This window comes from Actinomycetota bacterium (genome assembly GCA_023488435.1).
GTDB lineage: Bacteria > Actinomycetota > Coriobacteriia > Anaerosomatales > UBA912 > UBA912.
This window is the reverse complement of record JAMDCK010000019.1, coordinates 1-57,671: the sequence shown is the minus strand read 5'-3', so window position 1 is coordinate 57,671 and position 57,671 is coordinate 1. Positions and strand designations below refer to the sequence as shown.

The 57,671-nt window shown below is 60.0% G+C and carries 52 protein-coding genes and 2 pseudogenes (1 of these 54 running past the window's edge); 44 read left to right on the top strand and 10 right to left on the bottom strand.

Annotation, left to right across the window (positions count from 1 at the left end):
- The 3 genes in view from M1617_02285 to M1617_02275 are tightly spaced (at most 52 nt apart) and all read left to right on the top strand, a layout consistent with a single transcriptional unit that may run on beyond the window.
- Positions 1-1,192, top strand: the 3' portion of a protein-coding gene (locus tag M1617_02285; GenBank protein MCL5887117.1) for a UvrD-helicase domain-containing protein. 980 nt of this gene lie to the left of the window's left edge; the window shows 1,192 of its 2,172 coding nt (coding positions 981-2,172); the start codon falls outside the window, past its left edge; its stop codon occupies positions 1,190-1,192.
- Between the two features lie 52 nt (positions 1,193-1,244).
- On the top strand, positions 1,245-2,870 hold the full coding sequence (locus tag M1617_02280; GenBank protein ID MCL5887116.1) for a putative manganese-dependent inorganic diphosphatase: 1,626 nt from the start codon (positions 1,245-1,247) through the stop codon (positions 2,868-2,870).
- 9 nt (positions 2,871-2,879) lie between these two features.
- Complete coding sequence (locus M1617_02275; protein ID MCL5887115.1) at positions 2,880-3,608, top strand: phosphatase PAP2 family protein; 729 nt, start codon at positions 2,880-2,882, stop codon at positions 3,606-3,608.
- Here M1617_02275 and M1617_02270 read toward each other — a convergent pair.
- Positions 3,591-5,351 carry an ATP-binding protein gene (locus M1617_02270; GenBank protein ID MCL5887114.1) on the bottom strand — a complete coding sequence of 587 codons (1,761 nt, stop codon included), beginning with the start codon at positions 5,349-5,351 and terminating at the stop codon, positions 3,591-3,593. The genes M1617_02275 and M1617_02270 overlap by 18 nt on opposite strands.
- Positions 5,352-5,368: 17 nt before the next feature.
- Positions 5,369-6,064, bottom strand: coding sequence for a response regulator transcription factor (locus M1617_02265; protein ID MCL5887113.1), 696 nt, complete (start codon positions 6,062-6,064; stop codon positions 5,369-5,371).
- Positions 6,065-6,271: 207 nt separating this feature from the next.
- Here M1617_02265 and M1617_02260 point away from each other — a divergent pair, with 207 nt between their 5' ends.
- From M1617_02260 to M1617_02235, 6 genes are read left to right on the top strand one after another with little or no spacing between them, the layout of a single operon-like run.
- Positions 6,272-7,159, top strand: a complete 888-nt coding sequence (locus M1617_02260; GenBank protein ID MCL5887112.1) for a phosphate ABC transporter substrate-binding protein — start codon at positions 6,272-6,274, stop codon at positions 7,157-7,159.
- A 12-nt stretch (positions 7,160-7,171) separates the two neighbouring features.
- Positions 7,172-8,098, top strand: coding sequence for a phosphate ABC transporter permease subunit PstC (pstC, locus tag M1617_02255; GenBank protein ID MCL5887111.1), 927 nt, complete (start codon positions 7,172-7,174; stop codon positions 8,096-8,098).
- Positions 8,095-8,958: a phosphate ABC transporter permease PstA gene (gene pstA / locus M1617_02250; protein MCL5887110.1), complete on the top strand. Its 864-nt coding sequence runs from the start codon at positions 8,095-8,097 to the stop codon at positions 8,956-8,958. Before pstC ends, pstA begins: the two co-directional genes overlap by 4 nt.
- On the top strand, positions 8,952-9,740 hold the full coding sequence (pstB, locus tag M1617_02245) for a phosphate ABC transporter ATP-binding protein PstB (GenBank protein MCL5887109.1): 789 nt from the start codon (positions 8,952-8,954) through the stop codon (positions 9,738-9,740). The genes pstA and pstB overlap by 7 nt, the downstream gene beginning before the upstream one ends.
- Before the next feature lie 29 nt (positions 9,741-9,769).
- Positions 9,770-10,570 (top strand): N-formylglutamate amidohydrolase, encoded by an 801-nt coding sequence (locus tag M1617_02240; protein MCL5887108.1) that lies wholly within the window; start codon positions 9,770-9,772, stop codon positions 10,568-10,570.
- Positions 10,567-11,625 (top strand): glutathione synthase, encoded by a 1,059-nt coding sequence (locus M1617_02235; protein ID MCL5887107.1) that lies wholly within the window; start codon positions 10,567-10,569, stop codon positions 11,623-11,625. The genes M1617_02240 and M1617_02235 overlap by 4 nt, the downstream gene beginning before the upstream one ends.
- 49 nt (positions 11,626-11,674) lie before the next feature.
- On the opposite strand, the gene thrC is transcribed toward M1617_02235, so the two are convergent.
- Positions 11,675-13,228 carry a threonine synthase gene (gene thrC, locus M1617_02230; GenBank protein MCL5887106.1) on the bottom strand — a complete coding sequence of 518 codons (1,554 nt, stop codon included), beginning with the start codon at positions 13,226-13,228 and terminating at the stop codon, positions 11,675-11,677.
- Between the two features lie 42 nt (positions 13,229-13,270).
- Here thrC and M1617_02225 point away from each other — a divergent pair, with 42 nt between their 5' ends.
- Entirely contained in the window at positions 13,271-14,470 is a 1,200-nt protein-coding gene (locus M1617_02225; GenBank protein ID MCL5887105.1) for a cofactor-independent phosphoglycerate mutase, read from the top strand.
- A gap of 11 nt (positions 14,471-14,481) precedes the next feature.
- Here M1617_02225 and M1617_02220 read toward each other — a convergent pair whose 3' ends face one another.
- From M1617_02220 to M1617_02190, 7 genes are all read right to left on the bottom strand, one after another.
- Positions 14,482-15,087, bottom strand: a complete 606-nt coding sequence (locus M1617_02220; GenBank protein MCL5887104.1) for a flavodoxin family protein — start codon at positions 15,085-15,087, stop codon at positions 14,482-14,484.
- A gap of 17 nt (positions 15,088-15,104) precedes the next feature.
- Complete coding sequence (locus M1617_02215) at positions 15,105-15,683, bottom strand: PadR family transcriptional regulator (GenBank protein ID MCL5887103.1); 579 nt, start codon at positions 15,681-15,683, stop codon at positions 15,105-15,107.
- Positions 15,684-15,836: 153 nt separating this feature from the next.
- Entirely contained in the window at positions 15,837-16,073 is a 237-nt protein-coding gene (locus tag M1617_02210) for an ABC transporter permease (GenBank protein MCL5887102.1), read from the bottom strand.
- A gap of 421 nt (positions 16,074-16,494) precedes the next feature.
- Complete coding sequence (locus M1617_02205; GenBank protein MCL5887101.1) at positions 16,495-17,073, bottom strand: PadR family transcriptional regulator; 579 nt, start codon at positions 17,071-17,073, stop codon at positions 16,495-16,497.
- A 153-nt stretch (positions 17,074-17,226) separates the two neighbouring features.
- Positions 17,227-19,020 (bottom strand): ABC transporter ATP-binding protein/permease, encoded by a 1,794-nt coding sequence (locus M1617_02200; GenBank protein MCL5887100.1) that lies wholly within the window; start codon positions 19,018-19,020, stop codon positions 17,227-17,229.
- Positions 19,020-20,804, bottom strand: a complete 1,785-nt coding sequence (locus M1617_02195; protein ID MCL5887099.1) for an ABC transporter ATP-binding protein/permease — start codon at positions 20,802-20,804, stop codon at positions 19,020-19,022. Before M1617_02195 ends, M1617_02200 begins: the two co-directional genes overlap by 1 nt.
- A gap of 144 nt (positions 20,805-20,948) precedes the next feature.
- Positions 20,949-21,176 carry a hypothetical protein gene (locus tag M1617_02190; protein ID MCL5887098.1) on the bottom strand — a complete coding sequence of 76 codons (228 nt, stop codon included), beginning with the start codon at positions 21,174-21,176 and terminating at the stop codon, positions 20,949-20,951.
- A 178-nt stretch (positions 21,177-21,354) separates the two neighbouring features.
- Between M1617_02190 and M1617_02185 the strand changes: the two genes are divergently transcribed.
- The 34 genes and pseudogenes from M1617_02185 (at position 21,355) to M1617_02020 (ending at position 57,470) form a co-directional block, all read left to right on the top strand.
- Entirely contained in the window at positions 21,355-21,675 is a 321-nt protein-coding gene (locus M1617_02185; GenBank protein MCL5887097.1) for a hypothetical protein, read from the top strand.
- Between the two features lie 39 nt (positions 21,676-21,714).
- A complete protein-coding gene (locus M1617_02180) occupies positions 21,715-22,161 on the top strand; it encodes an NUDIX hydrolase (protein ID MCL5887096.1) in 447 nt (148 codons plus the stop codon).
- A gap of 46 nt (positions 22,162-22,207) precedes the next feature.
- Complete coding sequence (locus M1617_02175) at positions 22,208-24,700, top strand: homocysteine S-methyltransferase family protein (protein ID MCL5887095.1); 2,493 nt, start codon at positions 22,208-22,210, stop codon at positions 24,698-24,700.
- A complete protein-coding gene (locus tag M1617_02170; GenBank protein MCL5887094.1) occupies positions 24,697-25,383 on the top strand; it encodes a methylenetetrahydrofolate reductase C-terminal domain-containing protein in 687 nt (228 codons plus the stop codon). The genes M1617_02175 and M1617_02170 overlap by 4 nt, the downstream gene beginning before the upstream one ends.
- A complete protein-coding gene (locus tag M1617_02165; protein ID MCL5887093.1) occupies positions 25,380-26,243 on the top strand; it encodes a methylenetetrahydrofolate reductase in 864 nt (287 codons plus the stop codon). Before M1617_02170 ends, M1617_02165 begins: the two co-directional genes overlap by 4 nt.
- 79 nt (positions 26,244-26,322) lie before the next feature.
- Complete coding sequence (gene lpdA / locus M1617_02160; GenBank protein ID MCL5887092.1) at positions 26,323-27,717, top strand: dihydrolipoyl dehydrogenase; 1,395 nt, start codon at positions 26,323-26,325, stop codon at positions 27,715-27,717.
- Positions 27,704-28,999 (top strand): UDP-N-acetylglucosamine 1-carboxyvinyltransferase, encoded by a 1,296-nt coding sequence (gene murA, locus M1617_02155; protein ID MCL5887091.1) that lies wholly within the window; start codon positions 27,704-27,706, stop codon positions 28,997-28,999. Before lpdA ends, murA begins: the two co-directional genes overlap by 14 nt.
- Entirely contained in the window at positions 28,989-29,411 is a 423-nt protein-coding gene (gene fabZ, locus M1617_02150) for a 3-hydroxyacyl-ACP dehydratase FabZ (protein ID MCL5887090.1), read from the top strand. Before murA ends, fabZ begins: the two co-directional genes overlap by 11 nt.
- A gap of 31 nt (positions 29,412-29,442) precedes the next feature.
- Entirely contained in the window at positions 29,443-30,738 is a 1,296-nt protein-coding gene (locus M1617_02145; GenBank protein ID MCL5887089.1) for a nucleotide sugar dehydrogenase, read from the top strand.
- Complete coding sequence (locus M1617_02140; GenBank protein MCL5887088.1) at positions 30,735-31,760, top strand: Gfo/Idh/MocA family oxidoreductase; 1,026 nt, start codon at positions 30,735-30,737, stop codon at positions 31,758-31,760. Before M1617_02145 ends, M1617_02140 begins: the two co-directional genes overlap by 4 nt.
- Positions 31,761-31,763: 3 nt before the next feature.
- A pseudogene (locus M1617_02135) lies at positions 31,764-32,165 on the top strand (hypothetical protein).
- 231 nt (positions 32,166-32,396) lie between these two features.
- Positions 32,397-32,570, top strand: a pseudogene (locus M1617_02130) (N-acetyltransferase).
- A 261-nt stretch (positions 32,571-32,831) separates the two neighbouring features.
- On the top strand, positions 32,832-35,099 hold the full coding sequence (locus M1617_02125; GenBank protein ID MCL5887087.1) for a cell wall-binding repeat-containing protein: 2,268 nt from the start codon (positions 32,832-32,834) through the stop codon (positions 35,097-35,099).
- A 166-nt stretch (positions 35,100-35,265) separates the two neighbouring features.
- Positions 35,266-36,381, top strand: a complete 1,116-nt coding sequence (locus M1617_02120) for a DegT/DnrJ/EryC1/StrS family aminotransferase (GenBank protein MCL5887086.1) — start codon at positions 35,266-35,268, stop codon at positions 36,379-36,381.
- The gene (gene wecB, locus M1617_02115; GenBank protein MCL5887085.1) at positions 36,378-37,460 is read left to right on the top strand and encodes a UDP-N-acetylglucosamine 2-epimerase (non-hydrolyzing); all 1,083 of its coding nucleotides are present in this window, start codon (positions 36,378-36,380) and stop codon (positions 37,458-37,460) included. Before M1617_02120 ends, wecB begins: the two co-directional genes overlap by 4 nt.
- A 44-nt stretch (positions 37,461-37,504) precedes the next feature.
- Positions 37,505-38,524, top strand: a complete 1,020-nt coding sequence (locus M1617_02110; protein ID MCL5887084.1) for a DUF354 domain-containing protein — start codon at positions 37,505-37,507, stop codon at positions 38,522-38,524.
- Positions 38,521-39,231 carry a DUF354 domain-containing protein gene (locus M1617_02105; GenBank protein MCL5887083.1) on the top strand — a complete coding sequence of 237 codons (711 nt, stop codon included), beginning with the start codon at positions 38,521-38,523 and terminating at the stop codon, positions 39,229-39,231. The genes M1617_02110 and M1617_02105 overlap by 4 nt, the downstream gene beginning before the upstream one ends.
- A gap of 155 nt (positions 39,232-39,386) precedes the next feature.
- Positions 39,387-40,667: an LCP family protein gene (locus M1617_02100; GenBank protein ID MCL5887082.1), complete on the top strand. Its 1,281-nt coding sequence runs from the start codon at positions 39,387-39,389 to the stop codon at positions 40,665-40,667.
- A 191-nt stretch (positions 40,668-40,858) separates the two neighbouring features.
- Positions 40,859-42,952 carry a cell wall-binding repeat-containing protein gene (locus M1617_02095; GenBank protein ID MCL5887081.1) on the top strand — a complete coding sequence of 698 codons (2,094 nt, stop codon included), beginning with the start codon at positions 40,859-40,861 and terminating at the stop codon, positions 42,950-42,952.
- Positions 42,953-43,085: 133 nt separating this feature from the next.
- Positions 43,086-43,544, top strand: a complete 459-nt coding sequence (locus M1617_02090; protein ID MCL5887080.1) for a DUF4330 domain-containing protein — start codon at positions 43,086-43,088, stop codon at positions 43,542-43,544.
- Positions 43,534-44,847: an oligosaccharide repeat unit polymerase family protein gene (locus M1617_02085; protein ID MCL5887079.1), complete on the top strand. Its 1,314-nt coding sequence runs from the start codon at positions 43,534-43,536 to the stop codon at positions 44,845-44,847. Before M1617_02090 ends, M1617_02085 begins: the two co-directional genes overlap by 11 nt.
- On the top strand, positions 44,844-45,284 hold the full coding sequence (locus M1617_02080) for a DUF4330 domain-containing protein (GenBank protein ID MCL5887078.1): 441 nt from the start codon (positions 44,844-44,846) through the stop codon (positions 45,282-45,284). Before M1617_02085 ends, M1617_02080 begins: the two co-directional genes overlap by 4 nt.
- On the top strand, positions 45,284-46,405 hold the full coding sequence (locus tag M1617_02075; GenBank protein ID MCL5887077.1) for a glycosyltransferase: 1,122 nt from the start codon (positions 45,284-45,286) through the stop codon (positions 46,403-46,405). Before M1617_02080 ends, M1617_02075 begins: the two co-directional genes overlap by 1 nt.
- Complete coding sequence (locus M1617_02070) at positions 46,405-47,241, top strand: purine-nucleoside phosphorylase (protein ID MCL5887076.1); 837 nt, start codon at positions 46,405-46,407, stop codon at positions 47,239-47,241. Before M1617_02075 ends, M1617_02070 begins: the two co-directional genes overlap by 1 nt.
- A gap of 62 nt (positions 47,242-47,303) precedes the next feature.
- Positions 47,304-49,409: an adenosylhomocysteinase gene (gene ahcY / locus M1617_02065; protein ID MCL5887075.1), complete on the top strand. Its 2,106-nt coding sequence runs from the start codon at positions 47,304-47,306 to the stop codon at positions 49,407-49,409.
- Position 49,410: 1 nt separating this feature from the next.
- Positions 49,411-50,643: an S-methyl-5-thioribose-1-phosphate isomerase gene (mtnA, locus tag M1617_02060; GenBank protein MCL5887074.1), complete on the top strand. Its 1,233-nt coding sequence runs from the start codon at positions 49,411-49,413 to the stop codon at positions 50,641-50,643.
- A 3-nt stretch (positions 50,644-50,646) separates the two neighbouring features.
- Positions 50,647-51,561 carry an AEC family transporter gene (locus M1617_02055; protein ID MCL5887073.1) on the top strand — a complete coding sequence of 305 codons (915 nt, stop codon included), beginning with the start codon at positions 50,647-50,649 and terminating at the stop codon, positions 51,559-51,561.
- A 149-nt stretch (positions 51,562-51,710) separates the two neighbouring features.
- Positions 51,711-52,277: a ComF family protein gene (locus tag M1617_02050; protein ID MCL5887072.1), complete on the top strand. Its 567-nt coding sequence runs from the start codon at positions 51,711-51,713 to the stop codon at positions 52,275-52,277.
- A 284-nt stretch (positions 52,278-52,561) separates the two neighbouring features.
- Positions 52,562-53,452, top strand: coding sequence for a transporter substrate-binding domain-containing protein (locus M1617_02045; protein MCL5887071.1), 891 nt, complete (start codon positions 52,562-52,564; stop codon positions 53,450-53,452).
- A gap of 97 nt (positions 53,453-53,549) precedes the next feature.
- Positions 53,550-54,389 carry a basic amino acid ABC transporter substrate-binding protein gene (locus M1617_02040; protein MCL5887070.1) on the top strand — a complete coding sequence of 280 codons (840 nt, stop codon included), beginning with the start codon at positions 53,550-53,552 and terminating at the stop codon, positions 54,387-54,389.
- A gap of 94 nt (positions 54,390-54,483) precedes the next feature.
- Positions 54,484-55,284 (top strand): amino acid ABC transporter permease, encoded by an 801-nt coding sequence (locus M1617_02035; protein MCL5887069.1) that lies wholly within the window; start codon positions 54,484-54,486, stop codon positions 55,282-55,284.
- Between the two features lie 20 nt (positions 55,285-55,304).
- Positions 55,305-56,027, top strand: a complete 723-nt coding sequence (locus tag M1617_02030; protein ID MCL5887068.1) for an amino acid ABC transporter ATP-binding protein — start codon at positions 55,305-55,307, stop codon at positions 56,025-56,027.
- Positions 56,028-56,058: 31 nt separating this feature from the next.
- Positions 56,059-56,610 carry a ribosome-associated translation inhibitor RaiA gene (gene raiA, locus M1617_02025; GenBank protein MCL5887067.1) on the top strand — a complete coding sequence of 184 codons (552 nt, stop codon included), beginning with the start codon at positions 56,059-56,061 and terminating at the stop codon, positions 56,608-56,610.
- A 188-nt stretch (positions 56,611-56,798) separates the two neighbouring features.
- The gene (locus M1617_02020) at positions 56,799-57,470 is read left to right on the top strand and encodes a hypothetical protein (GenBank protein ID MCL5887066.1); all 672 of its coding nucleotides are present in this window, start codon (positions 56,799-56,801) and stop codon (positions 57,468-57,470) included.
- The last annotated feature ends 201 nt before the right edge of the window (positions 57,471-57,671 follow it).

The window sequence follows — 57,671 nt, the reverse complement described above, 5'->3', positions numbered from 1 at the left end:
TGAGGCCCGCTTCATCGCACGCGAAATCGAGCGGCTCAGGCTCTCGGAAGGTCATGGATATTCGGACTTCGCGGTTTTTTACCGCACCAATGCACAAAGCCGGACCCTTGAAGATGCATTGCTGAGGGAGGGCATCCCATATCAGATCGTCGGAGGGACCAGGTACTTCGATCGCGCTGAGGTCCGGGATGTCATGGCATATCTCAAGATCCTCATAAACCCGCTCGATGCCATTTCCATTCAGCGCATCATCAACAGGCCCAGGCGGGGGATAGGCAAGACGACCGTCGACCGCATCGCGCAGATATCGATGGATGACGCGGAACCGTTTGAGACAACGCTACGCCGCTTTGCTGCCGGAGATTTCGGCACTGGTCCTGCGGCGAAGGTGCGACCTTTCGTCGAGCTGATCGATGAGATCCGCGCTATGAACGAGCATTGCCTACGGGACCAGGTAGAGAAGATCATCGACAGGACAGGACTCCTTCAGGAGCTCGCCAACGAGGGCACAGTTGAGTCTTCGGGCAGAGCAGAGAACATCCGAGAGTTCTTCGGAGTGGCCGAGGAGTACTCGGTTGCACACCCGCAATCACCGGAGGATGGGGCAGACATCGCCACCCAGCTGGCCGACTTCGTCGAGTGGCTTGCACTTCGAAGCGACCTGGATTCGATGAGCGGGGACCAGGAGACGGTGACGCTGATGACGGTCCACACCGCCAAGGGCCTTGAGTTCCCGGTGGTCTTCATCGCAGGACTGGAGGACACCCTGTTCCCGCATGTGAACTCCATCTTCGACCCGGCTGGCTTGGAAGAGGAGCGACGTCTCGCTTACGTCGCCATCACGCGAGCGCGGGAGCGTCTCTACTTGACCCATGCGCGCAACAGGTCGCTTTTCGGCTCCACCAGGAGCAACCCTCCCAGCCGATTCATCGCCGAGATACCGCGGGAGTGCCTGAAGGCGGATGCGCCGGTGCGCACACGAAGCTTCTCCTCGGGGGCTGTGTCGGCAAAGCCTACCGTTGGCGTCTCAACTAACGTCGTGTTCCAGGCGGGCGACCGGGTTGAGCACAAGGTCTTTGGGATTGGCGTCGTCAAGCAAGTCTCGAAGGATCGCGTGACGGTTGATTTCGGCTCGAAAGGCGTCAAGAATCTGATGACGGGCTTTGCACCACTGAGGAAGCTTGCGTCATGATGGTGCCGAGTGATGTTGCAAGAAGCAAAGCCTGGATGTGGAGGTGCGTGCTATGGGTCCGATAATGGTCTTCGGACATCTGAGGCCGGATAACGACTCGATATGTTCGGCGGTGGCTTATGCCCACCTCAAGAATGTCAGCGACCCCGATAACATCTACATCCCGGCCCGACTCGGACCGATGCCCTCGGAGACCACATGGCTTTTCGAACGCTACGGCGTCTCGGTTCCGATTGAGATTGCGCATGTGCGCACGCGCGTTCGAGACGTAATGGTCGCAGATGTCGTCACAGTGTGCGCCGACCAGACGATGCTCGAGGTAGGCCGACTCATGCGCGAGCACCAAGTGCGCGTGCTGCCTGTGCTGGAGGGCGGTTTCGTGAGAGGTCTTGTGACCCAAGCGCGACTCGCCGAGATGTATCTTGAGGAGATCGAGATACGCGGGTTCCTTACTCGGCATGTGACGGTTGGCGACCTGGCCGGTGCGATCCATGGCAACTTGCTACTTGGCGACCCGGACCGCGAACTGACCGGTAACGTCCTTATCGGTGCGATGGAGCCAACCACGATGCTGGGGTATATCGCGCCTGGCGACACCTTGATCGTTGGAGACAGGAAGCGGACTCAGCCGATGGCTCTGGACGCAGGGGTGGCTTGCCTGATCCTTACGGGCGGCGCCAGGCCTGATGACCACGTGGTCGAACTAGCTGAGCAGAACGGCGCGGCAATCATATCCACTTATCACGACACTTTCGCGACTGCGAGGCTCGTCAACCTCTCGCACTCGGTTCGCGACCACATGGAGACATCGGTGCCATTTGCGGAACCGGATGTCCTGCTGAGCGAGGTCGCCGAGGACATTCTCGTGAGTGCGAACAGGGCGCTGGTTGTGGTCGACTCGGAGGGTCGTCTTTCGGGGATGGTGACTAGGACCAACGTTGCACGGGGCCTTCGGCGGCCGGTCATACTCGTGGACCACAATGAGATGTCTCAATCCGCGCCCGGTATCGAAGAGGCTGCGGTGCTCGAGATCATCGACCACCACCGCGTCGGTGACGTGCAGACTTCGGGACCAATCCTATTCATGAACATGCCGGTGGGCTCCACTGCCACCATAGTCGCACTTCGCTACGAGCATCTGGGGGTGAAGCCGACGGAGCAGATGGCGGCACTGATGCTATCCGCGGTCATGACCGACACCGTGTTGCTCAAGTCGCCCACTGCTACCGAGGTCGATCGCCAGGTGGCTTCTCGGCTCGCCGATATCCTTGGCGTGCACCCGATGGAGTTCGGCATCGAGGTGCTCAAGTCCCGGGATTCGAGCATGCCCTTCTCGGCAGAGAGGGCCGTGACCGCCGACTTGAAGGAGTACAGAATCGGGGATAGCCGTATCGCTATCAGTCAGATGGAGACTGCGGATCTGCCAAATGTGATGAGCAATGCGAAAGACATCCGGGCTGCGATGGAGAGGCTACGCGAGTTCCAGGGCTACGATCTGGTGCTGATGATGATCACCGACGTGATCCAAGAGGGCAGTGAGGTGATGGCCGTAGGCCGGATCCGCCTTGCCGAGCGCGCACTAGGCGTTTCCTTCAGCGAGGGCTCAGTGTGGATCGACGGCCTGCTGTCACGCAAGAAGCAGATCGCCGAGAGGTTGCTCGACGCGGCCAACAGCTAGGAGCTGTCGATGCGAGTTCAGAGGCCCGATTCATGGAGGCGTGATCCGAGGGCAGGCGTGCTCGTCGTTGCTTTCGGGCTGGCGCTTGTAGGGTTTTCGGCGCTAGTGACGGCCCTGATCTTCTATTCGCCTTTAGCTTTCGCTGACAGGCGCCTATCTGCGATGATCCGAGAAGTGGATTCGCCCATAGCCGATCAGGTCTTCAGGGCGATCAGCCTAGCTGGGGACGCCATCGTGGTCGCCATTCTGGTGCTGGCAGTCGCCTTGATGCTCATCTGGCGCAGGCGCTTCGTCGAAGCGGGACTGGTAGTGCTGACGGTCGCCGGTGGCTCTATTGTCGGGATGATCCTTGGGGACCTCCTCCAAAGGGATAGACCGTCCGAGGAGTTTGCCAAGATAGTAGTCGCAGGGCCGTATGGCCTGCCGTCGATGCATGCGCTTTCAACTCTTCTGCTATTCGGCATCGTCGCGTTCATTGTCGTCTTCGGCGCACGAGGAATGGCATCGAGGGTCGGGCTAGGGGCTGCCTGTCTCAGCGTGCCCGTCCTGGTTGGGTACTCAGTCGTTTACCTGGGTGTCAACTGGATCGGGGATGTAGTTGCCGCCTGGATTCTCGCGATTGCCTGGATGCCGCTTTGCGTGGCAGGGTACTTCGCGTTCTACTCCAACGGCCAAAAGCGTAGGTCCGTGGGCGACGCAAAGAATCCGAGTGGCCGCGGCTCAGCGGGCTCTCGGTAGACGAACCACGAAGGTGGAGCCGTGACCGAGGCTGGAGGCGACCTCAACGGATCCCCCGCTGCGTTCCACGACGTTGCGGACGAGCGATAGACCCAGCCCTGTGCTCCCTGTGGACCTAGAGCGAGCCCTGTCCACGCGATAAAAACGCTCGAATATCCTCGACAGGTCCTCTGCGGGGATCCCAATCCCAGTGTCGATGACCGAGATGGTTATGGTGTCGACATCAGCTTCGAGCAGCACACGGGCTCCGCCTTCAGCGGTGTAGTTGACTGCGTTGTCGAGTAAGTTGTCGAGCACGATGGCAAGATCCGTGAGATTCACAGCCGCATAAAGGTCTTCACCCTCTACCGCGGTGTCGTCCACCTGCAAAGTCAGGCTCTTGTGGGCTGCCGCAGTTCTGTGCGAGAGCACCGCATTGGCGATTCCTTCCCTCACATCCGAGGAAGAACCAGCAGAATCGGTCGACTCAAGTCGCGAGAGGTCGAGAAGATCGACGACCAGCCTGCTCAGACGGTGCGATTCATCGGCAATCTGGGTTGCGAAGGCCAGCGACTGCTCCACGTCGCCATCGAGAGCCGCATCACGAGTGGACTCTGCGAGCAATCGGATTGTCGAAACAGGGGTCTTGAGCTCATGACTGGCGTTCGCCACGAAGTCTCTACGCAGGCGCTCGGTCTTGAGTCGCTCGGTGACATCTCCGATGACTACCAACGCGCCTCCCGAGCCGCTCTCGGCATCCAGAGGTGTCACGGTCGCCCTCAGCGTCGTGCCTGAGGGGTCCGGGCCGGATTCGATGACCACCCTCTCGTCAACCAGCGCACCGATCCCAGCTCCAATCGAGGCAGGCAGGTCGACGCCATCGATCGTTCGGCCGACGAGTGTAGAAACAGGCGCTCCGAGCAGTCTGCCCGCCGAGGAGTTCGCATACTGGATCACGCCAGCATCTACAAGCAATACAGCATCGTCGAAACCATCCAGTGCTCGGCGGAGGTCCTGTTTCTCTCCCAAGTGTGCCTCTTCGATGGAGCGGATGCGTTCCTTCAGAGCTTCCAGGGCAATCGCCATCGGTTCGAACGAGCCGCCCTCTCTTCCGATTACGACCTGCAGGTTACCTGAGGCAATCTTCTGGGCGGCCGAAGTTAGCCGCGATATGGGCTGGGCTATTCCTCGATCGAGCCGCCTGGCTAAGATGATGGCGAGGATGAGCAATATGGTGAGAAGCACGAGCCCTGATCGCACTGCTGACATGAGAATATCCCCGAAGTAGCCCTGATCCTCCGATACACGCACCACGGCCCGCTCGGCATCCAGGCCGGTCGGTAACGCCAAGAATGCTCTTTTCTCCCCATCCAACCGATCGATGCGCTGCGCACGTCCTGTTCTGCCAGCCAGGGCGGCTTCTATCTCGGCATCCGCGGAGGCATCGGGCGCAAGATTCTGTCCCGGAATCGAGTCGAAGACCACCTCCCCCTGGGCGTTCGTTACCTCGATGCGGAAGCCGGTCTGATCGACGAGATTGTAGAGCTGGTCGGTCGGGTCACCCGGAACCGTTTGCAGAAGGGTGATTGCTGATCTAGCGAAAGCTGTCAGGTGGCGTTCTTGTCTCTCGAGCAGTATCGAATCCAGCGGCGCCAAGAAGCTCCATGCCCATAGAGCGGCGAGTGCTGCCACTCCAACAACCATGGCAGCCGGTCTTAGCCAATGCTCAAGGGCGGATTTGAGCGGAGATCGCGATTCAGTCACGTGCGGCCACCTTGGGGTCATTCGTCCTTGGGGATAGGTTCGAAGCGATAACCCATGCCGTGGACTGTGTGTATGTACGTGAATCGCGAGGGGTCCTCAATGCCCTGACGGAGACGCCGAATGTGCACGTCAATCGTCCTTGAGGTAGGCAACGCCTCGTAGCCCCACACTTCGGATGCAAGAAACTGTCTGGTCCTCAAGACCCCGGGATGGGAAGCGAGGGTAACAAGTAGCTGGAACTCTTTGAGCCTGAGCTTCACCGGAACACCCGCCACCGAGGCCTTGAGTTGGTTGGGCTCTATGGAAAGATCGCCGATGGCAATTGGTTCGTTGCTCAACACATCTTGTTCACGAGTGCGCCTCAGGTTTGCCCGGACTCTAGCCAACAGCTCTTGCATCGAGAACGGCTTGGTGATGTAGTCATCGGCGCCGGCATCGAGTCCTTTGATCTTGTCGGACTCTTGATCCAGCGCGGTCACGATGATGATGGGTGTGTGCTTGTTTATCTCCCGGAAGCTCTGGGCGAACACATATCCGTCAGCTCCGGGAAGCATCAAGTCAAGGAGTATGAGGTCGGGCTTGGATGTAGCAGCAACTTCAAGCGCCTGGAGGCCATTGGCACTCGACACCGTATTGAACCCTGCTCGGCGCAGAGCATATTCGACTGTCTGCCGGATGATGGGGTCGTCTTCCACCAGTAAGATAGTCGTCAATTCCTGACCTCCGCATCGATCGGTGTATCCAAGGAGGTATCATACGCATGCAATACGAACTTCAGACGGACTTTACATTCATTTTACATCTGTAGCGCGATATTTAACATCAATGCAACCTTTATTACAGATGATGCACCTAACATGGTCGATGTTGTTGGCGATATCCATTGCTTGATCAAACAGTCAGCGAGAGGAAGGGTGTCAATGAAGTTCGGCAAAATCATGATCACTGCGCTTGTAGCCGCACTGATCGCAATCAGCATGGGGCTAGTTGGATGTGCCGCACCCCAGCAGGATACGGGCGGCGATCAGGGTGGTGCTGGAGAGACACTCACCGGAACCATCAACATCCAGGGCTCAGATACGATGGTCAACCTCGCCCAGGCTTGGGCCGAGGAGTTCATGATCGCCAATCCGGACGTAGTCATCTCTGTCAAGGGCGGTGGCTCCGGAACGGGCATCTCGGCGTTGATAGGTGGCACGATCGACTTGGCGACCGCTTCGCGTGGAATGGATGAAGATGAGATCGCCCAAGCAAGTCAGAACAATGTCACCCCTGTTGAGCACCCAGTGGCTGTCGACGGACTGGCAGTCGTGGTCCATTCCGACAATCCTGTGACAGGACTCACGATGGCGCAGCTTGGGGCCATCTACAGAGGCGAGATCACGAACTGGAATGAGGTCGGCGGTCCCGACTTGGCTATCGTTCTTCTATCACGCGACAGCGCCTCCGGAACCTACGAGTACTTCAAGGAGGAAGTTGTAGCGGCTGAGGACGAGAATGCGGAGTTCGCCAAGGAAGCCATGTTGCTGCCTTCGAATCGCGCAATCGTCACAGAGGTAAGCCAGAATGCAGCCTCGATCGGGTACATCGGACTGGGCTACGCCACGGCAGAAACCAAGGTGCTCGAGCTTGACGGTGTCTTGGCAAGTATTGAAACAGCAAAGGATGAGAGTTATCCTCTCTCTCGTTACCTGTACATGTACAGCAATGGTGCTCCTAGTGGAGTCGTTCAGGCCTTCCTTGATTGGGTTGCGAGTGAGGCTGGCGATGCAGTAGTTTCAGACCAGGGCTTTGTTCCGATCCAATAGAGATTGAGATTGATGAAAAACCCCACAATTTCAAATGTGAGGCGTAACGACCGCCCGGGCTCATCCCGGGCGGTCGAACTGTTGATCAAATTTTTGATCACCGCCTCGGGATGGACCGCAATAATAGTTCTTGCTGCCATCGCCGTGTTCCTTTTCCTCAGTGGGATGCGTGCGATGCAGGAGGTTGGCGTACTCAACATGCTGTTCGGCGAAAGCTGGTTCCCGACCTCCAAGAATCAGCAGTTTGGATTCTTGCCAGCGATCACAGGCTCTCTTTGGGCGACCTTGGTAGCACTTTCGATATCCGTACCTCTCGGGATCATGTCGGCGGTGTTCATCTCGGAGTTCACAGGCAAACGGGTCAAGGAAATCGCTAAATCGATCATCGAGTTCATGGCCGCCATCCCTTCGGTGGTCCTAGGGCTGATCGGTCTTGCGATACTGGCTCCCTGGGTGCGGGAGACTTTTGGAACTGCAACAGGGCTCACAGCCATGACCGCCGGGATGATGGTTGGCTTCATGTGCCTCCCTACAATCATCTCGATTTCCGAGGATGCCCTCCATGCAGTCCCGAACGAGCTGCGTCAGGGCTCGGCCGCACTAGGGAATACCCGCTGGCAAACTACTTACAAGGTTGTAATCCCCGCGGCGTCGTCGGGCATCTTCGCCGCTGTCATGCTCGGCTTGGGTCGGGCTATCGGTGAGACGATGGTCGTCTTGATGCTGGCGGGAAATGCGGGCATCATACCGACCGACCCACTGGTCTCGGTAAGGACCCTGCCTGGCACCATCGCCAACGAGATGGGCGAGACGGTTCGGGGTGGCTTGCACTTCTCGGCACTGTTCTTCATGGGCTTTTTCTTGTTCGCAGTGACCTTCATTGTCAACCTTGCTGCAGACATCGTTCTTGAGCGTCAGCGAAGGAGATGGCGCCGATGAACGTCAGAACCAGGATAAAGCGCGCTCGCGCCAACGAGATGATCGCCAAGATCGTTCTTGGTGCGTGCGCCGTTCTCTCGCTTGGTGTGGCACTGCTCTTCGTAGGCTATATCTTCAGCAGGGGCATCGGCTTTGTGAGCCTCGAGTTCATTACCGAGCCTCCACGAAGGTTCATGACCGAGGGCGGGATTCTGCCCGCCATAGTGGGCACATTCCTTCTTACGCTGGGGACCGCTCTGTTCACCATTCCTATTGGAGTGATGGCGGGCATATACCTCGCCGAATACGCCCCTCGCACCAGAAGAACGAGGATCATCAGACTGGCGATCGCCAACATGGCTGGAGTTCCGTCGGTGGTCTACGGATTGTTCGGCCTAGCTCTGTTCGTGAGCGTATTCGGGTGGGGCCGGTCCGTACTGGCGGGTGCAGCAACTCTGGCGTGCCTGACTCTGCCCGTGATCATCACGGCAACCGAAGAGGCACTTCGGCAGATCCCAAGCGACTTGAGGCAGGCTTCGCTGGCGCTTGGTGCTACTAGGCTGAGAACGATTGGCCGGGTGGTGTTGCCAGCGGCAGCACCAGGGATTGTGACCGGCTCGATACTTGGGCTCTCTAGAGCTGCTGGGGAGACGGCACCAATCCTGTTAACAGCGGTGGCCTTCTTCGCCCCTATCGCCACATCCCCGATGTCGCAGACGATGGCGCTGCCGTATCATTTGTTCATCATGGCGACCCAAGCAACTAAAGATGCACCGCAGATGGTTTGGGGAACAGCACTGGTCTTGGTTGCTGGAATCAGCATATTGAATGTGATCATCGCCACTTGGCGATCGAATCAGAGGAGAAAGATGAGATGGTAAGCAATAATCTCGGCTCATTCGAGTTGACCGATGTCGCGGTCACCTACGGCACGGAGACGGCTGTTGCAGGTGTTTCCATGCACATACCGGCAGAATCCGTGACCGCCCTGATCGGCCCTTCCGGTTGCGGGAAGTCCACGCTGCTCAGGTGTCTCAACCGCATGAACGATGAGATCGGCAACGTGACTATCGAGGGCAAACTGCTACTCGATGGAGTCGACATTTATGATAGTCGAGCCGTCGATCCGGTGGAGCTCAGAAAGCGTGTAGGGCAGGTCTTTCAGAAGCCCAACCCCTTCCCGATGACCATCTACGACAATGTTGCTTACGGCCCGCGCACGCATGGCGTCAAGAAGAAGGCCGAACTGGATCAGATCGTCGAGGACTCACTGCGTAGGGCTGCACTGTGGAAGGAAGTCAAGGATCTGCTCAAGAAGCATGCGTTCGAGCTTTCCGGTGGCCAGCAGCAGAGACTGTGTATCGCAAGGGCTTTGGCGACCGATCCCGAGGTGCTCTTGATGGACGAACCAGCATCCTCTCTTGACCCAATCTCGACCCAGCAGATCGAGGATACTATCGCTACTCTCAAGGAATCGGTAACGATCGTCATCGTTACGCACAACATGCAGCAGGCGGCTCGCGTATCCGATCAAACCGCATTCATGCTTCGCGACAGCATGGAAAGACCGGCATCGCTAATCGAGATGGGCGAGACCCGGATGATGTTCACCAACCCTTCGGATAAGCGGACCGAAGAGTACATCACGGGTCGTTTCGGCTAAGAGCTGCAGAGAGCCACAGAGTCGACTCCATGGAACCCTCAGTAGCGAAGGTCATCGATCGCGGGACCCCAATCATTGCGGTAGCCCTTCACGCAGGAACATACATGCGTGAGGAGCTGCTCGGTCGAGTGCAGTTGCAGCGCAAAGAGCTTGCGTACGAAGAAGATCCCGGCACCGACCGCATCATGGACATCGGGTGCAGCACGATTACAGCAGCGCGATCTCGGTTCGAGGCCGATTTGAACCGAGATCGAAACCGCGCTATCTATCAGGGTCCTGAAGACTCTTGGGGGCTAGATCTATGGTCCGAGCCACTGGAGCCAGAGATAGTCGCCCGCTCTCTCGAGTACTATGATGCCTTCTATCGAGTCGCTCGCGAGTTGATCGAGCGGACCATAGATGCACACGGATACTGCGTAGTGTTCGATGTGCATTCGTATAACCACAGACGCAATGGCCCAATGGGAGACCCTGCCGAAATCGAGGGAAATCCCGAGGTGAATTTAGGAACTAGATCGGTCGATTCGGCAAGATGGGGCCATGTGGTTCAGGCCTTCAGTGAGGCAGTCGCATCGCTCGATCTCGACGTAAGGGAGAACGTCAAATTCATGGGCGGGCACTTCCCGACCTGGGTGAACGAAGGCTTTTCGGGAGCGGGATGCGCTCTGGCGATCGAATTCAAGAAGAACTACATGGATGAGTGGACTGGATTGACGGATGAGCTAGAGCTGGAGAGGCGACGACAGGCCCTGATAGCAGCTTCACATTCGATCACTCGTGCCGTGCATGCGCATAGCGGTAGCCGCTCGGTACGAACGAAGAAGGGATGAACGTGGATCGACTCAAGATCGGTTTCTTAGTCAATGATATCGAGACCGAACAAGCGGGATATACAACCACAAGGTTGGCCATGGCCGCAATCAACAGAGGTCATGAGGCCTGGGTGATGACCCCGGGAGATTTCGCCTACGATCCGGATGAGAAGATACGCGCTCGTGCTCGCCATGCGCCAAAGGACAAGTACAAGTCGGGCGAACCATACGTAGCAGGACTTCGATCGAGCAAAGCGAGGACCCGCAGGATCACAGTCGACGAACTCGATGTGCTGATGCTCAGGAACGACCCCGCACAAGATGTGGAAGAGGGCTGGAAGCAAAACGCCGGTGTCGACTTCGGCCGACTCGCTATGCGTAACGGGGTGATCGTCTTGAACGACCCCAATGGGCTTGGCAAGGCCATGAACAAGATGTACTTCCAGCAGTTCCCGGAGGAGGTCCGGCCCCGTACTTTGATTACGCGGGATCGTCATGAAATCAAGGAATTCGTCAAACAGGAGGATGGCCGAGCGATCATCAAGCCGTTGCAGGGATCGGGCGGCAAAGGAGTGTTTCTAGTCGACCATGCAACCACCCGGAATCTCAATCAGATGATCGACGCACTTACCCGGGACGGCTATGTGATCGTACAGGAGTATCTACCTGGCGCAGAAGAAGGCGACACTAGATTGTTCATGATGAACGGGCAGCCGTTGCGATACAAAGGCAAGTACGCAGCGTTTCGGCGCGTGAGGACCGGTGACGACATCCGTTCAAACGTCCATGCGGGAGGTGCAATCGCGCCAGCCGAGATCACTGAAGCGCACCTTAGGATCGCCGAGATCGTTCGGCCCAAACTTGTTGCCGATGGGATGTTCTTGGTCGGCCTCGATATCGTCGGAGACAAGCTGATGGAGGTCAACGTGTTCTCGCCGGGCGGACTCGGAAGCGCTCAGAAGTTCGAGAAGGTCAACTTCTCCAACGCGGTGATAGATGCACTTGAGCGCAAGACCGCATACATGACCTCTTACAAGCGCCGCTTCTCGAATGCCCAGATGGCTACCATGTAGGTTTCGGTCGTCCGGCCGCGCATGCTGTCGCAAATCTAACCGCGAGGCGCTATTCGGCGGATCGTAGCCAATCGAGGACCGCTGTCTCAACGGCCTCGTGCCCGGAGTCGACGACTGCGGTGAAGCGCTCCGGTGTCTCTTCAAGCCGCGCGAGCGAGTCGGGGATAGGAGCTATCGATGCCGAGGTCAGCTTCTGGACCGCTTTCAGCATACCGACACCGCCGAGGCGGGCATAGTCCTCGGGAAGCGGGGCGCTGTATGGTACCCCCAGGATGGCCTTGAGCACGCTGTCCCCGAACTTCGCCCACGCCGCTGTCGAAACGACCAGCATGGGGTTGTCGGACTTCTCGGCATGTGCGATGCGCCAAGCGACGGCGGTGTGGGGATCCATCAGATAGCCGGACTCGTCGAGCACCTCTTTGATCGTCAGAAGCGCAGAGTCGTTGTCGACCCAGCCGGCGCAGAAGTGCTCCTGCAGCTGGCTGAGGGTGTCCGGATCGACCTCGAAGCGTCCGTGGGTGCGTAGCGCCTCACTCCACTCGCGCACCCGCTCGGGACCGGCAAGGTGGTAGAGCAGCCTTTCGAGGTTGCTCGACACGAGGATATCCATCGAGGGTGAGGGCGTGGTCACGAAGTCCCTCTCGGCGATGTCGTAGATGCCAGTCTCGATGAAGTCGGCGAGCACCCGGTTCTCGTTGCTTGCGCACACAAGGCGTCCGATCGGGACTCCCATGAGCTTTGCGTAGTATGCCGCAAGGATGTTGCCGAAGTTCCCAGTCGGGACGCAGACGTCCATGGGTTGACCGGGATTGAGCGACCCTTCGGCGAGCAGATCGGCATAGGCGCTGATGTAGTAGACGATCTGTGGGGCCAACCTGCCGAAGTTGATCGAGTTCGCCGAGGACAACACGAAGCCATGCTCATCGGCGAGAATCGTGTTGAAGGGCGCGTCAGCGAAGGCATCCTTGATAGCGGTCTGACAGTCGTCGAAGTTGCCCCTGACCCCGAAGACGTTCACGTTCTCGCCTGTCTGCGTCACCATCTGTTTGCGTTGGATGTCGGATACACCCTGGTCAGGGTAGAAGACGGCGATCTTGATGTGCGCGCGGTCGGCGAATCCATCAAGGGCGGCCTTGCCGGTGTCGCCAGAGGTTGCGACCAGGATCAGGAAGTCATCGGTGGCTTGCCCGCGCTCCCGCATGGACTCCACGGATGCCGAGAAGAACAGCGGCATGCACTGCAGCGCCATGTCCTTGAACGCGCTGGTCGGGCCGTGCCAAAGCTCCAGCACGTGCATGCCCGAGCCAAGCGAGACGACCGGGGCGATGCGCTGGTCGCTCCACTGGGGACCATACGACCGCTGCATGAGGTCTTGTATCGTGGCTTCGTCGAGGTCCACACCGAGCAACTTGAAGACCTCGGCGGCGCGCTGCGAATAGGGCCACTCGGCGAATCGGGCGATCTGCTGGAGCGACAGACTCGGCAGCGAATCTGGCACGTAGAGGCCGCCGCTGGCTGCGATCCCCTTCACCACAGCAGCCGAGAAGGTCGGCATCGAGAGGTCGAGCCCGCGCGTATCCAGGTAACGTGTATGATGTCCCATGTGCGCATGGTACCTGAAACACCTCCAGAATGGGGATACCGAGTGAAATATGTTGTCATCATTCTCGACGGCGCCTCCGACCTTCCGCTTGAGGAGCTCGGTGGGCGAACATGCCTACAAGTCGCAGCGACGCCCAACCTGGACGCAATGGCCGCCGAAGGCATGATCGGCCTTGCTCGTACCGTTCCCGAGGGGGTCGAGCCGTCCTCCTCGGCAGCTTGTATGTCGATCCTGGGATACGATCCGCTCGCGGAATACATCGGCCGAGGAGCGATTGAAGCTGCCAGCATGGGAATCGAGTTGAGGCCCGATCAGGTCGCGCTCCGACTCAACCTGGTGGCGCTAGCTGATGACCGGATGGCGAGCTACTCTGGCGGACACATCCCAACCGCTCAGTCTCGTGAGGTGATCTCGGAGCTCGCGGCTGCACTCGACGACGACACTTTCCGCCTGTACCCCGGCGTGGCCTACCGTCATATCCTTGTGGTCACAGGTCATCCGGAGCTTGTCGATCTGGATTACACTCCGCCCCACGACATCCCCGACGAACTCGTAGCGCTGCATGTGCCCAGGGGCGATGGGGCCGCGCTGCTCCTCGACTACATGGAGCGGGCGCGGGCGGTCTTGTCGGCAGTGTCGGTGAACGCTGACAGGCGTAGCCGAGGAGAGCTGCCCGTGACCGATGTCTGGCCGTTCTGGCCGGGGATCCGGCCACTCGCAGTCACCTCGTTCGCCGAGCGACATGGGGTGTCCGCTGCGATGACCTCGGGTGTCGATCTCCTAGGGGGACTCGCAGCGCTGACATCGATCCGCAGGCTGCAGATCGACGGCGTCACCGATGGACCTGACAATGACTACGACGCTCAGGCCAAGGGGGCCATTGAAGCGCTCGGTGAGGGCGACCTAGTGGTCATCCACGTCGAGTCGCCCGACGAAGCCGGTCATGCTGGCGACCTGGCAGGCAAGATCGCCGCTATCGAGGCAATCGATGAGCGGGTCGTCGCGCGCGTTCGCGAGCTCGCAGCGACGCAGGACATCAGGGTCTTGGCGATGCCGGACCATGCCACGCCCATCACCCTGAGAGCCCACGTCGGGGATCCGGTTCCGTTCGTGATCTGGGGTCGGGGAGTGGATGCCAGTGGGATCGCTGGCTATGACGAAGTCGCCGCAAAGCAGTCGGGGCTGCTAGTGGATCCTGGGCGCAGGATCATGGACCTGCTCATCGGAAAACCCGCCGATTAAGCTCTCCGAAGTCAGATCTTGCCTGCCACCAGGCGGCCTAGGCTCGATGCAATCTCGATATCGGGCGGAGAGTACTCTCCCTTTGGCGTGGCGCCTCTGACCTCGAGCGTGCCTATCGTGCGAATCCCACTGGCGGCAAGGGTCGACCTGAGCTGGCGTATGGGGCCGTTCGTATAGCCGAAGAAGGTTGCTAGGAGCTGAGATGATCGGCACGCAGTGATGATTATCGCTCGCTTGGCAAGTTTCGCTGATCGAGTCTGAGGTGCTGCCGAACTCCCGATGCCCGGGAGACACATTTGATCCGAATTGAAATAGCCAGAGAGTCTGTCGAGAATCGCGTTAGTTGCATCACTGGCTTGCCGGGACGAGTCAGGAGTTCCGAATATGATGCCGTTGGCCTCGTTGATCAGCCGCGCGAGTTCTGGAAGGCCGTCTTGGATCTTACAGACGCCAGATGCGTGACACATGCAGCAGTGGGTGCAAGTTCTAATCTCAAGATCCCTGAGACTTACCCTAGAAACGGTGGCGCCAACTGATTCGGCAGCTAGTGCCGCTGCCTCGACGGACCTACTTACGGCCCCGAAATGTCTGCTCGCGTCGATTGCCACAATCTTCATCGGGCGACTCCCTTCGCTCATGTTGCATCAAAGAGGTCGGACTGTAAAGCCTGACCTTCGGCGACATCCAGAGAATCTATGCAATCATCCAACCAGTCGATCGAAGCACGGATCTGCGAGAGGCGCCCGAGCAGCACCATTCTTCTAAGGGCGTGTGCCCGTGTGCTGTGTCCTTGCCCCATACCCTCATGAGCCGATAGGCGGGATCGAAGCGTTTCAAGCTGGGATTGCATAAGCTCTCGACGCGCGGCAAGCACAGCGTAAAGATCCTCTTCCGGCACGTACTCGCCGAAGTTGAGCTGAAGCATGAGGGGGTCGCGGACTGTGGCGGGAGCAGAAGGGGTCGCTAGCCACGATGAGAGGGCTTTTCGGCCGGCAGGTGTCAGTGCGTACTCGCGGCGATCCGGGCGGTCCGATTGTCGGATCTTCCTGACGGACACCAAGCGCTTGGTTCGCAGCTTCTCCAGGGTTCGATATATCTGCGCTTGGTCAGCAGGCCAGAGAGGTGACGCCTTCGAGAACTCTCGTGTCTTCAGGTCGTATCCTGTCGAGCCCTTCTCGGCGAGGAAACCCATGATCGCATGCTCCAAAGACAACTTTTCACCCCGATTTGCGCATATATGTGAACACAACTATATGACATGTCCCATATAAATGCAAGCCTAAACCCAAGATCGAGGTTTGGTAAAAAAGCACAGGTAGGGGCGGTAGAAAGTACCATGAACCTGCACATGAGTGTTGGACAGACGTCAGATTATCTGAGCGCAGAAGAGATTCGAGGCGTATCCGCCCGCCGCCATCAGCTCGCGATACGTGCCGCTCTCAACAACACGGCCATCCTCTATCACGATTATCCTGTCGGCCCTTTTTACTGTGGACAGCCGATGGGCGATGACGATTGCGGTGCGCTCAGAGAAAACCTTGTCCAAGGCAACATGGATCTGGGTCTCGGTACGTGAGTCCATAGGAGCTGAGATGATCGGCACGCAGTGATGATTATCGCTCGCTTGGCAAGTTTCGCTGATCGAGTCTGAGGTGCTGCCGAACTCCCGATGCCCGGGAGACACATTTGATCCGAATTGAAATAGCCAGAGAGTCTGTCGAGAATCGCGTTAGTTGCATCACTGGCTTGCCGGGACGAGTCAGGAGTTCCGAATATGATGCCGTTGGCCTCGTTGATCAGCCGCGCGAGTTCTGGAAGGCCGTCTTGGATCTTACAGACGCCAGATGCGTGACACATGCAGCAGTGGGTGCAAGTTCTAATCTCAAGATCCCTGAGACTTACCCTAGAAACGGTGGCGCCAACTGATTCGGCAGCTAGTGCCGCTGCCTCGACGGACCTACTTACGGCCCCGAAATGTCTGCTCGCGTCGATTGCCACAATCTTCATCGGGCGACTCCCTTCGCTCATGTTGCATCAAAGAGGTCGGACTGTAAAGCCTGACCTTCGGCGACATCCAGAGAATCTATGCAATCATCCAACCAGTCGATCGAAGCACGGATCTGCGAGAGGCGCCCGAGCAGCACCATTCTTCTAAGGGCGTGTGCCCGTGTGCTGTGTCCTTGCCCCATACCCTCATGAGCCGATAGGCGGGATCGAAGCGTTTCAAGCTGGGATTGCATAAGCTCTCGACGCGCGGCAAGCACAGCGTAAAGATCCTCTTCCGGCACGTACTCGCCGAAGTTGAGCTGAAGCATGAGGGGGTCGCGGACTGTGGCGGGAGCAGAAGGGGTCGCTAGCCACGATGAGAGGGCTTTTCGGCCGGCAGGTGTCAGTGCGTACTCGCGGCGATCCGGGCGGTCCGATTGTCGGATCTTCCTGACGGACACCAAGCGCTTGGTTCGCAGCTTCTCCAGGGTTCGATATATCTGCGCTTGGTCAGCAGGCCAGAGAGGTGACGCCTTCGAGAACTCTCGTGTCTTCAGGTCGTATCCTGTCGAGCCCTTCTCGGCGAGGAAACCCATGATCGCATGCTCCAAAGACAACTTTTCACCCCGATTTGCGCATATATGTGAACACAACTATATGACATGTCCCATATAAATGCAAGCCTAAACCCAAGATCGAGGTTTGGTAAAAAAGCACAGGTAGGGGCGGTAGAAAGTACCATGAACCTGCACATGAGTGTTGGACAGACGTCAGATTATCTGAGCGCAGAAGAGATTCGAGGCGTATCCGCCCGCCGCCATCAGCTCGCGATACGTGCCGCTCTCAACAACACGGCCATCCTCTATCACGATTATCCTGTCGGCCCTTTTTACTGTGGACAGCCGATGGGCGATGACGATTGCGGTGCGCTCAGAGAAAACCTTGTCCAAGGCAACATGGATCTGGGTCTCGGTACGTGAGTCCACTGCTGAGGTGGCCTCGTCGAGAAGTAGGATGGAGGGATCCGAAAGCATCACTCTGGCTAGTGCGAGCAATTGCCGTTGACCACCGGAGAGCGTGAGTCCGCGTTCGCCAATCCGTGTATCGATACCTTCCGGCAGGCTTTCCAGAAGTACTGGGCCACCGACGTCGAGTAGAGTCGAGCGGATTTCATCGTCGGTCACGCCGCTCCGCGCATACCTGAGGTTGTCGGCCACGGTCCCAGTGAACAAAAAGGGTTCTTGCCCAACGACACCGAGAATCCTTCGCAAGGAAGGGGTGGTGACCTTGTGTATATCCACTCCATCGATAGTGATCTCGCCTGAGTCGGGCGCATACATCTTGGAGATGAGGTCCAGGATTGTGGACTTGCCCGCTCCGGTCATCCCCACCAGAGCCACGGTCTCGCCCGGAAGGACCTGGAAACTGACGTCGAACAGTACTTGGGGTCCTTCGGCATAGCCGAAGTTAACTTTGCTGAAACCCAAGGAACCCTGGGGGTCCATGAGGTCAACGGCGTCTGGAGGATCGGTCATCCCGGTCTGAGCATCCAAAAGGGTGAAGACGCGCTCGCTGCCAGCAATAGCCGACTGAGTTTCTCCCCAAAGAGTGGAGATCTGCGATATCGAGTTGAAGAACTGGCGTGCGTAGTTGAAGAACGCCACCACTACGCCCACAGTGATCACTCCTCCAGCAGCCAGCATTCCGCCATAGCCGGCCACCAGTACGGTCGCAATCGTTGATATCAGGGTCAGGGCAGGCTCGAAGGCTGACGAGATCGCCGAGGCGTTGATACTGGCATCCCTGTTTGCGGCGTTACGGGCATCGAATGCTTCGCTGCTAGCTCCAGACCTTGCGAACGACTGGGCGACCTTGATTCCCGCCAACTCTTCGGCAAGTAGTGCGCTTACGTTTCCGATTGCAACCTGGCGCTGCCGAAACACCCTCCGGGAGACCTTTCCGAACACCCATGCGGTTGCCATTAGGAACGGCAAGGCCAAGAGCGTGACCAATGCAAGACGGGCATCCACGATGAACATTGCGACGACCGTTGCAACCACAACGAGCATCGACCCGATCAGTCGGCGCAGGCCCTGGGACATGAATGAATTCACCGTCTCGATGTCGTTGACCAGTCGACTCATCAGGTCTCCTGCGGCCGAAGACTCGAAATACGCAACTGGGAGCACATGGAGCTTTGCGAATACTTCCTGCCGAAGAACGAAAAGAGCCCTCTGACCTGCATTTCCGAGGTGGATGATTTGGGCACGCTGAGCGAACCATCCTGCGATAGTGACCGCTGCAAGCAGTGCGATCGGTGCATTGAGGGCACTCACTTCGCCCGCACCTGCTGCTTGCCTGACCGCTTGGTCAACCACGTAGCCGATCAAGGCAGGAACCGCCGCAGCGGTTGCCGAGGAGACCAGCAGCCACACCACGGCAAAAATGACATTTCGACGATACTTGAGCACGTATTCGATCAGTCTGCGCACGCTCGCAAGCGCAGTAGCGGCGGCCACGCTTTCAACCGGAATCTGCGGACCCGTTCCGTGTGGGTGAGCCACTAACCATCACGCCCTTCGAGTCCACTCATCTCGCACTGACCGGGCGGGTCCTCGGACTCAGATCCTGGTGGGGCCGCCAGAATTTCGGCATAGGTGCAGTTCCTTTCGAGGAGCTCGAGGTGTGTGCCCTCATCGGCGATTCGTCCGTCCTCGATCAGTAGGACTTTGTCAGCTCGTGCCAGTGCCGAAGGGCGTTGGCCAATGATAATCGTGGTGCGGGTGCGCATCAGCTCGTCAAGATCCTCAATCAGTGCGCTTTCCGTCTGGGAATCCAGAGCCGAAGTCGAGTCGTCCATGATGAGGATCTTGGGATCAACAAGAAGCGCACGGGCGATGGAGATGCGTTGACGTTGACCGCCTGACAAGGTGACACCACGCTCACCGATGTGCGTCATGTAGCCTTCGGAAAGCGCCGAGATGAATCCGTGAGCTTGCGCCATCCGTGCGACCGCTTCGATTTGCTCCTGTGTGGCGTCGGGTCGTCCGTAGGAGATGTTGTCGCTTACCGTCCCGCTGAAAAGGACTGCGTCTTGCATGACCATCGCGATATGCCGCCGGAGGAAGTCGAGCTTGAGGGTGCGGGTGTCGTGTCCGTCGATCGCTACGACTCCTGCAACGGGATCGTAGTAGCGCGGGATGAGGTTGACCAGGCTGGTTTTGCCTGAGCCAGTGGAGCCGACAACGGCGACGGTCGTCTTGGTATCGATGGAGAAGGTCAGCTCCTTGAGGATGTCCCGCGTGTCGCCGGGATATCGCAATGTCACACCTTCGAAGGTGATGCGTCCCTGCAATTCGGGCAAGACAATCGCATCCTCTGCCTCGGCAACGTCGATCTTAGCGTCGAGGATCTCGAAGATGCGCTGAGCACCGGCACCAGCCCGCGCGATCTGCTGCGCACCGAAGCCGAGCATGAAGAGCGGCTGCAGCAACAGCACGAGGTAGGAAGTGAAAGCCACTAGTTCGCCGACGGTCAGCGTTCCTTCGACGATCATCGATGACCCAACCCAGGTGATCAGCACCACGCCGAAGGAGCCGACGCTGAAGAGTAGCGGGAAGGCATTCGCGATCGAGTTGCGGATCTGAAGGCCGGAATCGAGCAGGTCCTGGTTCGCTCGGCGGTATCGCTCGGTCTCGGTCTCCTCGGCGGTGAAGGTGCGGACTACACGGACACCCGAAATGTTCTCGCCAAAGATGCCGTTCAGGCGCGACAGCCTCTCTTGGAACGACCTGAACATCGGGCCGAGTCGGCCAACGAAGAGAAGCAGGATGAGCAAGGTCACGGGAATGACTGAAAGTGCGATCAATGCCAGCACCAGATTCATCGACAGCAGGATCGCCGCGGTGATGACAAGCATGAGAACGGCGCTGATCATCTGCACCATTCCACCGCCGATGAAATCTCGAACCAGATCGACATCGCTAGTGACCCGGGTCATTAGTTGGCCCGTCTGGACGCGATCGTAGTAGGAAAACGACAAACTCTGGAGTTTCGCGAATATCTCCTTGCGAAGGCCGAACGCTGCGCCGTGACTCACCCGGGCGGAAAGGTAGCCGTAAGCAAATCTGGCTAGGCCGGAGAGTACTGCTAGGGCAGTAAGCCAGCCCGCATTGCGCCAGATATGGTCGCTGTTTCCTCCAATGATTCCGTCGTCGATAAGTGTGCGTAGAACCTGCGGGGCGTAGAGCTCGGCGGCTATGCTGGCGACAATAGCGATAAGAGCCAGCAATGCGGTCGTCCGATATCCGCGTATGAACCTGATGATGCGTATGAGGGTGGAGACCATGGGGCTCCGAGTCCAAAGTTGACTGGCAGTGTTTGGGTGACACATAGATAGCATAAGCGACAGGACAAGAGAAACGGGACCCGGTTGAGGCGAGGTCCCGTTTCGAAGGGAGGGAGGGCTATTTTGGGTCTTACATGTTCTGACTCAGCTAGTGAGTACGCGCAAAATCCGGTCGAAGTCCTGCCTGTCGATGTCGCCAGCTCGAAGCCGCTTTCTGGCCACCGCAATCGCACCTTCGGCGGGAGAGTCGGCGAACGAGGGCTTGGCGGCGGCTTGGATGTCGGCGACGGTTTTGAGAGCGAGCAAGGCTAAGGCGACGAAGCCTGCCATCATCAGCACTGTCGGAACCGCGAACATCGTCACTGCAATCACCCCTTTCCTCGATTCGAGCTAAAAAGAGTATCGCCGACGGTTGGGCATTGGGCGTGGAGAAGTTGTGGAGACTTCGTGTAGTTTGTTGGCACGCGATGTGCTTTCAATACGGTACCAACGCTAGCGCTCGTACACCTCGCAGACAGCTGCGGTCCGGCCTAGGAACGAGATTCGTGTTATGGCTTCTAGAAAACTGAACTGCTGGGAGTATCAAGGCTGTGGTTTCGATGCAAGCCACAACGGCGAAACGGGCTCCTGCGCATGCCCTTCGGTGACCGAGTCGGTGCTAAACGGTGCGAACGGCGGGCTCAACGGCGGAAGATCGTGCTGGGTAATCGCTGGTACGATGTGCGACGGCGATGCGGCTGGCGACTTCGAGGAGAAGGCTCGGACCTGCCGAAAATGCGCCTTCATGCAACGTGTGGCTGTTGAAGAAGGACTTGACTTTGTCGACGGAGCCGATCTCGTGTCTATATACAAGAATGGGGATCGCGGCTAACAAGTTGGCATCGGCCGTGCACGTCGCTACAATCCCACTATGTCGAATCACTCCCACCCGAAAGCTGCCGTAACTGCCGATATCGCGCTTTTCGCCGGACCTACCACCCGCCGAACGGTACTGCTGGTTTGCCGTGCGCGTGACCCCTTCGCAGGACAGTGGGCGCTACCTGGCGGTTTCGTCGATCTGGGGGAGCCGGTTGAATCTGCGGCCAGACGTGAACTCGCCGAGGAGACCGGTCTTTCGTGGGAGGGCCCGCTGCAGATGGTAGGCGGCTATGGGGATCCAGGCCGTGATCCACGCGGCTGGACGGTGAGCGTCGTCTTTTCCGCGTTCTTCGGTGAGGATGCTCCCGAGGTTGTTGGCGGAGACGATGCAAGCTTGGCGCAGTGGCATCCAGTCGATGCTTTGCCGCCGTTGGCCTTCGATCATCAAACGATCGTCTCAGATGCGATCTCGGTATTGAGATCCAATGGTAAGTGGTAGTCTTTCCAGAATCCGAACCTATCGTTCTTCGCTACTGTAAGGGGTCATGATGCCGGATATCCGCAAGCGTTTGGGCCAGGAGCTGCTCGTGCTCGACGGGGCGCTTGGCACGATGCTGCAGCGATATGAGATACCCTCCGAGCAGTGCCCCGAGCAACTCAACATCCTTGCAGATGACTTGATAGCCGGAATTCATCGCGACTATGTACTAGCGGGTGCCGACTGCGTTGCCACCAACTCCTTCGGCGGAACGCGGGCCAAGCTCGACAAGTACGGTCTGGGTGACCAGGTCCACGAGCTCAATCTTGCGGCAGTGCGTATCGCGCGGGAGTCGGGCGTCAAGCACATCCTGGCGTCCGTCGGCCCGACGGGGCTACTCATCGAACCGCTCGGAGGCACCGCTTTCGAGCAAGTCTTCGAGCTTTTCGCCGAGCAGATCCGTGCGCTGGCAGCCGGGGGTCCGGACGCCATCCTGATCGAGACTATGACCGACATCGCCGAGGCTAGATGTGCGGTCCTGGCCGCGCGCAGCGTCTGTGACCTGCCGGTTTTTGCGACGTGCACGTTCGCGCTTTCGGGACGGATGGATGTTTCGGGAACCGACCCAGCTACAGCAGCGATCGTCTTGGAGGCCGCAGGCGCCGAGGCTGTCGGCATCAACTGTGGCCTTGGGCCTGCGCAGGTGCTTCCGCTGGTATCGCAGATGGCTTCGGCGACGAAGCTGCCGCTCATCGTGCAGCCCAACTCAGGTATCCCCCAGCTTGTGGACGGCAAGACGGTCTTCCCAGGCACACCAGACGAGATGGGCGAGTATGCCGCACGCTTCGTCGAAGCCGGTGCCGCGCTGGTGGGCTCGTGCTGCGGTTCGACCCCGGCGTTCACGGGTGCGATCGGCGATTTCGCGCGCCTCGTGCCGCTGGCACCCGCTCGCTCAGGGCTCGCGGGGACGTCGCTGGCCGGACCTCGGCGATCGGTGGTCCTCGGCCAAGGACGACCGCTCGCGGTCATCGGCGAGAGGATCAACCCGACGGGCAAACCCGACCTCGCAGAATCGTTGCGCCAGGGCTCGACCTCGCTCGTGCGGCAGTTCGCCGAGGAACAGGCAGAGGCCGGCGCGGACCTGCTTGATGTGAATGTCGGAGCCGCGGGTGTCGACGAGGTCGCGATGCTCAAGGAGGCGACCATCGCGCTGGCTGGCTCCTGCGACTTGCCGCTGGTGCTCGATACCACCGACGTCTCCGCACTCGAAGCGGCTTTGCGCGTGTACCCGGGCAAGGCCCTGGTGAACTCGGTCAACGGCACCCCCGAGTCGCTCGCAGGCGTGTTGCCGCTGGTCAGGAAGTACGGCGCCGCAGTCGTCGTGCTCGCACTCGACGAATCCGGGATCCCCGAGACAGAGCGCGGCAGGCTCGAAGTCGTCGCGCGCATCCAGGCAGAGGCGACGCGCGCCGGTATCGCGACCGCCGACCTCGTCGTGGACTCGCTGGTGATGACATCGGCGATCGATCCAGACGCCCCCAGGATCACGGTCGGCACACTCCACTCGCTGAAGGAGCAGGGACTGACGACGGTCCTCGGAATCAGCAACGTAAGCCACGGACTGCCGATGAGGCCGGCCCTGAACGCCGCCTTCATCGGCGTTGCCGCGGCCGCAGGGCTCGACGCCGTGATCGCCAACCCGGCCGACGCGGTCGTCGCAGAAGCCATCAAGCTCGCCGATTCGGCGCGCGCCAAAGGCGTCGACGCGACGGCGCACGGCGCCGCTTGGGACGCCTGGGACGCAGTGTATCGCGAGGCTGTGACATTCGCCGACGAGGGCGTGAAGTCGCAGCCAGCCGCCGATACTCAACCTGCGTCCGGCCGCAACGCTCACGAAGCCGCCCTTCACCCGGCATTACCGGAGCTCCTGGCTGCCGCGATCAGGCGCGGGGATGCACCCGGGTCTCGGGACCTCGTCGATGCGCTCGTGGCCGCAGGTACCGGGCCAGAGCAGGTCATCCCCGAGATACTCGCCCCAGCGATCGAGGGCCTCGGCGAGAGATTCGGGCGTGGCGAGGTGTTCCTGCCGCAGCTCATAGTCGCAGCCGAGGCGATGAAGGCCGCCGTGGCGCAGGTGAAGGCGCACCTCCCCGCAGGCGATATGGAGCCACAAGGCACCGTGGTGTTCGCTACCGTGAAGGGCGACATCCACTCGATTGGCAAGGACATATGTGTATCTTTGCTCGAGAGTCAGGGCTTCGAGGTCCAGGACCTCGGGGTCGACATCGAGCCTACTCAAGTGCTTGATGCGGTCCTGGCGAGCGGGCCGCAGGTCGTCTGCCTCTCGGCATTGATGACCACTACGCTTCCGGCGATGGCCGAGACCGTTGCGCTGCTTGCAGAGCATCGCCCGTCGCTGCCCGTCATGGTGGGTGGCGCGGTCGTGACCGCCGAATGGGCGGCTAGCATCGGCGCCGGATACTCCGATGATGCGCCTGGCTGTGTGTCGGCCGTCCGGGTGGCAATAGCCTCCTTAGCGGGGGGAGGTGCTGGCGAATGATCGTCACGCGACCTCGCGAGTGGGGCATGCTCATGGGCGTGCTCGAGGATATCGGTGCGCGCAGGGTTTTCCTTGTTGGTTGCGGACAGTGCGCCACTGTGGGCAAGACCGGCGGCGAGGAAGAGGTCGCCCAGGCTGCACAGAGGCTCGAGACCGAGGGCATGCAGGTCACCGGCTCGATGATCGGCGAGTCCTCGTGCCACCAGGCGAACATGGGAGTCCGACTCCGCGAGCGCAAAGCCGAGCTGGACTCGGCCGACGCCGTCATCGTGTTCGCTTGCGGCGCAGGCACCCAGACTATCGCAGAGCTGACCGGCCTGCCGGTCTTGCCCGGCGCCGAATCGGTCTTCCTGGGCAACGTGATCCGACAGGGCCGTTTCGAGGAGCGCTGCCAGATGTGCGGCGATTGCGTTCTCGACACCACGGCGGGGATCTGCCCCGTCACCACGTGCCCGAAGGGTCTCCTCAACGGGCCATGCGGAGGGATGTGGGATGGCAAGTGCGAGGTACTTGCCGAGAAGGAGTGCGTGCACGTGCGGATCGTGCAGCGACTCGCCTCGCAGGGCAGGGCTCAGGGCGACACGATGTCGCCCAAGGACCACTCGGCGAAGCAGAGGCCGGGTGCGGTCGACCTGCGTGCAGAGCGATCGCGGCGCTCGCAGGCTGAGGGCGGTCCCGCATGAGCAGACTCAGAACCGCACTCGAGGCCGGGGAGTTCGTGATTACGGGTGAGCTGTCGCCGCCGCTTGGCACGGACGTCGCAGCCATGCGCAAAAGCGTCGATCTGCTCGGCAGCGCGTGTCACGCCATCAACGTCACCGACAACCAGGGCGCGACTCTGCACATGTCATCGCTGGGCGCATCGAAGTTCGTCCTCGATGCTGGGTTCGAGCCGATCTTCCAGCAGACCTGCCGGGACCGCAACAGGCTCGCACTCCAATCCGACCTGCTGGCGGCGTGGGCACTCGGGCTCGAGAACCTGCTCATCGTCACAGGCGACGACCCACGGGCGGGCGACCATCCGCAGGCCAAGGGCGTGTTCGACCTCGATTCGACGCAGCTCATACATATAGCTGCCCAGATGAACGCAGGCACCGATATGCTCGGAAGGCCGCTTGTCGGCGGTACAGGTTTCTTCATCGGCGCTGCGGCTTTCCCTGAGGCTGAGCCTTACGATGTCCAGATGCTTCGCGCGAGTCGCAAGATTGCGGCGGGCGCGAGCTACTTCCAGACGCAGGCGATCTTCGACCTGGACAAGCTGGAGCGAGCCACGCAGGCCCTGCGCGCCGAAGGGGCGTGGGTCATCGCGGGGATCCTCCTGCTCAAGAGCCCGCGGGTCGTCGATTTCGTGAACAACAAGCTCGCGGGACTGATGATCCCGCCACACATCGAGCAGCGCATAAAGACCGCCGAGGACCCTCTTGCCGAAGGCCTTGCGCTAGCGGCAGAGCAGGTGGTGGCTTGTCGGGATATCTGCGACGGCGTCCACATCATGCCACTCGGTCTCGATGAGGCTGTGGCCCGGATCGTCGGCAACCAGTGAACGAGCGTGAGCGAAACACCGCGCCAGCGGCTGTAAGGCGATTACCCGCCGCCGCTTGGCGACCCAAGGAGGGAATGCGATGAGGATCACAGTGATCGGCGGCGGCCCCGCCGGATACGCGGCGGCTTTCGAGGCGACGCGCCTCGGGGCGGTGGTCACGCTGGTGGAGAAGGATCGCCTCGGCGGGACGTGTTTGAACCGCGGCTGCATCCCGACGAAGACCATCCTACGGTCGGCGAGGATCGTGGCCGACACGCGAGCGGCCGCAGAGTTCGGCCTACAAGCCGAGGTGGCCCGAGTCGACGTCGCGGCCCTGCGTGCGCGCAAGGACGCGGTCGTCGCCGAGTTGGCCGGACAGCTACACGCCCAAGCGAAGCGCCTTGGCGTCCAGATACTCCACGGCACCGGGCACCTGATAGACGCGACCGCAACGCGAGTGCTGCTTGCTGAAGGCGGCGAGCAGAGGATCGCTAGCGATGCCGTGATCCTGGCTTGCGGCTCGGATACGCTGCGGCTGCCCGGGATTGACCACGCACTCGAAGGTGTGTGGACCAGCGACGAAGCCGTAGCGCTCACGGAGATCCCCGCAGAGGTCCTCGTCATCGGCGGCGGCGTCATCGGGCTCGAATTCGCCTGCGCGTATGCGGCTTTCGGCTCGCGCGTCGTCGTGGTCGAGCTGACCGACCAGCTTTTGCCCGGGATCGACAAGCGCGTCGGGCGCGTCGCCAAGGATGCGCTCGGGCGTCTCGGCATCGAATTCCGCCTGGGCGAAGCGGTCGAGAGCGTACAGCGACTCGCCGACGGGCGCATGCGTGCGGCGCTGCGCAGCGGTGAAGCGATCGAGACCGACGTGGTGCTTTCCGCCGTGGGCCGAGTGCCGCACAGCTCGCAGGCTGGCCTTGCCGAGGCAGGCGTGGCGGTGCTGCGCGCAGCCGTCGAGGTCGACGGGTTCTTCAGGACCTCGGTGCCCGGTGTGTGGGCGGTGGGCGATCTCATCGGCGGCATGATGCTTGCGCACGTCGCCGAGGAGGAAGGTGTGGCTGCAGCCCGCAATGCGGTCCAGGCCCTGCGCGGCGAAGAGCCCTCCAACACTGTGCGCGCGGAGTGCATCCCGGCTTGTGTATATACTTTCCCTGAGATCGCTGTTGTCGGCATTAGTCGCGACAGCGCACAAGCCAAGGGGCTCGATCCAGTCGTAGGAATCGCGAAGTTCTCGGCGAACGGTAAGGCTATCGCCGAAGGTGAGTCCGAAGGATTCGTGCAGCTTGTGGCGGAGCGCACCACGGGGCGGGTGCTAGGATGTCAGATCGTCGGCCCTCATGCGGTCGAGATCATCCACGAGGTCGCCACCTGCATGCGCAACGACGGAGTCGTCGGCGACATCGCGCGGGCAGTGCACGCGCACCCGACTGTTAGCGAGGTCGTCAGGCACGCTGCGACAGAGTGTGCAAGCAAGATTGATGGAAAGGGATAGGATGCGTTCGATCATCATTGAGGGCGGCAGCCCTCTGGCAGGAGAAGTCAGGGTGGAGGGTGCGAAGAACTCGGCACTCAAGCTCATGGCGGCGGCACTGCTCGCGACCGGGACTTCTCGGCTGCGCAACGTGCCCGACATCAGTGACGTGCACACGATGGCCGAGGTGCTGGCCGGACTCGGAGCGCGCGTGACACGCACCGACCACGAGCTCGCCATCGACACCTCGGGCGTGACCTCATTCGAGGCACCCTACGAGATGGTCGCGAAGATGCGCGCATCGATCGTGGTCCTCGGCCCGCTCATCGCGCGGTACGGGCAGGCGAAAGTCGCGATGCCCGGCGGATGCGCGATAGGTTCTCGCAAGATCGACATGCACGTTCGCGGGCTGGAGAGTCTTGGCGTGCGCGTCGCATACGACCACGGCGTCATCCACGCCACCGCACCCGAGGGCCTGCGCGGCGCACCGGTGGTGCTCGACTTCCCCAGCGTGGGCGCCACAGAGAACCTCCTCATGGCCGCTGTACTCGCCGAAGGAACCACCACGATCGAGAACGCCGCGCGCGAGCCCGAGATCGCCGATCTCGCGGACTTCCTCAGCTCGATGGGCGCGCGTATCGAAGGAGCGGGCAGCGGAGAAATCACCGTCGAGGGCGTCGAGCGCCTGAGCCCCGCCGAAGGTCACTCGGTGGTCGGAGACCGCATCGAAGCCGGAACCTTCCTCGTCGCCGGCGCGATGGCGCGTGGCCCAGTCACGGTACGCGGATTCGACCCGGCTCACCTCGAGATGCTGCTCTTCAAGCTCGGACAGGCTGGCTGCCAGCTCGATGTCCACAGTGACGGCGTGACGGTGACCGGACCCGCGCGGCCCAGAAGCGTGGACATCCAGACACTGCCGCACCCAGGCTTTCCCACCGATATGCAGGCCCAGTTCATGGCATTCATGTCGATTGCCGACGGGAGCTGCGTGATCACCGAGAACGTCTTCGAGAACCGTTTCATGTTCGCCGACGAGCTGGGTAGGATGGGAGCGGACATCCGCATCGAAGGCCACCATGCCCTGGTCAGGGGTGCTGGCGCACTCTCGGGGGCACCCGTGAGCTCGCCGGATCTGCGCGCCGGTGCTGCGCTCGTAATCGCAGGACTCGTTGCAGACGGCGCCACGAAGGTCATGGACGTCCACCACATCGAGCGGGGCTACGAGAGATTCGTCGAGAAGCTGGCGGCTCTCGGCGCTGACATCAAAGTGATCGAGGAAGAGGGAGAAAAACATGCTCGATAGAGATGCCATCAAGGCCATCATCCCGCACAGGGAGCCCTTCCTGCTCGTTGACGAGATCACCGACCTGGTTCCCGGGGAGCAGGCGACCGGCCGACTCGAGGTCGCCGAAGCCGCCTTCTGGGTCCCCGGGCACTTCCCCGGCCATCCAGTCATGCCAGGCGTGCTCATCATCGAGGCGCTGGCCCAGGTGGGCGCGGCTGCGCTTCTTGCGTTGCCCCAGAATGCCGGCAAGATCGGCTACTTCGCAGGCATCGATAAAGTGCGCTTCAAGCGTCAGGTTGTGCCCGGCGACACGCTTCGTCTCGAGTGCCGTATAACCAAGAGCCGAGGCCCGATCGGCTTCGGCGAGGCAGTGGCCTACGTCGGGGATGAAATCGCATGCAGTGGAGAGTTGATGTTTGCGATAAAATAGTTCGGTTCACGGCGGAGATGATCGGAGAGCAATGGGTTTGGATGAGCGTTTGAATGACGGCACGGCGGTTCTCGGCGTTGTGGGATTGGGCTATGTAGGACTTCCGCTCGCAGTCGAGATGGCCAAGGCGGGCTACAGAGTCATCGGAGTCGATGTCTCGGCGCAGCGGGTGGCGCAGCTTGACCGAGGCGAGAACTACATCCCAGACGTCGATGGATGCGAGCTTGCGAGCCTAGTTGGGAAGGGGCTTGTCAGCGCAACCACGGACTTCTCGGCGATGTCGGTCTGTGACGCTATCGCGATCTGCGTTCCCACCCCTCTCGATGAGATGAAGCAGCCCGACACCTCCTACATGGAGTCTGCCGCCCGCTCAATCACCCCGCACGTCAAAGTCGGCGCTCTCGTGACGCTGGAGTCCACAACGTATCCGGGCACGACCGAGGAGGTCATCCGCCCGATACTCGAGTCCGGCGGCCGCAAGGTCGGCGTCGACCTGTTCTTAGCCTTCTCGCCCGAGAGGGTCGATCCCGGCAACCCAGTCTTTCAGACCCGCAATACGCCCAAGGTCGTCGGCGGCGTGACCAAGCAGTGCACCGCACTTGCGGTGGCCATGTACGGGCGCTTCATCGACACGCTCGTGCCGGTATCCTCAACCCAAGCTGCCGAGATGACCAAGTTGCTCGAGAACACATTCCGCGGAGTGAACATCGCGCTCGTCAATGAGTTGCTGCTCCTGTGCAACCGCATGGGGATCAACCTGTGGGAGGTCATCGACGCCGCGAAGACCAAACCCTTCGGCTTCATGCCGTTCTACCCTGGTCCCGGCCTGGGCGGACACTGCATCCCGATCGACCCGCTCTACCTGTCATGGAAGGCCCGGCAGTACGACTTTCGGACCGAGTTCATCGACCTGTCGGGCAGGATCAACGAGTCGATGCCCTACTACGTGATCGAGCGCCTGATGGACGCGCTCAACCGTCACCGCAAGTCGCTCAACGGCTCGCGCGTGCTCGTACTCGGGGTCGCCTACAAGCCCGACATCAGCGATATGCGCGAATCACCCGCGATCATCGTCACCGAGCTACTCGCCCAAAAAGGGGCCGAAGTCGTCTACCACGACCCGCACGTGCCGACCTTCTCGGCAGGCGGAGTGACAATCCCCAAGGTCGAGCTGACCGCCGAGGAGGTCTCCTCGGCAGATGTCGTGCTCGTGATCACCAACCACTCCGGGGTCGACTACGACCTCGTGCTGAGAGAGGCGGCGCTCGTGCTCGATACCCGCAACGCCCTGAAGATCGATGGCGACCCGAAGGTGGTGCTCCTGTGAGCGCGCCTGTGCGGGTCGGTGTCGTAGGCTTCGGGTACTGGGGCCCCAACGTTGTGCGCAACCTTGACAGGCTGGCGGATGCCCAGATCGTGGCAGCCGTCGACGCCAGCGAGGCCAACCTTGCGCGATTCGCCGAGCTCTACCCATACGCCGACACCACCACCGACCTCGACGCAATGCTTGCACGCGACGATATCGACGCCGTGCTCGTCGTCACCAGCGCGCCGAGCCACTTCGCTGTCGCGAGCAAGGTCATCGAAGCTGGGAAGCACTGCTTCGTTGAGAAGCCGCTCACGCTTACCAGCGCAGACGCCGAGAAGCTCGTGCTCGCTGCCGATGCCGCAGGAGTCATCCTGATGGTCGGGCACCTGATGGTCTACCACTCGGCTATCGACTGGATCAAGAACTACATCGAGTCGGGGGAGCTGGGCGATCCGCTCTATCTGTACATGCAGCGCCTCAACCTCGGCAAAGTCCGCACCGAGGAGAACGCATTCTGGTCGCTGGCACCCCATGATGTCTCGATCGCACTTTATCTACTGGGCGAGAGCCCTGATTATGTGAGCGCAAGTGGTGCCGCTTATGTCACCAACGGCGTGCAGGACACCGTCTTTGCGAACCTGCATTTCCCCAGCGGCAAGATGGCCAACATCCACGTGAGCTGGCTCGATCCGCACAAGGTGAGGAAGCTCACGGTCGTAGGCACCAAGAAGATGCTCGTGTTCGATGACATGGAGGCCACCGAGAAGATCTGGATATACGACCGTGGCCTCGGTGAGCCCGAAAGCGCTATGGCCTACGGCGAGGATCTCACGTTGCGGTTCGGGGACATCAACGTGCCCTGGGTTCCGCTCAAAGAGCCTCTGGCCACAGAGGTCCAGCACTTCCTAGACTGCTGCCGTAATGGGCAGACGCCCAGGAGCGATGGCCGAGCAGGTCTTTGCGTCGTGCGAGTGCTCGAAGCCGTCGATGAGTCGATGCAGAACCTCGGCGCGCCAGTCTCGACCAAGCTGGAGGTCTGAACGATGGGTCACGGCTTGCACTCCGCAGATAGCGCTACCATCGGTGGGGGCTTCGCACACGGCCTAGGCGTTGCAATAGGCGAGGATGTCAAGATCGGCGACGGCGTCACGGTCGGCTCGTTCGTGGTCATCGAAGCCGGCGCACACATCGCCGACGGATGCTCGATTGGTAATCACGTCACGATCTGCTCCGGGGCGAGGCTCGCCGACGGAGTCCACGTCGCGGACTTTGCGGTTATCGGTCGCCGACCCCGGCTAGCGGCGTCATCGACAGCCAAGCGCGAGGAACTCGCGGGCGTGCGGCTCGGCGCGGGCTGCTCGGTAGGAAGCCACACCGTGCTGATGGCCGGTACCACCTTCGGCGAGCGGTGCATCGTCGGTGACAACGCTGGCGTCCGCGAGCGGTGCACGATGGGCGACGGCGTCGTCATCGGCCGCTCCGTCACCGTCGAGAACGACACCACGATCGGCTCGCGCACGAAGATCCAGAGCGGCGCATACATCACCGCCTACGTCACCCTCGAGGAAGACGTCTTCATCGCGCCAATGGTGGTCACCACCAACGACAACTTCATGGGCCGGACGCAGGAGCGGTTCAAGCACCTTCGCGGCTGTACCGTCCGCCGAGGCGCCCGTGTGGGCGGCGGCGCTCACCTCCTCCCCGGCATCGAGATCGGTGCCGAGGCGTTCATTGCGACCGGCGCTGTCGTCACCAAGGACGTGCCCGCCAATACCATCGTGATGGGGGTTCCGGCCAAGCCAGTACGCCCGGTACCCGCCGAGGAGCTGCTGGAAAGCGCTGAGGGCTAGCGGGCTAGCGGGCGTGCACCGGCGCGTCGGCGGGTTTTCCCGTCGCGGCCATCGGAGAACCCGTCAAGCATCTTGGGACGCGAGCCGATATCATAGGGTATGGACATGCATCGGACACGAACCCCTCAAAGACCGCTCGTTCCGCACTTACGCCTCGTAGCACTGGCTGTCGCTTGCATTCTCATCGCACAATCGGCTTCCGGAACTGCCACTTTGGGCACCGAGCCTGCTCACGCTAATCCTGTAACCGCACAGAGTGTCGTGGCCCAGCCAGCCGCCCTACGTGTCGGCATAGTCCACACGGTCACTGCGGCAAACACTCGCAACTACCGTAGCGGAACCCGGCTCAACAACTACTACACAGGCAGGGTCGACCAGGTCAAAAGGCTCCTTGACTCGCAGGGATTCGTCACAGCTTACGTTGATGATGCAGGACTTGCTTCTCTGGCCACCCTCAGACAATTTGACGTTCTTGTCTTCACCATGACGCTAGCCACCACCCCCGCTCAGCGCACCGCTATCCTTGCGTACGCAAGTGAAGGCGGAGGGATTGTAGGTAGCTTCGCATTGTCACGGTGGGATGCCAGCCCCAGTTACAGGTTCGGATACCTGCCATTTCTCGGCATGCACGGCTATCCCGGGGTCTTCTACTGGCCGGCCAGTACAGCTGCTCTCAAGCCTTGGGAGTGGGGAGAGATCTCCGAGATATACAACGTCAAGTTCCGAGATGATCCGCGCATGTACGGCCCTTACAATCTCGAGTCAGCCAGCTCGCACTGGATCCTCACTAACGGTTTTGCAGCCGGAGAATCACGCCGGCTGGTGGATAGACTCAATCGGTTCAATGAGATTCTCTACACCATGCCTGGGGCAAGAAATGTAACCCCGCTTTACCGCTACAATACGCGAGTCGACCGGGTGACTACGGATGATGTGCAGTCGGGGCACCTTGCTGCATGGACATCGGAGTACTACTTCGGTCGATTCGTCTACTTTGGATTCCACATGCACGACCTCATCGTTGAAGGCCAGTCAGCTGATGCGAGGACAGCGAGCGTCGCAAGACGGGTCTTGGTCAACTCGGTGCGATGGGCGGGCACGCGTAGCACTTACTTTCACCTGCCCAAGGCGGTTTCCATGACGGGATCTGCGTGGTACACGCGGGAGACGCTGTTCATCAACCAGACAGTCACAAACAGGGGCGGTGTTTCGCTGCGCGGACCCCTTCGCGTCGAGGTGCGTGATCCGGCGGGCCAAGTTGTCTATCGCGGTCAGGCATACGACGATCTGACACCGTTGCCTCCTGGTTGGTCCTACACTCACAGGAGCTATCAGATTCCGCTGCGCAACCCGCGTCCGGGTACTTGGAGAATCCGGATGACCTATCAATACTTCGATTACTTCCGAGGAGGCTGGCCTATCGCCGAGCGAACCCTGTTCATTGATTCGACAGGAAGGGCCATGTCGGGCTCACGCCTAGGGGCGCAAGCTCTGACGAATGCCGGGAACAGACCTGTAATCGGTAGCCGTATCGCCGGGAACAACCGGTACACGACTACCATCGCACTAGCGAATCACGGGTGGCCCAATGGCGCCTCGACCAGCAATACGGTGATTCTTGCCACCGGTGCTGGCTATGCGGATGCTCTTGCGGCGGCGCCGCTTGCCGGAAGGCTTGACGCGCCCCTGCTCTTGCTTCCTCCGACAGGTCTCACCAGCGAGATTTCTGGAGAACTCAGACGCTTGTTCTCCGGTAGGCAGAATGCAACCCTATTGGTGGTTGGCGGAGAGGCGGCCGTATCGCAAAGTGCCGTCAATGCAGCCCGACAGGTGCTGGCGGCCGCTGGCACCACAGTCACTATAGATCGGTTGTGGGGCAACGACCGTTACGGGACCGCCCGGGCGATCGCTCAGCGTGTGGGCACGCCCTCTCAAGGCGCATTCGCGCGCACTGCCATAGTAGTGAGCGGCGAGAATTACCCCGACGCGCTTGCTGTAGGCGCACTCGCTGCCGAGCACGGAATCCCCTTGCTGCCGGTAAGGCCCAACTCGGTTCCTAGCGACATAGAGAGCGCCCTCCAAACACTCGGAATCCAGAATGTGACGATCGTCGGCGGGTCGGCTGCGGTGAGTCCTGCGGTTGAGCAGTGGCTTGAAACCAACGGGTATAGGCGACCCGGAGTCGCCGACGGCTCACTGAACGTCAACACCCGGCTGGCTGGAGCGAACAGGTATAACACAGCTCTTGCCGTGAAGAGGTACTCCGTGGCATTCGGCGGGCTACGCGATCAGACACTGTTTTTCGCGACAGGACGCAACTGGCCTGATGCTCTGGCACTGGGACCGGTTGCTGCTAGGCAGGGTAACGCTGCTATACTCATCGATGGCACCGAGATCGGTGGCTCTCCGACGGTCGCGAACTACTTGATGAGCCGCCGAGCAACACCACCAACCTGCATATTCATCGGGGGCACTGGTGCGATAAGCGACTACGTGCGGGGACAGGTTCGTATCGCTCTCGGTAGATAAGAGCGAGGCGGGGCACTCCTGACAATGTCGGGGATTTTCGTTGCCGAGATGCCACGTCACTTTTGATGCTACTATTTTATTACAGCCCGATGACGAGCTGGCATGCCCTGCGCTGTGATGGGCTAAGATGTAAGCTGCACTTTTGTCGAATAAGGAGAATCGCCGTATGGGAGTACCCCTTCTTGACCTGAAAGCTCAATACATGGAGCTCAAGCCCGAGCTGGACTCAGCTATCGGCGAGATAATGGCCAATGCAGCGTTCATCGGCGGCCCGAAGGTCAAAGAACTTGAGGACCAGATCGCTAGCTATTGCGGCACCAAGCACGCCGTTGCTTGCGCGAACGGTACCGACGCTCTCTTCCTGATATTGGCTGCCATGGGGGTAGGCAAGGGCGACGAGGTCATTACGACTCCATTCACATTCTTCGCCACGGTTGAGGCGATCGCACATGTAGGCGCCACCCCGGTCTTTGTCGATATCGAGCCCGGAACCTACAACATGGACGTCTCGAAGCTCGAGGCGGCCATTACCGAGCGCACCAAGGCCATCATGCCCGTCCACATCTTCGGGCAGTGCGTGGACATGGATCCGCTGCTCGATTTAGCCCGCGCACACGACCTGCTCGTTATCGAGGACGCATGCCAGGCTATCGGCGCGACGTACAAGGGAAAGAAGGCGGGCTCTCTAGGACATGCTGCGGCGTTCTCCTTCTTCCCCAGCAAGAACCTCGGTTGTGCCGGAGACGGCGGGATTGTTACCACCGATGATGAGGCGCTGGCCAAGAAGATCCGCAACCTCGCGCAGCATGGGACGACGAAGAAGTACTTCCATGACACCTTTGGCACCAACAGCAGACTCGATTCCCTGCAGGCTGCGATATTACTGGTCAAGTTGCCGCATCTGGATGTGTGGAATGCGCAGCGCCGAGAAGCCGCAGCGATCTACGACGAGCTTCTGGCCGACGTGTCGGCGTTGGAGCTACCGGTGACGCGTGAGTTCGGCGAGCAGGTATACCACCTCTACATCGTCAAAACCCAAACGGCCGAGGCTGCAGAGCAGGTCATGCAGGCCTTGGCTGCTGCGGGAATCGGTACCGCACTTTACTATCCACTAGCCTTGCACGAGCAAGAGGTGTTCACGAAGAAGCCGGACTACATCCAGCCTTCTTTGCCCGTGGCGGAGTCGTGCGATGCCCGGACTTTCGCTCTTCCCGCGTTCCCGGGGATTACCCGAGCCCAGATCGAGCAAGTCGTGGCAGTGGTGAAGGCGGCGGTAGCGTGAGGCGACTTTCGGTCATATCGGTTGTAGGAGCCAGACCGCAGTTCGTGAAGGCCGCACCGGTCTGCCGCGCTCTGCGAGAGGCTCACGATGAGCTGCTTGTCCACTCCGGTCAGCACTACGATTATGCGATGTCAGATGTGTTCTTCGAGCAGCTAGGCATTCCAAAGCCCGACTTCAATCTTGCGGTCGGGTCTGGCTCACACGCCAGACAGACCGGCGAGATGATGCCTATGCTAGAGGAGCTTTTCATCGAGAAGAACCCCGACCTGGTGGTCGTCTATGGCGACACCAACACGACCCTGGCAGCAGGACTAGCAGCGGCGAAGCTTAGCATCCCCGTGGCACATGTCGAGGCAGGATTGCGCTCGTTCAACCGCTCGATGCCAGAGGAGATAAACCGCGTTCTGGTCGATCACGTCTCGGAGCTTCTTCTTTGTCCCACCCGTGTATCCGTAGCCAATCTAACGGCCGAAGGCATCACCAATGGAGTCCATCTGGTCGGTGACGTGATGCTGGATACAGCGAAGTTCTTTGCCGAGCACGTGGATCCATCGCAAGCGCTGGAGCAATATGGGGTGAAAGCCGGCGAGTATTACTTCGCCACGGTACATCGCGCTGGCAACAGTGATAGCAAGTCACGCCTCCAAGAGATCATCTCGGCGTTTTCGCGTCTTGAGCTGCCGGTGCTGTGGGCGATCCATCCCCGAACCAGCAAGAATCTTGAGGACTTCGGTCTTGGTGAGAGTGTCGCATCCGCAGAAAACCTCATCGTTGTACCCCCGATCTCATATATCGACACGGTCTCGTTGCTACGAAGCGCGAAGGGAATTCTCACCGATTCGGGCGGGATGCAAAAAGAGGCATACTTCTTCGGCGTGCCTTGTGTGACCATGCGCGAGGAGACCGAGTGGACCGAGACTGTCGAGCTGGGCTGGAACACGCTTGCCGGAGCAGACAGCGACAGGATCGTCGCGGCGGTTTCCGCGATGTCCAAGCCTGCGGCGAAGCCCTCGGTTTACGGTGACGGCAATGCTGCGGTGCAGATCGTGGAAGCGATTGAAGCAAGGTTCGGAGGCTGATAGTGTCTGCAGGCTCCTCCGGCGGTCCGCGTTTGTGGATCGACATGACCAACTCTCCACACGTCCTTGTGTTGCGCCCGATCATCGATGAGTTCAAGAGGCGCGGGTGGGACGTGTCGGTCACAGCGCGCGAATTCGCCCAGACCATCCCGTTGCTTGAGCGATTCGAGATCGAGCATACGGTTATTGGCAGACACCGCGGTAAGCGGATGGTCGCCAAAGCTTGGGGCATGGCAGCCCGCTCGGCCCAGATGCTTTCGTTCGGCGCCGGCCGAGGGTACGATCTGGCGCTGTCACATGCGAGCAACGACCTACCCGTGGCCGCGCGCCTTCTCGGCATTCCGCACGTGACGATGTTCGACTACGAGTTCGCTAAACTCTCGCACTCGATCAACGTCAGATTCTCGACCAAATCCCTGATACCGGATGCGATACCCGCCGACGCGCTGCTCCAATACGGAGGAAGGCCCCAGAAGGTGGACCGGTATCCGGGACTCAAAGAAGAGTACTATCTGGCTGACTTCGAGCCGGATTCAAAGGTCGTGGACGAACTGGGACTGGATACCGACAAGATCATCGTGGTTCTTCGGACACCCCCGTCACTTGCCGCGTATCATCGCATGGAGAACACGCTGTTCGATGAGTTCTTGCACATTGTGGCTGCCCGTCCTGATGTACAGGGAGTCGTGCTCCTTCGCACCCCTGAACAGCGGGATGGCGTCGCCGCTATCGGTGCCGACAACCTCATAATCCCGAACAAGGTGGTCGATGCGCAGAGCTTGATATACTACGCCGACCTCGTTGTATCAGGCGGCGGAACACTCAACCGTGAAGCCGTTGCACTTGGCACCCCCGCCTATACTGTATTCAGTGGAGTCATGGGTGCGGTCGACAAGGATTTGATCGCACAGGGCAGGATGAGTCTGCCCGCCAACGCAAGCCAGATCGAATTAGTGAAGAAGCGGCACGCAGGCTCCCGTGTTTCTCGTGATGTCGGAGAACTGGTGGATAGGATCGCAGCTGTCGCAAGAAAGACATCCAGGCCCGAAAAGAGCGGTACATGAGTGACGATTACATAGGTCGCCCACCTCGCGGGCGCAGAGCCAGACGCCCTGGCCGAATCGACAGGCTTCAGCCCAAAACCGCCGACGCGCTGCTCCAATACGGAGGAAGGCCCCAGAAGGTGGACCGGTATCCGGGACTCAAAGAAGAGTACTATCTGGCTGACTTCGAGCCGGATTCAAAGGTCGTGGACGAACTGGGACTGGATACCGACAAGATCATCGTGGTTCTTCGGACACCCCCGTCACTTGCCGCGTATCATCGCATGGAGAACACGCTGTTCGATGAGTTCTTGCACATTGTGGCTGCCCGTCCTGATGTACAGGGAGTCGTGCTCCTTCGCACCCCTGAACAGCGGGATGGCGTCGCCGCTATCGGTGCCGACAACCTCATAATCCCGAACAAGGTGGTCGATGCGCAGAGCTTGATATACTACGCCGACCTCGTTGTATCAGGCGGCGGAACACTCAACCGTGAAGCCGTTGCACTTGGCACCCCCGCCTATACTGTATTCAGTGGAGTCATGGGTGCGGTCGACAAGGATTTGATCGCACAGGGCAGGATGAGTCTGCCCGCCAACGCAAGCCAGATCGAATTAGTGAAGAAGCGGCACGCAGGCTCCCGTGTTTCTCGTGATGTCGGAGAACTGGTGGATAGGATCGCAGCTGTCGCAAGAAAGACATCCAGGCCCGAAAAGAGCGGTACATGAGTGACGATTACATAGGTCGCCCACCTCGCGGGCGCAGAGCCAGACGCCCTGGCCGAATCGACAGGCTTCAGCCCAAAACGCGATCGTTCGAATCTCCCGCGGAGCAATCCCGCAGGACCGGCAAGCGAGACTACGGTGAGCGCCGTAGGAGGTCGATGCGGCTTCGGCGAAGGATTATCGTTTCCGGTGTCGCCCTAGGTGTCGTTCTGCTCGTTGGGCTGGCGGCCGGATTGCTGTTCATCTCTGGCATCAACGATCGCCTGCAGGCACGGATGACAACCGATGAACGCGCCGTTGAGTTGCTTGAGGAAAGCAAGACCATTGAGCGGGACGATCCCTTCTACGCATTGATGATCGGAGTCGACAGCCGTCAGGAAGGCGAACGTGCACGAGCAGATACGATCATCGTGGCCAGAATCGACCCGATACAGCAGTCCGCAGTTCTGATCTCGATTCCTCGTGATACTTATGTCGACATCCCCGGACACGGCAAAACTAAGATAAATGCAGCTACCGCCTATGGTGGAGCATCGCTTGCCATCGAGACCGTACGCGATTTCACAGGGCTACCGATAAGCCACTACATCGAGGTCGACTTCGCCGGCTTCAAAGAGGTCGTCGATGCAGTCGGCGGAGTCACGGTCAATGTCCCTAGTCGTGTCAATGATATGGAGGCGGCCAGCTACGTCAGATCAGCGGCCGTGATTGAAGCAGGGGAGCAGCGTCTGGACGGAGCGAAAGCGCTTACCTTTGTAAGGACACGAGACTTCCCCACGGGTGATCTTCAGCGCATCGAGAACCAGCAGGTCTTCTTGCGTGCCCTCTTGGATGAGTTCTTCAAAGCGCAGAATGCCCTGCGGATACCATTTATGGCCAATGCGGTAGCCCAGCAGGTGACAACCGACATGTCTGTGGGAGAACTCGTCGGCCTAGCCAACCAGATGCGAGGCATGCAAGGTTCAGCGTTTCAGACGGTGACGATGCCTGGTGCCCCGAAGCGCATCGGAAATGGCTCGTTCATTGTTGCTGATGAAGAGGCATTCGCTGCGATCCTAGCTAGAGTCAAGGCTGGACAGCCGCTCGAGGATCCTGCGAGTGCTCCGGCCACACAAGTAGCCCCCGAAGAGGTGTCTGTCGCTGTGCGAAATGGTGCAGGCATTGCTGGTGTTGCAAATGATGCAGCCGCCCGCTTGAGGGCTGGTCGCTACAATGTTGCCGATGTCGGGAACATGAACCAGTTCGTCTACGATGAGACCTTGGTAGTGTACAAAGCCGAGAACGAGCAACTGGCCCAGATGGTTCTTGCCACGATCGGGCAGGGTAGAGTCCTTCACTATCGCGGTATGTACGCATTCGACACCGACGTGCTCGTCGTCGTTGGCAAAGACTGGCAAATGGGTCGAACTCCGCCAAGCCGAGGGGCAACTCAGGATTGATGGTTTCAGGTGGAGAAAAGGGTTGATCAGGACGGAGTGATGCGATGACTGCCCGGCTGAGTGTATTTCGATGGAGAAGTGTCCTTGGCGCCCTCATGGCGTTGCTGTTGCTTTCGAGCTCCATGCCTGCTGCATCGTATGCGCAGCCGACATTCACTTTCATAAGCAGGGGCTTCGGGCATGGCGTAGGAATGAGTCAATGGGGAGCGAGAGGTTTTGCCGAGGCCGGCTACGGTTACGTGCATATCCTGAGGCACTATTACGGTTCGGGAGGCACCGATTCTAACACTGCAGTTTCGACGGTCCTGCCGGAGCCCTCTCGGGATGTCAATCTGGATAGAGCGGCCAATTACGATAGCGGTGGCAACGCCGGATTCACAAGGCAGGTGTGGACTCTGCGACCGGGGAATGTCGGCTCTGGGCTAACGGTTCGCGGCGGTAATGCCACCACTACTGTCCCCGACGGATGGTCGAGTTTCGAGGCGTCGGGATCCAGTATCATCTTTAGAGGTCCGGGGCGCGCACCGCAAACATTCACAGGCACAATCGCCGTCCGGGGGGCTTCGGGAACACCACAGTTGACGCAGGTTAGGGAAGGTACGGGCCAGTACGGGCACACATTCGTGCGCTTCCGGGGTGAGTTGCGATTGACCGCATCTGGCGGCAGGATAAAACTCATCAACCGCGTCAACATGTCGGAATATCTCTACGGGGTTGTTCCCCGCGAGATGCCGGCCAGTTGGCATCTCGAAGCGCTGAAAGCTCAGGCCGTGGCAGCGCGAGCCTATTCATGGACTTCAGGAACGGACGAGCTGTATAGCACGACTGAGAGTCAGGTTTACGGGGGGCATTCCCGCGGGGAGAATAGGGCCAATCCGACAGCACACGAGCATCCAAGGTCTAGCAGCGCGGTCGATGCCACGGTTGGCCGAGTAGTCACCTATGGGGGCACCAGTGCCGCCCAGATCGCTCGCACCTTCTACCACTCCACCTCAGGTGGGCATACGGAGAACAGCGAGAACGTTTGGGTAGCGGCGCTGCCACACCTTCGTGGCGTTCCTGACCCGTATGAGGTTACCACCGGTGCATCTCGGCATTCTTGGACGCGTCAGACCTTCACTGCCGCACAAGTCAGAGACCAACTCATGCGCGCGGGTGCAACCGCTTCGCAGATCCCGACCCCGCTCGTGAGCGTGAGGGTCACAGCGCGCGGGGTGTCGGGTAGGCCAACCCGGGTTGAGTTCAGGAGCCCGACAGCCGTCGGCACGTTCAGCACCAACGCCCAGACCCAACGATTCAGGAATGCATTCGCCTGGGGGGATCACTGGTTCTACGTGAATCCAAAGACCTCGCGGATAGCTGGACCCGATCGATTCGGGACAGCGGTGGAGGCATCGAGACGGGTCTTCGCTCCAGTGGCAGCCACACCTCACATTGTTGCTAGGGCTGCGATCATCGTCAACGGACATGCTCCTGCCGATATGTTGCCTGCGTCCTCCCTGGCAGGCGCTGTCGGTGGTGCGCCGATCTTGATGGTGGAACAAGACAGCGTTCCGGCCTCGACAGCTGCAGAGATCAGACGATTAGGTGTATCCAGGGTGATAGTTGTGGGCGGTACCGGTGTGGTAAGCCAATCGGTAAGCTCCGAGTTGGCTCGCATCCAAGGTGTCAGCAGAGTTGATCGATTCGCAGGGGTAGATCGCTTCGAGACGGCTGCGAATGTGGCCCGAGAGGTGCATCGCCTGGCACCCACCAACAGGGCGATCGTAGTCAGCGGGGAGAGTGTGCCGGACGGTATCGCTGCGGCCGGATTGGCTTACGCGTGCAGACTTCCCGTCATCTTGGTCCGACCAGGATTGATTCCAGTCCACTCGGCGCAAGCTTTAGCGTCGATCACGCCCTCGGTGAGTCTGGTGATTGGCGGCACAGGGGTCGTATCCAATTCTGTGACAAACCAGCTGACTGGGGCTAGGAGGATAGCGGCGGGAGCGAATCGCTTCGAGACGGCTTCGCTTCTGGCCCGGCATCTTGTGGCCAACGAAGGATTCAATGCTAGAACGGTATATGTCGCTTCTGGGGATACGCTTGTTGATGCGTTGGTTTTCGGCCCCCTCACGGGGCACAATCGGAATCCGCTGCTGTTCGCAAGTGACTACCGGTTGCCACCCGCTACACGCTCGGAGATCGACGCAAGGTCTGCTGTCATCAATCGCGTATTCATTGCTGGCGGCGAAGGGGCTCTGTCCGGATGGGTCCAAGGGCAGATCGAGCAGGTGCTGGAGTGAGCACTTGTCGGCGGGCCACATGTTTCTGTTCTTGGAATTACGATGCCGGAGTTGGTATGATGGCAAATCTCACCGGTACCTGCTCAGCGGTCGACCTGCAAGTCACAATACCTCGAAGTGGAGTCAACGATTCATGAATCCCCCATCGAATAGAACAATTGCTTTGATTGTGCTTGCTGTCATCACCATCGGCGGAGCTGCCGCCTTCATCCTAGACGGCCTAGCCGACGGCGTCTCCGATGAGAGAGAGGTGCGCATCACCGTCGTCGTGTCAGGCGCCCATCCTGATGTTGCACAAGCCGTATCCGTTGGTGATCGAGTTTACGGCCAGCCCGCGGGCATGTTCGTAGGCGAGGTACTGGAGGCCACAGCCACCCCGACAATGCGGGCTAATCCTGACGCAGCAGGGGTTCTCCAGGCGTCACCCGACCCGCTTACTAGGGATATCACACTCGTCATTGTGACGCAGGGTCGCGAGAGCCCCGATTTCATCGCTATCGGTACACAGGTGGTGCAGGTCGGTATGCCGTTCACAGTTTCCTCTAGGGAGTATCAGGTTCGCGGGAGGATTGCGCAAATAGATGTTCGCTAACACGGAGCCAAACTCACTAACGAAGCGACTGCTCTCCCCATTCGCGGTGCTGCTCTACGTCTATGTGATCTACTTTTTGATTGGATTGACCAGCATCTATGGGTTCGTCTATCCGGAGCTTTCAAGTCTGGGTACGAGCATCATCGGTTTTTACCCCAGCGAGAAGACTCTGCTGCTCTACGCATATGCCGCGGTGGTTCTTGTGTTCGGCTATCTTTTGGGCAAAACCATCGCCGAGAGGGCCGAGAAAGCACCCATTCAGCAGAGTAAGATTGACGGAGGATCACCCCTAAGATCGCTCATTGAGAGGGTGCGCTCCTTGGCGATATTCCAGCGCTACGGAGTGGGGTTCGTCGCAATGCTATCCGGTTACATGGTGGCCATGTCAGCCAACTTGATACAGCTATACATAGGGCGCCTGAGTCTGTTCGACATTGCCACGCGCTGGGAGCAAAGTCCGGTGCTTGTGTTCATCTCGGCACTCAACATAATGTTCGTGCCAGGGCTGTTTATTTTTGCACGCACGCGCGGCCAGCGAATTCTTGCGGCAGTACTCTTCTGCTTCGCAGTGGTCACATTAGGCTTGTTCGGTGCACGCAACATCCCGGCGAAGCTGATTGTTTCGACCTTCCTTGCCCTCACTTGGGTTCTGAAGCCGCGGATGATGGTCAAGATTGGAGTCGGGTTCTTTCTTATTCTGGTTCTTGTGATGGGGGTCATCGGAGCCATTTCCAAAGCAGGCATCTACGGATCGGATGCGACCTGGCAGGCTGCAGTAGCACTGATCTATTCCGACAGCGTCGGTACGACATATAACCTTGATCGAATAGTGACCCTGACCCCATCGGATGGAGTGTACGGAGGTGCGCTGCTGAAAGACAGTGCGCTGGCGTTGCTTCCTGGGTTGGACGCCGAATATGCCAATTTTCAACTGGGGAACTATCTGGGCGGGCGTCAATACTTTGTAATCGACGGCGTGCATATAGAGCGATCTGTGAGCCTTGCGCCGACGCTCCTTGGCGCCCCATACGCAGACTGGGGAATCTTGGGAGTTGTAGGCCAGATGCTTCTCCTGGGACTTCTTTTCGGATATATGCAGAAGAGGACAGACAGGGCCGCCTGGCTCATCGCCCCATTCGTGACAATGGCGAGTTATGTGATCAACGGTGTCAATGCGGGGGTACACAATCCCTACGCATTGGCATATTTGGCGCTAGCGATAGGAGTGTGCGTGCTTGATGCCATTGCTGTTCGCAGAATGCCATGGTTGTATTCGATTAGCGCACACCGGAGGACAAAATGAGAATAGTACTTGGAATGGTCATGACCTTGGCTATGCTGCTGACGATCGGATGTGCTCCAAGCACTCCGACCGTATCCCCTGAACCTGTCGAGGTTCAGATCCTGGTTCGAGGACTGATGCCACCGACCGAGCAGTCCCTGGTCGTGGGAGATGAAGTTCGCATCTCTGACACAGGAACTGTGCTGGGCACAATATCAGAAGTCAACGTGGAACCGGCGTTGCTTGCGTTGCCCGACAACAAGGGAGTCTTGCGTGAGGCGCGTTCGCCAATCCTTGTGGATGTTCAGGTCACCATCGAAGGAGAGGCCGCTCTGACCGACCAGGGCTTCAAATTCGGTGAACAGCTGGTCTATGTGAACAACGACCTTCGCTACGGAACCACTGCGGTTCAATTCGCGGGGCTGATCACCGGGATCCGGGCCGCGGACAGCGACTGATGTCGCGCCAGCAGCCCAAGCCCCTGAAGCTCCTCGTGATCAGCGGCCTGTGGCCGGCCGCGCCAGCCGCCGTCTTCGGCGGCTTCGTCGCGCGCCACGTGAGCGCGCTACGCTTTGCCGGCGCACAAGTCACCGTCGTGGCCAATACCGACCCTCGCGCCGGCAAAGCCGCAGCCGCCGCCAAGTATTCCTCGCTGCTTGCACGCGCTATCGTGGCGGCGGCTGTAGGCCGCGGCCGGTACGACGCTGTCGTGGGCCACTACCTCTATCCGGCCGCGGCCATAGCGCGCATCGCGGCGCGCGTCGCTGGCGCGCCCTACGCGCTCGTGTCGCACGGCACCGATGCAACCAGTGTGACTCGCGGCGACACGATCGCTAGGGCGTCGCGCGCGGCCGTGGGGAGCGCCGGGCTGGTGGTCGCGGTCTCCTCGGCGCTCGAGGGCTACCTCCGCGAGAGTGGGACGCTTCCTGCGTCAGTGCCCTCTGCGGTCGTGAACATGGGCTTCGACTCCGACGTCTTTCGCCCCGACCCGCAAGCTCGCGAGCGACTGGGCATCCCTGCTGACGAGCGCGTCGTGCTCTTCGTCGGCAACCTCACGCAGGGCAAAGGCGTCGACGTGCTGCTAGAGGCGTTCCTCCGCCTGCGGGAGCGCGACTCGGCGGACCGCCTAGTGTTCATCGGCGCGGGTCCGTCCGACTTCATGACCCCTGCGGTCGCCGCCGCTCACTTCGAGCGCGCCGGCCGCACTGACGCCCACGGGCGCATCGCGTTCCCCGGCGCTGTCGACCAGGCCACGCTCGCTTCGTGGATGGCCGCAGCCGACGTGCTCGCGCTGCCCAGCCGCAACGAGGGCCTCGGCCTTGTGCTGCTCGAAGCTATGGCGTGCGGCACTCCGTGCGTCGGCACGCGAGTCGGGGGCATCCCCGAGGTCTTGACGGCACCGGCCTGCGGTCGGATCGTGCCACCGGAGGATCCCGATGCGCTCGCCGCTGCCCTCGAAGAGGTCGTGGGCCTCGGCAGGAATCACTTCGAAGCCGCGTGTATCGCCAATGCCGCGCCTCACGACTCGAAGGCCAAGGCCGCACAGTTCCTCGCCGCGCTCGAAAGGATGCTGCCCTGATGCTGAACCCCAAGGCCGAAGCCATCGCCCTTCAAGCTGCCGCCCTCTGCGCAGCCGATGCTCTCCGTGCCGCCGCCGGCGACATCCAACCCCGTGCGCTCGTGATCCTAGGCAGCGGTCTTCATTCTGCGCTTGCGCACATCGAAGTCGCCGCTTCGCTACCCTTTACCGACGTCCCCGGCATACCTCAGCCCAGTGTCGAGGGTCACTCCGGGCACTTCATCTTCGGTCATGCCGGCGACACTCCGGTGCTCGTCATGCAGGGTCGACTGCACGCATATGAGGGCCACTCGCCAGCCACTCTCGCCACGCCCATCCGGGCCGCCCGCCTACTCGGCGCCGACACACTCTTCGTGACGGCGGCGGCCGGCGGCATCGCCCCTGGGCTTTCCGCCGGCGACGTCGTTCTCCTCGAGGATCACATCGACCTCACAGGCTCAAGCCCGCTTCGCGGCCCCAATGCCGAGAAGTTCGGGCCGCGCTTCCCTGCGATGGCGCACGCCTACACCCCTCGCCTGCGTGCGCTCGCCCACCAGGTCGCAGCCCCGCTCGGGATCGACATGCGCGAGGGCGTCTACGCGGGCATGCGCGGCCCAGCGTTCGAGACGCCTGCCGAAGCCCGGATGCTGCGCACACTCGGCGCCGACGTCGTGGGCATGTCGGTGGTCCCCGAGGTCATCTCGGCGGTTCACGCTGGGATGGACGTGCTAGGGATCGCTCTCGTCACGAACATCGCTGCCAGCGACGACGCCGGCCACGAAGGGGTGTTGGAGGTCGCTGCCCAAAAGGCCCCCGCTCTGTCTCGGCTGTTCGCTGGTATACTGTCACGACTCTGAGTTTTCGCCCGCCAACCCTCGGCGGTCCATACGCTTGTTGCCGCCTGTGAAAGGAAGTCGATATGCAACACCACATCAAGGATATCGCCCTGGCCGATGCAGGCAAGGCTCGCATTGAGTGGGCCGATCGTGACATGCCGGTTCTGGAGATCATCCGCAAGCGATTCGCCGCCGAACGGCCGCTCGATGGCATCCGCATCGCCGCGTGCCTGCACGTGACGACCGAGACCGCGAACCTCATGCGCACACTCGCCGATGGCGGCGCTGACGTCGTCCTTTGCGCGAGCAACCCGCTTTCCACGCAAGACGATGTCGCCGCAGCCCTCGTGCACCACTACGGAATCCGCACCTACGCGATCAAGGGCGAGGACACCGAAACCTACTACGCACACATCGATGCTTCAATCGAGCATCGGCCCCACATCACGATGGACGACGGTGCCGATGTCGTCGGCAGGATACACGCCGAGGCCCCCGAGGCGCTCGAGGACATCATCGGCGGGACCGAAGAGACCACCACAGGCGTCATCCGCCTCAAGGCGATGGCTCGCGACGGTGCGTTGAAGTACCCGATCATCGCGGTCAACGAGGCCAAGACCAAGCACCTCTTCGACAACCGCTACGGCACGGGCCAGTCCACCTTGGATGGCGTGATCCGCGCGACCAACAGGCTGATTGCCGGGCGCACCGTCGTTGTATCCGGCTACGGCTGGTGCGGTAAGGGTGTCGCGATGCGCGCTGCCGGTCTAGGCGCAGACGTCATCGTGTGCGAGGTCGATCCCCTCAAGGCCCTCGAAGCTGTCATGGACGGCTACCGCGTGATGACCGCCGTCGAGGCGGCTGCCGCCTGCGACATCTGGATCACGGTCACCGGTGATATCAACGTCATCGACGTGCCTATGTTCCAGGCGATGAAGGATGGCGCAATCATCTGCAACTCCGGCCACTTCAACGCTCGCATTGAGTGGGCCGATCGTGACATGCCGGTTCTGGAGATCATCCGCAAGCGATTCGCCGCCGAACGGCCGCTCGATGGCATCCGCATCGCCGCGTGCCTGCACGTGACGACCGAGACCGCGAACCTCATGCGCACACTCGCCGATGGCGGCGCTGACGTCGTCCTTTGCGCGAGCAACCCGCTTTCCACGCAAGACGATGTCGCCGCAGCCCTCGTGCACCACTACGGAATCCGCACCTACGCGATCAAGGGCGAGGACACCGAAACCTACTACGCACACATCGATGCTTCAATCGAGCATCGGCCCCACATCACGATGGACGACGGTGCCGATGTCGTCGGCAGGATACACGCCGAGGCCCCCGAGGCGCTCGAGGACATCATCGGCGGGACCGAAGAGACCACCACAGGCGTCATCCGCCTCAAGGCGATGGCTCGCGACGGTGCGTTGAAGTACCCGATCATCGCGGTCAACGAGGCCAAGACCAAGCACCTCTTCGACAACCGCTACGGCACGGGCCAGTCCACCTTGGATGGCGTGATCCGCGCGACCAACAGGCTGATTGCCGGGCGCACCGTCGTTGTATCCGGCTACGGCTGGTGCGGTAAGGGTGTCGCGATGCGCGCTGCCGGTCTAGGCGCAGACGTCATCGTGTGCGAGGTCGATCCCCTCAAGGCCCTCGAAGCTGTCATGGACGGCTACCGCGTGATGACCGCCGTCGAGGCGGCTGCCGCCTGCGACATCTGGATCACGGTCACCGGTGATATCAACGTCATCGACGTGCCTATGTTCCAGGCGATGAAGGATGGCGCAATCATCTGCAACTCCGGCCACTTCAACGTTGAGATCAACATCCGCAAGCTGCGCGAGATGGCTGTCTCGGTGCGCGAGGTGCGTCCGCTCGTCGAGGAGTTCGTGCTCGCCGACGGCCGCGTGATCTTCGTGCTCGCCGACGGCAGGCTTGTGAACCTCGCATGCGCCGAAGGGCACCCAGCCAACGTCATGGACATGTCCTTCGCAAACCAGGCACTCTGCGCCGAGCATATGGTCAAGCACGCTGCGAGCCTTGCAGCTGGCGTGTATGACGTGCCCGAGGAGATCGACGTCGAGGTCGCCAAGATGAAACTCGACGCGATGGGTATCGTGATCGATGAGCTGACCGAAGAGCAGATCAAGTATCTATCTTCCTGGGAGGAGGGCACGATCTAATATGGCAATCGAGGACATTCCCCGCACTATCTGGTGGGAAGACGGCAAAGTCCGACTCATCGATCAGTCGAGGCTTCCGCTGGTCGGCGACATTCTGGAGTGCGATAACCACGGCGGAGTCTGCTGGGCGATAAAGGGAATGGCCGTTCGAGGCGCGCCCGCACTGGGCGTCGCCGCCGCACTCGCGATTGCAGCGTGGGCCGTAAACGAGTCGACTGATATAGAAGACCACGGCGCTTTCTTCGCCGCGCTCGAAGAGGTCGTTGAGACAGTCGTATCCACTCGGCCCACCGCCGTGAACCTTGCTTGGGGCGCACAGCGCATGCGCCGCCTGGCTTACGACCAGTCCGATCTGCCCCTACCCGAGCTGCGCGAGATATTGCTGCAAGAAGCGCTTGCCATGATCTCCCAAGACGAGAAAATCAACCGCGTACTCGGTGAGAACGGTGCCGAGCTCATCAACCCCGAGTCGCGGATACTGACACACTGCAACGCCGGCTCGCTGGCGACCGCATTCTTCGGCACTGCGCTGGGCGTGATCTTCACCGCACATGAGCAAGGCAAGATCGAGCATGTCTGGGTCGATGAGACCCGTCCGGTGATGCAGGGCTCGCGCCTCACCTCCTGGGAGCTCATGATGGCGGGCATCCCGTGTGCGCTCATCACCGACAACATGGCGGCCTGGGTGATGCAGCAGGGCGGAGTCGATGCGGTCATCGTCGGCGCTGATCACATTGCAGCCAATGGCGACACGGCCAACAAGATCGGCACTTACGGACTTGCGGTTCTCGCGCACGAGCACGGGATACCGTTCTACGTTGCGGCTCCATCGTCGACGGTGAACCTGACGATCAGCACCGGTGCCGAGATGGTCATCGAGCAGCGCTCGGAAGAAGAAGTCACCGGCGTCTCGTGGGCGGCCGTGTTCGAGACGACCAATCCTGCAGAGATCCGGGCCTTCGAGGCACTCACCAGCGAAGGACCGCACGAGTTCAGCCTCACACGCGGACACAAACTCATGGTTGCGCGCAAGGGCGGCGCATTCCAGCTCGATGGATGGGCGCGGATCGCACCGCTCAACGTTCCGGTCTACAACCCGGCATTCGACATCACGCCGGCCAAGTACATTACGGCCATCATCACCGAGCGCGGTGTGGCCCGCCCGGATTTCGAGACCTCGCTGGGCCTCATGGGTATGGGCTCGGGTGCCCTGCACGAGGTGCTGATCGACTAGACGATGGACGCGCTGGGAACTGCCGGGATCACTCTCGGCTTCATCGGGATGGTGGCCTTTGGGTGGCTTCTGCGGTGGACTGGGCTCCTGAGTGCCGATGACGCTAAGCCACTGAACGTCCTGATCGTCTACATCGGCCTGCCGGCCCTCGTGTTTCGGTCGATTCAAACCGCCACCCTGGAGCGGGACATGGTGCTAATCGCCGTCTCTGCTTGGGTAGTCTTCGGCGTAACGGCCCTGGTGGCATGGGGCGCTGCTCGCCTGATGGCTCTGTCGCGACCGGTTGCGGGCGGCTTCATCCTCACGTCGGCTCTGGGCAATACGGCTTATCTCGGCTACCCGATGGCACTTGCCCTTTTCGGCGAAGAAGGGCTTTCTCGAGCAATCTTCTACGATATCTTCGGCACCGTGGGGGCGATGCTGCTAGTTGGCCTACTCATCGCCGAGAGGTTCGGAAGATCGGATGGCCGACCCATCAGGCCGGCACGGGAGATACTCACGTTTCCTGCTGTGATAGCGGTGGTCATTGCGCTGCTGCTGCAGGGAATCGAGATTCCGGTTTTGGTAAGTGATTGGTTGGACACTTTTGCGAAACTGGTTACGCCGCTGATCATGATCTCCGTTGGACTGACTTTGAGTATGGGCAGTCTCCGGGAGCACATCAGGCCGTTGATGGTGCTGTCGGGTATCCGCCTTGCATTGGCTCCGGCGGCGGCATTTATCGTGGGCTCGATGGTGCTCGAAGGCGCGGGCGCCCTCGATCTATTGGTGCTGTCGGCGGGAATGCCTTCGATGATGCTGACGTTGGTTATTGGCTCACGATTCGGCCTGGATACCGGATTCATCGCAGCAGCGATATTGATGACGACTACGTTCTCTGTCGTCACGATCCCTGTGATGCGACTGTTGATGGGCTGAAGGGTCGTTCGTGGACTCGTCGGCGCATCACTGGGGGAATGATGTGGCTCCAAGGGCTGCTAGAAGCGATATACCCGACCCGATGCGCGGGATGTGACCTCCCGGGCTGGCTGTTGTGTGCAGGTTGTAGGGCCGCCATCGAGGCGATGATGCCACCCGATACCTGCCCCAGGTGTGGTGCCCCCCATGGTGCCCTGACCTGCACCGAGTGCTGGGAGATCGAATTCGCTTTCACCCAGGCAGCATGCGTCGGTTCGCTGGCCCGACCCCTTTCTCGGATCGTGACCATGTACAAGGACGGGGGAGAGGTGCGTCTTGCGCAAGTGGCTGCAGGCCTGCTGGCAGAAAACCTTGAAGCGTGGCAGACCTGGCCCCATGCGATAGTGGCGATACCGGCTTCGAGCAAGGCGGTAGCCAGAAGGGGCTTCGACCATGTCGAGCTGATCGCGCAGCGGATTTCGGATGCCTGGGCGGTTCCGAGCCTCAAGCCTCTGGAGTCCTCAGCGCTAAAGGACCAGCGACTTCTGGGCAGGAGTGCGCGCAAGACCAATACCGCCGAAGCGATTCGAGTGTCTTCGGATGTTAGGCTCCCCGAGCGGATACTGCTGCTCGACGACGTGATCACTACCGGAGCGACGGTGGATGCGGCCGCCTCGGCATTGATCGCAGCGGGGGCTACGGAGGTGCGTGTCGGTGCACTGGCGCGCGCGTGGTAGAATGCACCTTGCTTTCACCCGGGTTTGTGGTTGCGGATGCCATCCGGCGTCCTAGTCCATGGTAGATGCGGCCTAAAGGACCCACGTAAGCCGGCGTTCACCGCCGCGCGAGCATGGCGCATCTTAGGGGTAAGTCGTACCGTCCGAGCAGGGCCACATCGGGTGGCCCCGGGCGAGAGGGTCGGTAGTGAGATAGTATCGAGCAGAAGCCCCGGTACGCGAGTGTGGGGTCAAAGACCAGGTCAGCCGGGTGAAAGCGCTGATCACATCAGGAGGCACGCTGTATGAGGTATACAAGAGCAACTCTGGTATTGGCGTCGATTTGCACGCTGGCACTACTCGTCGGCTGTGCGCCCGAGCCTGAAGTTACGCAGCTCGAGCCAAAGATCGAACCACCCCTGATTGCCGAAGCGGGTGTGCTTCGAGTCGGTGTCGACCTTGAGCATCCGCCGTTCGCCGGAGTCGATGAGGGCACAGAGGCGGGCATCGACATTGATGTGGCGTCCGCTGTGGCGGCGAGTCTCGGTCTTGAGCTGCAGACGGTGCAGGTAACGCCTGCAGATGCCGCTTCGGCTCTGGAGGCGGGACGCGTTGACGTGGTGATGTCCGTTCCGCTCGACGAGCTGGCCACCGGTGGCTTCAGCATGGCCGGCGTCTACATGACCGACGGCCCCGCATTTTTCGTAAGGGCCACCGATGCCGAGGAGCTCAGCAGCGGGCAGCAGGATCCTGCCACGCTGGAGACTCCGGCAGCCGGAACGACGACACCTACCGTAACCGCTGACATGCTCACTCCTTTCGATTTCTCTGGCAAGAGAATAGGAGCCCAGCAGGAGTCGGCTGCGTATTGGGCGCTCTACCACGATCTCGGCGAGGGTGCCTTCACAGTTTTTCCCACGATTCGTGAGGCGATAGAGGCCCTGTCTGCAGGCGAGATCGATGTCGTTGCCGGAGGTGCAGCGGTCACCGCATATGTTGTCCGTGACTTCGATGATGTCGTCTTCGCAGGCCAATACGGTGCGCCGACTGCTTTGGGTGTTGCCGTTGCACCCGACGCCGAAGAGCTCGGTAACGAACTCAGGAGCGTGTTGGAGGATCTTGCGGCAGGTGGCGCCATAGAGGCGATCCGGACCACCTGGGCCGGAACCTTCCCACGCCTGGCTATCCCCAGATGAAATCTGTTCGGCAGATAGTGTATCTTGGCTTTGCAAGTTGAAGGATCGGCAATGGAATCGTCCAGGGCCGTGCGTAATGGAGAATAGGGAGGCGTAGATGGGCAAAACCCGTAAGTACCTTTCATTGGTTTTGGCGCTGATGCTGATGGCGACGATGTTCGGTGTCGTTGGATGCGGAACGACCCCAGAACCGGAGCCACAGGAGCCTGCAGTCGAGGAGCCAGCAGACCTCGGTACGTTGACTCCCGGCAGGATAATCGTCGGCTCCGACACGGCTTTCCCCCCGTTCCAGAGCGTGGTCGATGGCGAGATCGTCGGGTTCGATGTGGATCTTATGAAAGCTGTTGGTGAGCGGATCGGGTATGAGGTCGAGTTCAAGAGCTACAACTTCGATGCGCTCATCGCGGCGATGCAGACAGCCACCGAGTTCGACATGATAGCCTCGGCAATGACGATTACCGAAGAGCGCGCCGAGAAGATTGCATTCTCGGATCCGTACATCAACAGCAACCAGTCCCTGACAGTGGACGCAGAATCGGCGATCACCACCGTCGATGACTTGGAGTCGGGCGACAAGATCGGTGTGCAGTCGGGTACAACTGGTGCTATGTGGGCCCAGGAGAACTTGGTACCCAGAGGGATCGAGATCGTGACCTACACCGACATCCTAGCGGCATTCGGTGCACTCCAGGCTGGTGACGTCGTTGCCGTCATCAACGATGCCCCCATCTCTCAGGACATCGCCAGGGATCCTGCCCGCGGCATGGCCGTAGTCTACGAGATCCCCACCGATGAGCAGTACGGTTTTGGCTTCAATCTTGAGAACACCGCGCTTCGCGATGCAGTGAACGGTGCGCTGGCTGAGATCAAGGAAGACGGCACGTACGTCGAGATCTACGAGAGGTGGTTCGGCGCCCCGCCGCTTTCCATCCCTTAGTTCTTGAAAGCGAACAAGTCTAGTTAGCCTTCAAGGGACCGGCGCACTGGTCGGTGCGTCGGTCCTTATATTCATGCCAACGATGGTTTCGGAGATGCATTTGGAAGCTCTCATCCAGTGGTGGGAAACCAACCCACTCACCCGCATATTCTTCTCGTTCGATGTAATGGAACGCGCCGTTCCCATCATCGCCGAGGCGTTTCCGGTATCTGTCACATTCGGCCTGATCTCGTTTTTGATCGCGATCCCCTGGGGCCTGGCTCTCGCATTCATGAAGATGTCCAAGTCGCGCCTGTTCCGCTGGCCGGCTACCGTGTTCGTTGACATCGTCAGGGGCACCCCGTTGTTCATGCAGGTGATGGTGATCTATCTCGGCATCCCCTTGATTCCCGAATACCAAGAGTTCGTTCGAGCCAACCCCTTCCTCAAGGAACCGTTCCTTTTCGGCGTCGATTACACCGTCTATATGCGAGGACTGTTCGTGTTGTCCCTGAACTCCTCGGCGTATATGGCTGAGATATTCCGCGCGGGGATACAATCCATCCACAAGGGGCAGATGGAGGCGGCTCGCTCATTGGGAATGACGATACCCAAGGCGATGATCTTCGTAATCATCCCGCAGACCGTCAGGCGTCTCCTCCCAACGATGATGAACGAGTTCATCCTGCTGTTCAAAGACACCGCACTGTTGGCGGCTGTCGGCATCAATGAGATCACTCAGCGTGCGAGGCAGTTCGCCGCTGTCGAATTCAATATGTCCGCCTACGTGGTGGCGGCTGTTTTTTACCTGCTACTCACGATTCCCCTAGGTCGTGTCGTCGCCGTCCTCGAGGAGAGACTCGAGCGTTCCGAGGGCGGAAGATCGGTTGGCAGGCCCAAGAGGGAGTCAACATGAACACCGACGGATCACAGACCATCGTCCGCATCAGAGCGCTTCGGAAGGCATTCGGATCACTCGAAGTGCTCAAAGGAGTGGATTTCGAGGTCACAAAGGGCGAGGTCGTTGTGATCCTAGGCCCCAGTGGTTCGGGCAAGTCGACGCTACTTCGCTGCATCAATCGACTGGAGGAACCAACCTCCGGAGAGATATGGTTCGAGGACGTCATGGTCAACGATCCCAAGACGAACATCAACAAGATGCGCGAGCACATCGGGATGGTCTTCCAGTCGTTCAATCTGTTCCCGCACCTGACGACTCTGGGCAACGTCATGCTGGCGCAGCGCACCGTCTTGGGCAGGTCCAAGGATGAGGCCCAGCGTGTTGCACGTGAACAGCTCACTCGCGTAGGACTCGCCGACAAGATCGACAACTACCCGTCCCAGCTTTCCGGGGGACAACAACAGCGGGTGGCCATCGCCAGGTCGCTAGCTATGGACCCTCACGTGATGCTGTTCGATGAAGTAACTTCGGCATTGGATCCAGAGCTAGTCCGGGGCGTTTTGGACGTCATGAAGTCATTGGCAAGCGGGGGGATGACCATGCTCGTAGTCACCCACGAAATGGGATTTGCCCGCGAGGTTGCCGACAGAGTCGTGTTCATGGACGAAGGACTGATTGTGGAGCAGGGGCCACCGGCTCAAGTCTTCGACGCTCCGTCACATGAACGTACCCGGGATTTTCTGGGTCATATCAGCTAAACTATAACCCCGGTTCTGAAGGAGGTCCGCTATGGAATTGATAATCAAAGCTCGCAATATGGCAGTCACAGACCCAATTCGCGATTATGCACAGGATAAGATCGGCAGAAACTCCAGAATCATGGATGGCGATCACGTCCGAGCTGAGATCGAGTTTTATGTTGAGAAGAACCCATCGATCGAGAACAATCACGTCGCCGAGGTGACAGTGTGGACCAAAGGTCCGGTCATCAGGGCTAAAGAGGCAGCAACAGACATGTATGCTGCAATCGACCTGGTTTCCGAGAAGCTAGAGCGCCAGTTTCGCAAGTACAAGGGCAAGATACTGGACAGGCACTCCGGCAGGAGAGCTGCTGAGCCCATGGTGCCAGTCGATCCAGTCCTCCCAGTGGAGGATGACCCCAGTATCGTCAAGACCAAGGTGCTCGACATGAAACCGATGATGCCCGAAGAGGCGATATTGCAACTCGAGCTGCTGGGTCACGACTTCTTTGTCTTCACTTCGGCAGAGACCGAGGCGGTGAACGTCCTGTATCGCCGCAAAGACGGCGATTACGGGCTTATCGAACCAAAGATCGGCTGATAGGGTGCGTCATCCATTGAGGGGCTGGGCGATTGCCTGGCCCCTCAGTCTTTAGGCGACCCATTATGCAGTTGCCGAGAAGTGTTGACACTTGGTGGCTTGGCTAATAGAGTTGTGCGGAAGCGTGCTTTGAATGTGTATCCGACAATTGGTTGATACCGGCAGATCGATCAAGTCAGGGGCTATATATGGAGAGGCGTGCGTCTCAAGTATCCATCGAGGATATCGAGAATACCCTGGGGCAGGTAGCTGAGATTCAGGCCGCGCGCGTTGTGGTTTCTTCCGAGGGGCTAATCGAGGAGATTCACGTCCTAGCACTTCCCAATAAGTCACCCAAGCAATTGGTTCGCGACATAGAGTCGACGTTGATGGCGAGCTTTGGAATTGCGATCGATCACAAGAAGATATCCATCGCTCAACTTGGCGGCGATGTCGTCGGACCGACAGGAACAGAGCCGGTCAGGCCAGAATTCCGGGTAAAAATTCTTTCGATAAACGCTCATGTGAGCGGAGTCCACTCCACCGTCACGGTCTCTCTGGATATAGATGGCGAGACCTGCTTGGGAGAGGCATTCGGCCCGGCGAGCCAGACAGGGCGTGTTCGCCTTGTGGCGATGGCAACGCTGGACGCGATTAACAAATATATAAGCGATGCGCGGTGCTTCGGCCTCGAGGACGTTGCGATCATCCCGCTTGGCCGTCAGAGGGTCGCTGTGTCTTGCGTGACCATGGTCTCCACCAATGGGGAGGAGTCATTCTCTGGCTCTGCGCTTGTTCATCAGAACGACAAGGACTCGATAGTCAAAGCTACTCTGGATGCGATCAATCGCCGTCTTGGACATTTCTTGACAGTCACATAGCGGATTACGTAACAGGCTGATGCTGTGAAAAGTGAACCGAACACTGTACGCCAAACTTTGAGCGGAGCGGACAGAGTTCTTCCATCACTAGCGGAATGGGAGAGGACCACAGTTCCTAAAAGGAGGTCTTCTCATCATGAAAATGACACGCATTCTTGTTCTGCTAAGTGCTTTGGCCGCCGCTCTTTATGCCGGCGGAGC

Coding starts and splice junctions, on each gene's coding strand:
- M1617_02280 (MCL5887116.1), top strand. CDS start 1,245: ATGGGTCCGATAATGGTCTTCGGACATCTGAGGCCGGATAACGACTCG.
- M1617_02275 (MCL5887115.1), top strand. CDS start 2,880: ATGCGAGTTCAGAGGCCCGATTCATGGAGGCGTGATCCGAGGGCAGGC.
- M1617_02260 (MCL5887112.1), top strand. CDS start 6,272: ATGAAGTTCGGCAAAATCATGATCACTGCGCTTGTAGCCGCACTGATC.
- pstC (MCL5887111.1), top strand. CDS start 7,172: ATGAAAAACCCCACAATTTCAAATGTGAGGCGTAACGACCGCCCGGGC.
- pstA (MCL5887110.1), top strand. CDS start 8,095: ATGAACGTCAGAACCAGGATAAAGCGCGCTCGCGCCAACGAGATGATC.
- pstB (MCL5887109.1), top strand. CDS start 8,952: ATGGTAAGCAATAATCTCGGCTCATTCGAGTTGACCGATGTCGCGGTC.
- M1617_02240 (MCL5887108.1), top strand. CDS start 9,770: ATGGAACCCTCAGTAGCGAAGGTCATCGATCGCGGGACCCCAATCATT.
- M1617_02235 (MCL5887107.1), top strand. CDS start 10,567: ATGAACGTGGATCGACTCAAGATCGGTTTCTTAGTCAATGATATCGAG.
- thrC (MCL5887106.1), bottom strand. CDS start 13,228: ATGGGACATCATACACGTTACCTGGATACGCGCGGGCTCGACCTCTCG.
- M1617_02220 (MCL5887104.1), bottom strand. CDS start 15,087: ATGAAGATTGTGGCAATCGACGCGAGCAGACATTTCGGGGCCGTAAGT.
- M1617_02195 (MCL5887099.1), bottom strand. CDS start 20,804: ATGGTCTCCACCCTCATACGCATCATCAGGTTCATACGCGGATATCGG.
- M1617_02185 (MCL5887097.1), top strand. CDS start 21,355: ATGGCTTCTAGAAAACTGAACTGCTGGGAGTATCAAGGCTGTGGTTTC.
- M1617_02180 (MCL5887096.1), top strand. CDS start 21,715: ATGTCGAATCACTCCCACCCGAAAGCTGCCGTAACTGCCGATATCGCG.
- M1617_02175 (MCL5887095.1), top strand. CDS start 22,208: ATGATGCCGGATATCCGCAAGCGTTTGGGCCAGGAGCTGCTCGTGCTC.
- M1617_02170 (MCL5887094.1), top strand. CDS start 24,697: ATGATCGTCACGCGACCTCGCGAGTGGGGCATGCTCATGGGCGTGCTC.
- M1617_02165 (MCL5887093.1), top strand. CDS start 25,380: ATGAGCAGACTCAGAACCGCACTCGAGGCCGGGGAGTTCGTGATTACG.
- lpdA (MCL5887092.1), top strand. CDS start 26,323: ATGAGGATCACAGTGATCGGCGGCGGCCCCGCCGGATACGCGGCGGCT.
- murA (MCL5887091.1), top strand. CDS start 27,704: ATGGAAAGGGATAGGATGCGTTCGATCATCATTGAGGGCGGCAGCCCT.
- fabZ (MCL5887090.1), top strand. CDS start 28,989: ATGCTCGATAGAGATGCCATCAAGGCCATCATCCCGCACAGGGAGCCC.
- M1617_02145 (MCL5887089.1), top strand. CDS start 29,443: ATGGGTTTGGATGAGCGTTTGAATGACGGCACGGCGGTTCTCGGCGTT.
- M1617_02120 (MCL5887086.1), top strand. CDS start 35,266: ATGGGAGTACCCCTTCTTGACCTGAAAGCTCAATACATGGAGCTCAAG.
- M1617_02110 (MCL5887084.1), top strand. CDS start 37,505: ATGACCAACTCTCCACACGTCCTTGTGTTGCGCCCGATCATCGATGAG.
- M1617_02105 (MCL5887083.1), top strand. CDS start 38,521: ATGAGTGACGATTACATAGGTCGCCCACCTCGCGGGCGCAGAGCCAGA.
- M1617_02100 (MCL5887082.1), top strand. CDS start 39,387: ATGCGGCTTCGGCGAAGGATTATCGTTTCCGGTGTCGCCCTAGGTGTC.
- M1617_02095 (MCL5887081.1), top strand. CDS start 40,859: ATGAGTCAATGGGGAGCGAGAGGTTTTGCCGAGGCCGGCTACGGTTAC.
- M1617_02090 (MCL5887080.1), top strand. CDS start 43,086: ATGAATCCCCCATCGAATAGAACAATTGCTTTGATTGTGCTTGCTGTC.
- M1617_02085 (MCL5887079.1), top strand. CDS start 43,534: ATGTTCGCTAACACGGAGCCAAACTCACTAACGAAGCGACTGCTCTCC.
- M1617_02080 (MCL5887078.1), top strand. CDS start 44,844: ATGAGAATAGTACTTGGAATGGTCATGACCTTGGCTATGCTGCTGACG.
- M1617_02075 (MCL5887077.1), top strand. CDS start 45,284: ATGTCGCGCCAGCAGCCCAAGCCCCTGAAGCTCCTCGTGATCAGCGGC.
- M1617_02070 (MCL5887076.1), top strand. CDS start 46,405: ATGCTGAACCCCAAGGCCGAAGCCATCGCCCTTCAAGCTGCCGCCCTC.
- ahcY (MCL5887075.1), top strand. CDS start 47,304: ATGCAACACCACATCAAGGATATCGCCCTGGCCGATGCAGGCAAGGCT.
- mtnA (MCL5887074.1), top strand. CDS start 49,411: ATGGCAATCGAGGACATTCCCCGCACTATCTGGTGGGAAGACGGCAAA.
- M1617_02055 (MCL5887073.1), top strand. CDS start 50,647: ATGGACGCGCTGGGAACTGCCGGGATCACTCTCGGCTTCATCGGGATG.
- M1617_02050 (MCL5887072.1), top strand. CDS start 51,711: ATGCCACCCGATACCTGCCCCAGGTGTGGTGCCCCCCATGGTGCCCTG.
- M1617_02045 (MCL5887071.1), top strand. CDS start 52,562: ATGAGGTATACAAGAGCAACTCTGGTATTGGCGTCGATTTGCACGCTG.
- M1617_02040 (MCL5887070.1), top strand. CDS start 53,550: ATGGGCAAAACCCGTAAGTACCTTTCATTGGTTTTGGCGCTGATGCTG.
- M1617_02035 (MCL5887069.1), top strand. CDS start 54,484: ATGCATTTGGAAGCTCTCATCCAGTGGTGGGAAACCAACCCACTCACC.
- raiA (MCL5887067.1), top strand. CDS start 56,059: ATGGAATTGATAATCAAAGCTCGCAATATGGCAGTCACAGACCCAATT.
- M1617_02020 (MCL5887066.1), top strand. CDS start 56,799: ATGGAGAGGCGTGCGTCTCAAGTATCCATCGAGGATATCGAGAATACC.